This window comes from Streptomyces sp. NPDC002793 (assembly GCF_040295485.1).
Classification (GTDB): Bacteria; Actinomycetota; Actinomycetes; order Streptomycetales; family Streptomycetaceae; genus Streptomyces.
On the sequence record NZ_JBEOVL010000045.1, the window covers coordinates 1 to 55,672 of the forward strand.

The 55,672-nt window shown below is 71.5% G+C and carries 42 protein-coding genes and 2 tRNA genes; 15 read left to right on the forward strand and 29 right to left on the reverse strand.

The genetic code is table 11. From position 1 onward, the window contains the following. Window positions 1-217: 217 nt before the first annotated feature. Window positions 218-1,672 (reverse strand): catalase, encoded by a 1,455-nt coding sequence (locus tag ABT001_RS30070; protein ID WP_351283956.1) that lies wholly within the window; start codon window positions 1,670-1,672, stop codon window positions 218-220. Between the two features lie 177 nt (window positions 1,673-1,849). Between ABT001_RS30070 and ABT001_RS30075 the strand changes: the two genes are divergently transcribed. Continuing rightward, window positions 1,850-2,269, forward strand: a complete 420-nt coding sequence (locus ABT001_RS30075) for a Fur family transcriptional regulator (protein ID WP_351283958.1) — start codon at window positions 1,850-1,852, stop codon at window positions 2,267-2,269. 112 nt (window positions 2,270-2,381) lie between these two features. Here ABT001_RS30075 and ABT001_RS30080 read toward each other — a convergent pair. The 4 genes from ABT001_RS30080 to ABT001_RS30095 form a co-directional block, all read right to left on the reverse strand. Further along, window positions 2,382-2,455: transfer RNA gene (locus tag ABT001_RS30080), tRNA-Met, on the reverse strand. A gap of 96 nt (window positions 2,456-2,551) precedes the next feature. After that, on the reverse strand, window positions 2,552-4,606 hold the full coding sequence (locus tag ABT001_RS30085) for a tetratricopeptide repeat protein (protein WP_351283961.1): 2,055 nt from the start codon (window positions 4,604-4,606) through the stop codon (window positions 2,552-2,554). Between the two features lie 216 nt (window positions 4,607-4,822). Then, window positions 4,823-4,896, reverse strand: a tRNA-Met gene (locus ABT001_RS30090). 42 nt (window positions 4,897-4,938) lie between these two features. After that, the gene (locus tag ABT001_RS30095) at window positions 4,939-7,869 is read right to left on the reverse strand and encodes a UPF0182 family membrane protein (protein WP_351284056.1); all 2,931 of its coding nucleotides are present in this window, start codon (window positions 7,867-7,869) and stop codon (window positions 4,939-4,941) included. Window positions 7,870-8,005: 136 nt separating this feature from the next. On the opposite strand from ABT001_RS30095, the gene ABT001_RS30100 reads away from it, so the two are divergent. Further along, window positions 8,006-8,566, forward strand: a complete 561-nt coding sequence (locus tag ABT001_RS30100; RefSeq protein ID WP_351283964.1) for a PPA1309 family protein — start codon at window positions 8,006-8,008, stop codon at window positions 8,564-8,566. 30 nt (window positions 8,567-8,596) lie between these two features. Here the strand turns inward: ABT001_RS30100 and ABT001_RS30105 are convergent, their stop codons facing one another. From ABT001_RS30105 to ABT001_RS30115, 3 genes are all read right to left on the reverse strand, one after another. Next, window positions 8,597-9,703, reverse strand: coding sequence for a YlbL family protein (locus tag ABT001_RS30105; protein ID WP_351283966.1), 1,107 nt, complete (start codon window positions 9,701-9,703; stop codon window positions 8,597-8,599). A gap of 408 nt (window positions 9,704-10,111) precedes the next feature. After that, window positions 10,112-10,573, reverse strand: coding sequence for a molybdenum cofactor biosynthesis protein MoaE (locus tag ABT001_RS30110; protein WP_351283969.1), 462 nt, complete (start codon window positions 10,571-10,573; stop codon window positions 10,112-10,114). A 110-nt stretch (window positions 10,574-10,683) separates the two neighbouring features. Next, window positions 10,684-11,826 (reverse strand): SDR family oxidoreductase, encoded by a 1,143-nt coding sequence (locus tag ABT001_RS30115; protein ID WP_351283972.1) that lies wholly within the window; start codon window positions 11,824-11,826, stop codon window positions 10,684-10,686. Between the two features lie 191 nt (window positions 11,827-12,017). On the opposite strand from ABT001_RS30115, the gene ABT001_RS30120 reads away from it, so the two are divergent. Both ABT001_RS30120 and ABT001_RS30125 read left to right on the forward strand, forming a co-directional pair. Further along, a complete protein-coding gene (locus ABT001_RS30120) occupies window positions 12,018-13,463 on the forward strand; it encodes a zinc-dependent metalloprotease (RefSeq protein ID WP_351283975.1) in 1,446 nt (481 codons plus the stop codon). Further along, complete coding sequence (locus ABT001_RS30125) at window positions 13,460-14,005, forward strand: NUDIX hydrolase (RefSeq protein ID WP_351283978.1); 546 nt, start codon at window positions 13,460-13,462, stop codon at window positions 14,003-14,005. The genes ABT001_RS30120 and ABT001_RS30125 overlap by 4 nt, the downstream gene beginning before the upstream one ends. Before the next feature lie 52 nt (window positions 14,006-14,057). Here ABT001_RS30125 and ABT001_RS30130 read toward each other — a convergent pair whose 3' ends face one another. The 4 genes from ABT001_RS30130 to ABT001_RS30145 all read right to left on the reverse strand — a co-directional run bounded on the left by ABT001_RS30130 (window position 14,058) and on the right by ABT001_RS30145 (window position 17,925). Continuing rightward, window positions 14,058-14,813, reverse strand: coding sequence for an AIM24 family protein (locus ABT001_RS30130; RefSeq protein ID WP_351283981.1), 756 nt, complete (start codon window positions 14,811-14,813; stop codon window positions 14,058-14,060). 19 nt (window positions 14,814-14,832) lie between these two features. Continuing rightward, entirely contained in the window at window positions 14,833-15,513 is a 681-nt protein-coding gene (locus ABT001_RS30135; protein WP_351283984.1) for an AIM24 family protein, read from the reverse strand. An 11-nt stretch (window positions 15,514-15,524) separates the two neighbouring features. Further along, the gene (locus ABT001_RS30140; protein WP_351283987.1) at window positions 15,525-17,195 is read right to left on the reverse strand and encodes a TerD family protein; all 1,671 of its coding nucleotides are present in this window, start codon (window positions 17,193-17,195) and stop codon (window positions 15,525-15,527) included. A 106-nt stretch (window positions 17,196-17,301) separates the two neighbouring features. After that, complete coding sequence (locus tag ABT001_RS30145) at window positions 17,302-17,925, reverse strand: M48 metallopeptidase family protein (protein ID WP_351283990.1); 624 nt, start codon at window positions 17,923-17,925, stop codon at window positions 17,302-17,304. Between the two features lie 180 nt (window positions 17,926-18,105). On the opposite strand from ABT001_RS30145, the gene ABT001_RS30150 reads away from it, so the two are divergent. Then, on the forward strand, window positions 18,106-19,251 hold the full coding sequence (locus tag ABT001_RS30150) for a ThiF family adenylyltransferase (RefSeq protein WP_351283993.1): 1,146 nt from the start codon (window positions 18,106-18,108) through the stop codon (window positions 19,249-19,251). A gap of 64 nt (window positions 19,252-19,315) precedes the next feature. Beyond that, window positions 19,316-20,773, forward strand: coding sequence for an ABC1 kinase family protein (locus tag ABT001_RS30155; protein ID WP_351283996.1), 1,458 nt, complete (start codon window positions 19,316-19,318; stop codon window positions 20,771-20,773). A gap of 191 nt (window positions 20,774-20,964) precedes the next feature. Here ABT001_RS30155 and ABT001_RS30160 read toward each other — a convergent pair whose 3' ends face one another. From ABT001_RS30160 to ABT001_RS30175, 4 genes are all read right to left on the reverse strand, one after another. Further along, complete coding sequence (locus ABT001_RS30160; protein ID WP_502967547.1) at window positions 20,965-21,303, reverse strand: putative WhiB-interacting protein; 339 nt, start codon at window positions 21,301-21,303, stop codon at window positions 20,965-20,967. 17 nt (window positions 21,304-21,320) lie between these two features. Further along, window positions 21,321-21,689, reverse strand: a complete 369-nt coding sequence (locus ABT001_RS30165) for a WhiB family transcriptional regulator (RefSeq protein WP_031091240.1) — start codon at window positions 21,687-21,689, stop codon at window positions 21,321-21,323. Between the two features lie 170 nt (window positions 21,690-21,859). Then, window positions 21,860-22,192, reverse strand: coding sequence for a hypothetical protein (locus ABT001_RS30170; protein ID WP_351284001.1), 333 nt, complete (start codon window positions 22,190-22,192; stop codon window positions 21,860-21,862). 167 nt (window positions 22,193-22,359) lie between these two features. Then, window positions 22,360-24,582: an ATP-dependent DNA helicase UvrD2 gene (locus tag ABT001_RS30175; RefSeq protein WP_351284004.1), complete on the reverse strand. Its 2,223-nt coding sequence runs from the start codon at window positions 24,580-24,582 to the stop codon at window positions 22,360-22,362. A 181-nt stretch (window positions 24,583-24,763) separates the two neighbouring features. Here ABT001_RS30175 and ABT001_RS30180 point away from each other — a divergent pair, with 181 nt between their 5' ends. Further along, entirely contained in the window at window positions 24,764-25,006 is a 243-nt protein-coding gene (locus ABT001_RS30180; protein ID WP_351284006.1) for a mycoredoxin, read from the forward strand. 327 nt (window positions 25,007-25,333) lie between these two features. Here ABT001_RS30180 and nudC read toward each other — a convergent pair whose 3' ends face one another. The 5 genes from nudC to ABT001_RS30205 form a co-directional block, all read right to left on the reverse strand. Further along, window positions 25,334-26,281, reverse strand: coding sequence for an NAD(+) diphosphatase (nudC, locus tag ABT001_RS30185; protein WP_351284009.1), 948 nt, complete (start codon window positions 26,279-26,281; stop codon window positions 25,334-25,336). 44 nt (window positions 26,282-26,325) lie between these two features. Next, window positions 26,326-27,720: a dipeptidase gene (locus ABT001_RS30190; protein ID WP_351284011.1), complete on the reverse strand. Its 1,395-nt coding sequence runs from the start codon at window positions 27,718-27,720 to the stop codon at window positions 26,326-26,328. 10 nt (window positions 27,721-27,730) lie between these two features. Next, the gene (locus tag ABT001_RS30195; RefSeq protein ID WP_351284014.1) at window positions 27,731-31,225 is read right to left on the reverse strand and encodes an ATP-dependent helicase; all 3,495 of its coding nucleotides are present in this window, start codon (window positions 31,223-31,225) and stop codon (window positions 27,731-27,733) included. 63 nt (window positions 31,226-31,288) lie between these two features. Further along, on the reverse strand, window positions 31,289-34,654 hold the full coding sequence (locus ABT001_RS30200) for an ATP-dependent helicase (RefSeq protein WP_351284016.1): 3,366 nt from the start codon (window positions 34,652-34,654) through the stop codon (window positions 31,289-31,291). A 340-nt stretch (window positions 34,655-34,994) separates the two neighbouring features. Further along, the gene (locus ABT001_RS30205) at window positions 34,995-35,408 is read right to left on the reverse strand and encodes an MGMT family protein (RefSeq protein WP_351284018.1); all 414 of its coding nucleotides are present in this window, start codon (window positions 35,406-35,408) and stop codon (window positions 34,995-34,997) included. Between the two features lie 214 nt (window positions 35,409-35,622). Here ABT001_RS30205 and ABT001_RS30210 point away from each other — a divergent pair, with 214 nt between their 5' ends. The 3 genes from ABT001_RS30210 to ABT001_RS30220 all read left to right on the forward strand — a co-directional run bounded on the left by ABT001_RS30210 (window position 35,623) and on the right by ABT001_RS30220 (window position 41,599). After that, window positions 35,623-38,343, forward strand: coding sequence for a lysylphosphatidylglycerol synthase domain-containing protein (locus tag ABT001_RS30210; protein ID WP_351284020.1), 2,721 nt, complete (start codon window positions 35,623-35,625; stop codon window positions 38,341-38,343). 77 nt (window positions 38,344-38,420) lie between these two features. Then, window positions 38,421-40,019, forward strand: coding sequence for an alpha/beta hydrolase (locus tag ABT001_RS30215; RefSeq protein ID WP_351284023.1), 1,599 nt, complete (start codon window positions 38,421-38,423; stop codon window positions 40,017-40,019). Window positions 40,020-40,102: 83 nt separating this feature from the next. Continuing rightward, window positions 40,103-41,599 carry an alpha/beta hydrolase gene (locus ABT001_RS30220; RefSeq protein WP_351284025.1) on the forward strand — a complete coding sequence of 499 codons (1,497 nt, stop codon included), beginning with the start codon at window positions 40,103-40,105 and terminating at the stop codon, window positions 41,597-41,599. Between the two features lie 66 nt (window positions 41,600-41,665). On the opposite strand, the gene moeZ is transcribed toward ABT001_RS30220, so the two are convergent. The 7 genes from moeZ to ABT001_RS30255 all read right to left on the reverse strand — a co-directional run bounded on the left by moeZ (window position 41,666) and on the right by ABT001_RS30255 (window position 50,357). After that, complete coding sequence (gene moeZ, locus ABT001_RS30225) at window positions 41,666-42,844, reverse strand: adenylyltransferase/sulfurtransferase MoeZ (RefSeq protein ID WP_351284027.1); 1,179 nt, start codon at window positions 42,842-42,844, stop codon at window positions 41,666-41,668. 84 nt (window positions 42,845-42,928) lie between these two features. Further along, complete coding sequence (locus tag ABT001_RS30230; RefSeq protein ID WP_351284029.1) at window positions 42,929-43,756, reverse strand: spherulation-specific family 4 protein; 828 nt, start codon at window positions 43,754-43,756, stop codon at window positions 42,929-42,931. After that, the gene (locus ABT001_RS30235) at window positions 43,744-44,709 is read right to left on the reverse strand and encodes an NAD-dependent epimerase/dehydratase family protein (RefSeq protein WP_351284032.1); all 966 of its coding nucleotides are present in this window, start codon (window positions 44,707-44,709) and stop codon (window positions 43,744-43,746) included. Before ABT001_RS30235 ends, ABT001_RS30230 begins: the two co-directional genes overlap by 13 nt. Window positions 44,710-44,837: 128 nt before the next feature. Beyond that, window positions 44,838-46,028 (reverse strand): hypothetical protein, encoded by a 1,191-nt coding sequence (locus ABT001_RS30240; protein ID WP_351284035.1) that lies wholly within the window; start codon window positions 46,026-46,028, stop codon window positions 44,838-44,840. 28 nt (window positions 46,029-46,056) lie between these two features. Then, entirely contained in the window at window positions 46,057-47,832 is a 1,776-nt protein-coding gene (locus tag ABT001_RS30245) for a DUF3492 domain-containing protein (RefSeq protein WP_351284059.1), read from the reverse strand. Between the two features lie 234 nt (window positions 47,833-48,066). After that, window positions 48,067-49,383 (reverse strand): DUF3152 domain-containing protein, encoded by a 1,317-nt coding sequence (locus ABT001_RS30250; protein WP_351284037.1) that lies wholly within the window; start codon window positions 49,381-49,383, stop codon window positions 48,067-48,069. A gap of 8 nt (window positions 49,384-49,391) precedes the next feature. Further along, complete coding sequence (locus tag ABT001_RS30255) at window positions 49,392-50,357, reverse strand: alpha/beta fold hydrolase (RefSeq protein ID WP_351284039.1); 966 nt, start codon at window positions 50,355-50,357, stop codon at window positions 49,392-49,394. Between the two features lie 111 nt (window positions 50,358-50,468). On the opposite strand from ABT001_RS30255, the gene ABT001_RS30260 reads away from it, so the two are divergent. The 4 genes from ABT001_RS30260 to ABT001_RS30275 all read left to right on the forward strand — a co-directional run bounded on the left by ABT001_RS30260 (window position 50,469) and on the right by ABT001_RS30275 (window position 52,339). Next, window positions 50,469-50,684, forward strand: coding sequence for an Rv3202a family protein (locus ABT001_RS30260; RefSeq protein WP_351284041.1), 216 nt, complete (start codon window positions 50,469-50,471; stop codon window positions 50,682-50,684). Window positions 50,685-50,853: 169 nt separating this feature from the next. Continuing rightward, window positions 50,854-51,495, forward strand: a complete 642-nt coding sequence (locus ABT001_RS30265; RefSeq protein WP_073744957.1) for a TetR/AcrR family transcriptional regulator — start codon at window positions 50,854-50,856, stop codon at window positions 51,493-51,495. A 135-nt stretch (window positions 51,496-51,630) separates the two neighbouring features. Then, entirely contained in the window at window positions 51,631-51,858 is a 228-nt protein-coding gene (locus ABT001_RS30270; RefSeq protein WP_351284044.1) for a DUF3107 domain-containing protein, read from the forward strand. Between the two features lie 208 nt (window positions 51,859-52,066). After that, entirely contained in the window at window positions 52,067-52,339 is a 273-nt protein-coding gene (locus ABT001_RS30275) for a hypothetical protein (protein ID WP_351284047.1), read from the forward strand. Window positions 52,340-52,351: 12 nt separating this feature from the next. Here the strand turns inward: ABT001_RS30275 and ABT001_RS30280 are convergent, their stop codons facing one another. Continuing rightward, window positions 52,352-53,107, reverse strand: a complete 756-nt coding sequence (locus ABT001_RS30280; RefSeq protein WP_502967548.1) for a ferritin-like fold-containing protein — start codon at window positions 53,105-53,107, stop codon at window positions 52,352-52,354. A gap of 441 nt (window positions 53,108-53,548) precedes the next feature. On the opposite strand from ABT001_RS30280, the gene ABT001_RS30285 reads away from it, so the two are divergent. Next, window positions 53,549-55,576 (forward strand): DEAD/DEAH box helicase, encoded by a 2,028-nt coding sequence (locus ABT001_RS30285; RefSeq protein ID WP_351284053.1) that lies wholly within the window; start codon window positions 53,549-53,551, stop codon window positions 55,574-55,576. Window positions 55,577-55,672: the final 96 nt, after the last annotated feature.

Below are 55,672 nucleotides of genomic sequence, written 5' to 3' on the forward strand. Positions count from 1 at the left end.
AAGGGCGGGCCTGGCGGCGTCTGGTGCGTGCGATCGCAAGGCGGAGGGTCGCCCCGATACTGGATGTATCGGGGTGATCCCGACAACGCGGCGAGTGTGCGTGCCAGGCGTCGCCAGGCAGGCGGGACTTCCGAAACACGCCCTAGGGCGTGCGCACGACAGCGGGCCGGACCCCCGGAACCTCCCGGGAATCCGGCCCGCCGCCCGACGGCAGGGGCTACCGGCCGCGCAGGGCCTGGACCGCGGCTTCGAGCCGCTTGCCGAAGTCCGCGTCGGCCTGACGGAAGTTGCCGATCGCCCGCTCGGCGATGTCGTCGCGCGAGACCTGGGAGATGAACCCGGAGAGGTTGTCGATCAGCCGCTCCTTCTCGCCCTCGGACATCAGCCGGTAGAGGTTGCCCGCCTGCACGAAGTCGTCGTCCTCGGAGTGGACCGGCGTCTCGTGGTTGCCCGTACCGCCCGTGACGGGAACGGGCTGCCAGAGCGGCCGGCCCGTCTGCGCCGGGCCGCCGAAGCTGTTCGGCTCGTAGTTCTTCGCACCCTGGTGCCGGCCGTCGTACAGGTAGCCGTCCCGGCTGTTGGTGCGCGCCTCGGTGGCGTGCGGGCGGTTCACCGGCAGGTGGTCGGCGTTGATGCCCACGCGGTAACGGTGGGCGTCGCCGTAGGCGAAGAGGCGCCCCTGGAGCATCTTGTCGGGGGACGGGCCGATGCCGGGCACGAAGTGCGCCGGGCTGAAGATCGACTGCTCGACCTCGGCGAAGATGTTCCCCGGGTTGCGGTTGAGCTCCAGCCTGCCGATCTCGATCGGCGGGTAGTCCGCGTGGGGCCACACCTTGGTGAGGTCGAACGGGTTGAAGCGGTAGGTCGCCGCCTCGGCCGCCGGCATGATCTGGACCTGCACGGTCCAGCTCGGGAAGTCGCCCCGCTCGATGGATTCTCGCAGGTCGCGCTGGTGACTGTCCGGGTCCGTGCCGGAGAGGCGCACCGCCTCCTCGGCGGTGAGGTTCTTGATGCCCTGGTCGGTCTTGAAGTGGTACTTGACCCAGAAGACCTCGCCGGCCTCGTTGTTCCACTGGAACGTGTGCGAACCGAAGCCGTCCATGTGACGGTACGAGGCGGGGATGCCCCGGTCTCCGAAGAGCCAGGTCACCTGGTGCGTGGACTCGGGTGACAGACCCCAGAAGTCCCAGACGTTGTCCGCCTCCTGCGAGCCGGTGTACGGGTCGCGCTTCTGGGTGTGGATGAAGTCGGGGAACTTGATGGCGTCCCTGATGAAGAAGACCGGGGTGTTGTTGCCGACCAGGTCGTAGTTGCCCTCTTCGGTGTAGAACTTCAGCGCCCAGCCACGGGGGTCCCTGGCCGCGTCGGCGGAGCCGAGGTTGCCCGCCACGGTGGAGAAGCGCAGGAAGGTCTCGGTCTGCTTGCCGACCTCCGAGAGGAAGGCGGCCCGGGTCCACTGCGAGACGTCCCGGGTCAGCGTGAAGGTTCCGTACGCACCGGCACCTCTGGCGTGCACGACACGCTCCGGTATGCGCTCACGGTTGAAGTGGGCGAGCTTCTCGAGGAGCGCCTGGTCCTGTACGAGGACCGGCCCACCCGGGCCGGCGGTCTCGCTGTTCTGATTGTCGGCCACCGGAGCGCCGGCCTCCGTGGTGAGCGGTCCCTGAGTCACTCGCGCCTCCTGCGTCAATGTCCTGCACAGCGTCGTTCCCTGTGCAGCCTGTTCTCGGCCGCAGCCTGTCCTTGGCCAGTACGCCACCGATCCTACATTGGACTTAATCCAAGTCAATCAGCCATCTAAAGTCACACCCACTCGGAACTCAGCCCTCCCACTGTTAGGCTGGACGCCATGAGTGACCTCTTGGAACGACTCCGTGGACGCGGCTGGCGCATGACGGCACAGCGGCGCGTGGTGGCCGAGGTTCTCGAAGGGGACCACGTGCACCTGACGGCGGACGAGGTCCACGCGAGGGCCGTCGACCGGCTGCCCGAGATCTCCCGCGCCACGGTCTACAACACGCTGGGCGAGATGGTGTCCCTCGGCGAGGTCCTCGAGGTGTCCACCGACCGCCGGGCGAAGCGGTACGACCCCAACGCCCACCGCCCCCACCACCACCTGGTGTGCGGGCGCTGCGGAGCGATCCGGGACGTGCATCCGTCCGGCAACCCGCTGGCGGACCTGCCGGACGACGAACGCTTCGGCTTCACCGTCTCCGACGTCGAGGTGACGTACCGCGGCATCTGCCCGAGCTGCGCAGCCGCGGCCTGAGGGCTCGGCACGCCGGGCCTCCGCGCCGAGCGCGGACGGCTCCTCGACTCCGGCCTACGGACATACGACAGAGGCCCGGATCCTCGAAAGGATCCGGGCCTCTGTCTTTCAGTAGCGGGGACAGGATTTGAACCTGCGACCTCTGGGTTATGAGCCCAGCGAGCTACCGAGCTGCTCCACCCCGCGCCGTTGTGATTGCAACTCTACGGGGCCCCGCCGACCAGCGCAAATTCATTCCCCGGTCACCCGAACGCAGCACGCGAGACGACCGGCCGGCAGCCCTCACGCGGTGAGCTCCTGGTGCAGCGCCTCCCGCAGCCGCGCGGCACGCTCGGCCACCTCCGCCGGGCCCAGCTCGACCGCGCGGGCGCACCAGCGCTGCCCCTCGGTGAGCTCACCCCGGCGGGCGGCGAGCAGCGCGAGGCGCAGTGCGGCCCTGCCGTGCCCGTCGTTGGCGGCACGGCTCCACCACAGGGCCGCTTCGCGCTCGCTGCCCTCACGGGCGAGCAGCAGGCCGAGGTTGAAGGCGCCGTTGCGGCTGCCCGACTCGGCGGCCCGGCGGTACCAGCGCGCCGCGCTCACCATGTCGCCTCGTGCGGCCGCGAGCATCCCCGCCCTGACCTGAGCGCGGCGGTGCCCCTGCTCGGCCGCGCGCTCGTACCACTCCTCGCACTCGGTCTTCTCCGGCATCGGCTCTCCCAGTGCGGGAGGTCCGGGTGCCGTCTGACGCAGATCGAGGACACCGGCGAGCCGGAAGGCCGCCTCCGCGCTGCCGCCGCCCGCGGCGCAGCGCAGATGCCGCTCGGCCTCCCGCTCGTCGCCGTCCCGCAGCAGTGCCATCCCGACCTGGAGCGCGGCGTCGGTGTGCCCGGCCGCCGCCGCCCGCTGGTACCAGCCGAGCGCCGTACGGTCCTCGTCCCGCCCGGCGTGCAGGATGCCGAGGTTGAAGGCGGCGTCCACACTGCCCGCCTCCGCCGCCTTGGAGAACCAGGGCTCGGCTCCGGTGGCGTCCCCGGCCTGGAGCAGCAGCACGGCCAGCGCGTTCGCCGCCTCACGGTGTCCGGCGTAAGCGGCTCGGCGGTACCACTGCTCGGCCTGCGGGATCCGGTCCTGAGCGGCGCAGAGCAGGCCGAGGTTGTACGCGCCGTTGACGTCGCCCGCGTCCATCGCGGCCCGGTACCAGCGCTCGGCGGTCTGCTGCTCACCCCTGGCGGCGTGCAGCGCCCCCAGCGCGTTGGCGGCATTGCCGTCGCCGTCCTGGGCGGCACGCAGCCACCACACGGCCGCGCTCTCCTCGTCCCCCGCGTCGCGCAGCAGGAATCCGAGCGCGCAGGCGGCCCGGGGCTCGCCGTCCTTGGCCGCGGTGAGGTACCAGCGGCCGGCCTCCTTCAGCTCGCCGCGCTGTTCGAGGATGGCTCCGAGATGCAGGGCGGCACGGCGGTGACCACGCGCCGCGGCCTGGCGGTACCACTGCTCGGCCTCGCCCATCCGTCCGGCGTCCGGCCCCGCGACGGGACTGTCCCGCCGCGCGGGCATGCCGGGGTCCAGCCCCCGGCGGCCCTCGCCCACGACGCGTCCCAGACCGAAGGCGTCGTGCGCATCGCCCACGGCATTGCGCTCGATCGTCCGTGCCAGGCGGTACGCGGCTTCCCTGTGGCCCTGTTCCGCGGCGGCGCGCAGCCAGCGCTCGGCACCGCCGTCACCGCGGTGCTCCAGCAGGTCGGCCAGCGCGTACGCGCCCAGCGCGTGGCCCTGCTCGGCGGACTGGCGCAGCCAGTACTCGGCGCCGGGCTCGTCCCCGCGCTCACGGAAGTGCCGGCCGAGGGCGTGCGCGGCGGCGGCGGAGCCCGCCACGGCGGCGATGCGCCACCAACCGGCGGCCTCGTCCGGATATCCCCTCTGATGGAGGAGCACGCCGAGGTTGTTCGCCGCGGCCCGGTCGCCCTCGGCGGTGGCCGCGCGGAGGTGGATCTCGGCGCCGTCGAGGTCGCCTCGGCGCAGCAGGAGTGCGCCCAGGACGCTCATCGACGCCGGGTCCCCGGCTTCCGCTCCGCGCCGGTGCCGCGCCTCGGTCTCGTCGGCGTGGTCCGCGGTCTCCGTACTGTCCGTGTTCCCGGCGGGGTACGCACCGGTGCCGGCGCGCCCCTCGGCATCGGCACCGGTGCCGGTGGTGCCCACGGCGAGGACGGCGGCCTCGCGGGCGCCGTCGGCGATGTCGACGGTCCCGGCCAGGGCAGCGGCGAATGCCTCATCTGCCACGTTTTCCGTCGTCCGGCCGCGTCGCTGCACAAACCGCCCTGTCTCCAACAGAGTTGCCCTGTCCCCCATAAATACCATCGTCGCACCACCCGCAACCCGCGTACACCTGGTATACCGCGACCAGTGAGGTCACTTCAGCGTTTTGTCGACATGCCCACAGAGAGACAAGTGAAACATGATCGGGACCAACACGTGCCCCGTGAACCGCACTTCACTCCGACAACGTGAAAAACGTCCCATGACACGACATGACGAAGGCCCGGATCCTTGAGGATCCGGGCCTTCGCCTTTCAGTAGCGGGGACAGGATTTGAACCTGCGACCTCTGGGTTATGAGCCCAGCGAGCTACCGAGCTGCTCCACCCCGCGCCGTTGTGTTCAAACAGTACCACGGCGCGGGGTGGGGCTTTCTCAACTGCCCTGGTCGTCGCCCTCCGGCTTGGTGGCGCCCTCGGTGTCCGAGGCGCCGCCTGCCCCCTTGGGCTGTGCCGCCGCCGCGCGCTCGAGCGCCTCCTGGAGGTCCGACTGGGCCTTGCCGTAGGCCTCCCAGTCCTGCTCCTTGAGAGCTGCCTCTCCCGCCGTGTACGCCTTCTGGGCGTCCGCGATGGCCTTCTTCAGAGCCGCCTCACCGGTGGCCGGGGGCTCCGTGGTGTCGCCCGGTGGCTCGGTCGGCTCCTCCGTCGGCGGCGTGGTCGTGTCGCCCTCGACGCCGAAGACCGCGTTGAGCGCCTCCCCGAGACTGTTCTCGAAGACGATCTTCGACCCGTACGAGGCGGCCACCTTGCGCAGCAGCGGATAGTTCTGCGTGCCACCGCGCGTGTAGACCGGCTCGATGTAGAGGAAACCTCCGTCGAGCGGCACGGTCAGCAGATTGCCGTACTCGATGTCCGAGTCGGTGCCCTTGAGGTTCCTCACGAACTCGGCGACGTCGTCGTTGCCGTTGAGCTCACTCTGGACCTGGCCCGGGCCCTTCACGGTGGTGGTGACTCTCAGGAGTCTGATCGTGCCGTAGTCCTTGCTGGCCGCGTCCGCGTCCACCGTCATGAACGCCCCCAGGTTGGGGCGCCCTCTCGGGGTGAAGGTCGTGGTCAGGGAGAACGTCTGGGAGTCCTGGCCCGGCATCTTCATGCTCAGGTAGTACGGCGGGACGGCCCCGGGTTCCTTGTTCGTGGGGTCGTCGGGCACCTGCCAGGCGTCACTGCCGCTGTAGAACTGCCGGGGGTCCTCGACGTGGTACCGGGTGAGCAGCTCCCGCTGGACCTTGAACAGGTCCTGCGGGTAACGCAGGTGCTCCATCAGCTCCTGCGGGATGTCCGCCCGCGGCTCCACCGTGTCGGGGAACGCCTTGCTCCAGGTCTTGAGCACCGGGTCCTCGGTGTCCCACTCGTAGAGCTTGACCGTGCCGTCGTAGGCGTCGACGGTGGCCTTCACCGAGTTCCGGATGTAGTTGACCTGGTTCTGCTGGGCGACGACCGCACGCTGGTTGGTGGTCAGCGAGTCGGCCGTGGTGTCACCGAGCGTCGTACGCGAGGCGTACGGATAGCCGTTCGTGGTGGTGTACGCGTCGACGACCCATTGGATGCGCTTGTCGACGACCACGGGGTAGGCGTCGCCATCGATGGTCAGCCAGGGCGCCACCGCCTCGACGCGCTCCTTGGGCGTGCGGTTGTACAAGACCCGCGAACCCTCTCCGATGGCTCCGGAGTACATGATCTGCGGCTCGCTGAAGGACACGGCGTAGGCCGCCCGGTTGAAGGCGTTGGCGAGGCTGACGCCGCTGTCGCCCTCGTAACTGGTGGTCTTCTCGCCGTCCTCCTCGTAGTCGAGCTCCTTCTGGGGCCCTCCGACGATGGAGTACTGCTCGGTCTTCTCGCCGTAATAGATCCGCTGCTCGTACCCCTTGTCCAGCTCGCCGCTGGTCGGCAGACCCGACTCGGTGAAGTCCGGGGAGCCCACCGGATTGGTGCCCGTGGTGGTGCCCCGGGCCGCGATGGCGCCGTAGCCGTGGGTGTACGTGAAGTGGTCGTTGATCCAGTTCCGCTTGGGAAGGCCGTCGAGGTTCAGCTCGCGCAGACCGATGACGGTGTCCTGCTCCTTGCCGTCCTTGTCCTTGTAGCGGTCGACGTCCAGCGTCTTGGGGAACTGGTAGTAGTTCCGCTTCTGCTGGAGCTGCTGGAACGCGGGTGAGACGACGTTCGGGTCCATCACCCGGTAGCTGGCGGCGGAGTCGGCGCTCGCCCTCAGCTTCGTGCTGTCATCGGTCGTGCTCGTGCCCGCGTAGTCGTCCACCTTCGCGTCGTCGATGTCGTAGGCATCTCGTGTCGCGTCGATGTTCTTCCGGATGAACGGCGCTTCCTTGGCCTGCTCGTTGGGCTGGACCTGGAACTTCTGCACGATCGCCGGGTAGAGGCCGCCGATCAGGATCGCGGACAGCACCATCAGGCCGAACCCGATCACCGGCAGCTGCCACGTACGACGCCAGAGGGTCGCGAAGAAGAGCAACGCGCAGATCACGGCGATGCAGAAGAGGATCGTCTTCGCCGGCAGATAGGCGTTGGCATCGACGTACCGCAGGCCGGTCCAGTTGTCCGTGGCCTTGAAGTCACTGGACTTCACGGCCAGGCCGTACCGGTCGAGCCAGTACGCCACGGCCTTCAGCGCGACGAAGAGGCCGAGCAGCACCGAGAGATGTCCGGTGGCCGCACCGGTCGCCCGTGCGCCGGGACTCGTGACCCGCAGCCCGCCGTAGAGGTAGTGGGTCAGCGCCGCCGCGATCAGCGACAGCACCACCGCGGCGAAGCCGAATCCGAGCATGAAGCGGTACCACGGCAGGTCGAAGGCGTAGAAGGAGACGTCCAGCTTGAACTGGGGGTCCTTCTGCCCGAACGACACGCCGTTGACATACATCAGCCAGGTACGCCACTGGCCCGACGCGGAAGCTCCCGCGATCAGCCCGACGAGCGCGGTGACCGCGAGCAGCACCCACTTCTTGTGCGGGGCGACGCTCATCCGGTAGCGGTCCAGGCTCTGCTGTTCCAGTGACATCGCGCTCAGCGGCGGCCGGAGCCGGTGCGCGAGCCAGATGTTCAAGCCGACGGCGAGGGCCATCAGCAGTCCGAAGACGAGGAACAGTCCGATCTTGGTCCACAGAGTGGTGGTGAAGACTGACGTGAATGCGACCGACCTGTACCAGAGCCAGTCCGTCCAGAACCCGGCGAACATGACGAAGGCCATGGCGAGAACCGCCAGGACGCCCAAAGTCATGAGCAGGGTACGGACGCGCCGGGACGGGCGGCCGACTCTCATCCGTGGCCCGGTCGGGCCTCCGCCGCGGTCCGGCATCTGGAAAGCCAACGTGCGCACCTCGAAGTTCGCGGTCGTGTGAAGCAGGCCCAGCGATCGTAGAGCCCACCTATGCAACTTACTGAGGCTTTACCTAGTTCCCGTTCCCGGGGCATAAGGAGGCAGGATATTGAGCATGCCCAATGTTTCCCCCTCAGGCCCCCCGATGGCCGCGAGTCCACTCACCGTCGCCGTCCTCGAGATCGACGCCTATGCGGCAGGTCTCGGCTGGGACCAGCCGGCCCGGCTGTTCGCCCTGGTCGACACCGCCCGGCTGCGCGCCCACGAGCCCGGCCTCGCCGCCCAGCTCGGTCTCGACGACACCTCTACCACGACCGCCACTCTCACCCCCGTCGAGCAGGAGGAGCTCCCCGACGGCACCGCGCTGGACGAATTCCTCGCCACGATCGCCTGGCCCGACGCCGTGGTCGGTTGTGCCATGACCGTGGAGCGGATGATGCTGCCGCCGTCCGCGGAGGCGTCCGTGCCTGACGGCCTGACCGATGCCCAGCTGACCAAGTGGGTCGCCGAGCACCCGGACCGTCAGGAGGTGCGCATGACCGTGGCGGTACTGCGGGACGGGGCGCGCGACTCCGCCGTGCGCCTGCGGGAGAAGGACTCCCCGACCGAGGTGCTCACCGGTGCGGGACTCGTCCCGGGGCTGGCCGAGGCACTCGCGGCGACCTTCGAGTCCTGACCTCTCCGGTCTCCCGGGCGGGGACCGGCCTCAGCTCGCCGAGCAGCTCGGCAGGCCGGCCGTGTCCCCCGTCCGGATCTTCTCCAGGGACTTCTTGGCGTCGTCGAGGGTCTTCACCCTCACCAGGGTGAGGCCGCTCGGGGTGTCGGAGGCCGCGGCGGCGCAGTTGTCGTCCGGGGTCAGGAAGTACTCGGCGCCCTCGTCGCGTGCGCCGACCAGCTTCATGTTGATACCGCCGATGGGGCCGACCTTGCCGTCGTCGTCGATGGTGCCGGTGCCGGCGATGAACTCGCCGCCCGTCAGCTTCCCGGGGGTCAGCTTGTCGATGATGCCCAGCGAGAACATCAGTCCGGCACTCGGGCCGCCGACATCGGCCAGCTTGATGTCGATCTCGAACGGGAACGTGTGGTCGGTCCCCGCCTGGATTCCCACGATCGCCCGGTCCTCCGAGGGGTTCGCGGGGTCCTCGGGCGCCTTCCGCGTGGTGAGGGTGACGTCCTGGGAGCCCTGGGGCTCCTTCCCCGCCTTCTCGGCGGCGGCCGCGGTCTTCGCGGGGACGACCGTGAAGACGACGTCCTCGCCGGGCTCGTGCTTCGTGACGAGCTTCGCGACGTCCTCCGGCTCCTCGACCGCCGTGCCGTCGACGGCCTTGATCACATCACCCGCGTGCAGCTCGCCCTCGGCGGCACTGTCCTTGACGACGGTGGAGACCACCACACGGGAGGTGACGGGGATCTTCAGCTCCTCCAGGGCGGCGACCTTGGCGCTCTCCTGGGACTGGCTGAACTCCTCGGCGTTCTCCTGCGTCGACTCCTCCTCGGTCTTGCCGTCCGGGTAGAGGGTGTCGTGAGGCACGACCACGCTGTCGTGGGCCAGCCAGCCGTAGACGGCCTCGACGATGTTCATGTCGTAGTCCGCGCCGGTGACACGGACCGTCGTCATGTTGAGGTTGCCCGAGGTCGGATAGGTCTTGTGACCACTGATGTGCAGAACCGGCTCGCCACGGGCGTCGCCGAGCGTGTTCACCGTCGGGCCCGGGGACATCTCGGAATACGGCACGCGAATCAGCACGCCTGCGCAGAGCAGCGCGATGAGGATGAGGGTGGAGGCGAGCATCGTCGCGGTGCGGCGTGGCATGGAACGACAGTACGGGAACGGCCTGTCGGTGCACGGTCGGGGCCGGTCCGTACGGGTCCGCACGGGAAGGGGTGCGGTGCCTGATCGGCGGCCTCGTACAGCGCGGAGGTTCAGACGGCCTCGGAACCGGAGTGCGATTTCTCCATCGCTTCACGGAACCTGGCGTAGCCGGCGAGTTCGGTGACATCGCCGGTGGTTCGATTACGGGCTGCCCACCCTCCCCATATCGCTGCGCCAAGAGCAGCTATGAGTGGAATCAACAGCCAAGCGAGTGCTGCCATCACGACCTCCCTACCCCATGAGCGACCGCAACTGACGATCAGAAGATTAACCAGCTGCAGGAGCAACGCTCATCGCAGGGGTGCGGTTACGCAAATCGGGGCTGATGCCCCCAGGGGCGGTTTGCGCTCAGCAGGCGCCGACCCACTCCTCCGTGCCGTCGGAGAATCGCTGGTGCTTCCAGATCGGGACCTCGTGCTTGAGGTCGTCGATCAGCTTGCGGCAGGCGTCGAAGGCTTCAGCCCGATGGGCGCAGGAGACGGCGACGACCACCGCCAGATCGCCCACACCCAGTTCACCCACCCGGTGGACAGCGGCCAGCGCCCGGACCGGGAACTCCGCCACCACCTTCTCGGCCACCCTGCGGAGCTCGTCGCCGGCCGTCGGATGGCAGGAGTAGCCGAGGGCGCCGACGTCCTGGCCGCCGTCGTGATTGCGCACGGTGCCGACGAAGAGCGCCATGCCTCCCGCGGCGTCGTCCCCGACCGCGCGGAAGATCTCGTCGACGGACAGCGGTGTTTCACGGATGTCGAGGAGCCGGATGGGGTCCTGGGCGGACTGCTCGCCGGGGTGGTCGTGGGTGCGTGCCATGGACCCATCGTGCCGCACGGCACCGACATCCCGTAATGGCGTGTTCGACCGGCGGCGGGCCGGCCCGCTCGGAGCCTCCTACCAGGCGGGGCAGCCGGGCCGCCGCGGGACTAGAAGCGACGGCGCGCCTTGCGGGCCCGCCGCACCAGCGCCGCCGTGCCGAGCAGCGCGACGGTCGCCCCCGCCGCTCCCGCCGCGGTGGCGTCCTTGCGGCCGAGCCGCCGGCCGGCGACCGTGTGGCGCCCCTCGACCTCTTCCAGGAGCGCTGCAAGCACTTCCTCGTTGGTCCACCGGGGGCGCCACCCCGCGTCGTGGAGCCTGCTCACACTGACCACCCAGGGGTGCATGGTGTAGGCGAGATCGCCGGCCGGTGACGGTGTGAGACCGATCCGGTGCAGCCGGGCAGCGGCACCGAGAGCGACGGCGGACGGCAGCTCCATGCGGCGCACCCCGGAGAGCTCCTCCACCTCCTCCTGTTCGAGCCAGCCGTCGCAGCCGACCGCGAACTCCCCGTCGATCTTCTCCAGGGCCGCGTACTCCAGGGCGCTCACCAGGTCGTTCACATGGCAGAACTGCCACGCCGGGCGTGAGCCGGCGACGACGAGGAGCCGGGGGGACTCGAAGTACCTGGTGAGCGCCGTGTCCGTGCCTCCGACCAGGACCGTGGGACGTACCACCGTGACGTTCAGGCCGGGGTGGGCTCGGGGCGCGCGGCGACCGAGCCGTTCGATCTCCAGCAGGTCACCGACGCCGGTGGCCTCGGCGGTGGCCCTCAGTTCCGCGTCCTCGGAGAGCGGGATGTCGTTGTCGGGCAGAGCGCCGTAGACCATGGCCGAGGTGCACAGCACGACCCGGTGGACGCCCACGGCCGCCGCCGCCGTCAGCACGGTCTGGGTACCGCGCACGTTGTACGCGGTACGGGCGGCGGGGTCTGTCTCCAGGTCGAGGTCGAGGGCCATGTGCACCACGACGTCCGCGCCGCGGAGCTTCTCGGCGATGGCGGGATCCCGTACGTCCAGGATGTGCCAGGTGGCCTCGGAGACGTCCCCTCGGCGCTCGTCGATGGCGATGACCTGCTTGATCTCGTCGGATGCGGCGAGGTGGGCGGTGAGCAGCTCACCGACGCCGCCGGCGGCACCGGTGACCGCGACGACGGGTCCGCGGCTTCGGGAGGAATTTTTCGTCGGCTTGCTTTCGGGCGAGGGGTCGGCCAGGTTTCGCGCTGCGCGAACCTGCGGATCTGGGGAACTCACCGGGCGTCTCCAGCGGTTGTCTTCAGTACGTACCCGAATGACGCGTACGTACCAGGTGGCGTCCATCCTGCCGCAGGCCGGGAGCCGGCGGAGCACTGAGGGCCTGAGCGGTCTTCGGTGTCTACGCTGGATGGTGATGTCGGGCAGTCGCCGTCGGTTCGAGCCGGCGGCCCTACGAGCCGAGGAAACCCGTGAGTGACACCCCATTCGGATTCGGCCTTCCGCCGGAGGAGCCGGAAGACGGCGACGAAGGCAAGAAGAAGGACCCCACCGGTGGTGGGCAGGGCCCGGGCGGACCGGCGAACCCGTTCGGCATCGGGCCCGGCGCCGGCGGGGACAACCCGTTCGCCGCGATGTTCGGCTCCATGAACCCGAACGACCTGGGTGCCGCCTTCCAGCAGCTCGGCCAGATGCTGAGCTACGAGGGTGGACCGGTCAACTGGGACATGGCCAAGCAGATCGCCCGCCAGACCGTGTCGCAGGGCACCACGGACGGCAGCAAGGACGCGAGCGTCGGCCCCGCGGAGCGGGCGTCCGTCGACGAGGCGCTGCGTCTCGCCGACCTCTGGCTGGACGGTGTGACGTCGCTCCCCTCAGGTTCCGTCTCGACGGTGGCGTGGAGCCGGGCCGAGTGGGTCGAGGCCTCGCTGCCCGCCTGGCAGCAGCTGGTCGACCCGGTGGCCGAACGCGTCGGCCTGGCCATGGGCGACGTCCTGCCGGAGGAGATGCAGGCCATGGCCGGCCCGCTGATCGGCATGATGCGGTCCATGGGCGGCGCGATGTTCGGCCAGCAGATCGGGCAGGCCGTGGGCGTGCTCGCCGGCGAGGTCGTCGGCTCGACCGACATCGGCCTGCCGCTGGCGCCGGCCGGCAAGGCCGCGCTGCTCCCGCTGAACGTCGAGCGGTTCGGCAAGGACCTGAGCGTGCCGCAGGACGAGGTGCGGCTGTACCTGGCGCTGCGTGAGGCAGCCCACCAGCGGCTCTTCGCCCATGTTCCGTGGCTGCGCTCACATCTGTTCGGTGCGGTCGAGGCCTATGCGCGTGGCATCAAGGTCGACACCAGCAAGCTCGAGGACGTCGTCGGCCAGTTCGACCCGTCGCAGCCCGAGCAGCTGCAGGACGCTCTCCAGCAGGGCATGTTCCAGCCGGAGGACACTCCTGAGCAGAAGGCGTCGCTGGCCCGTCTGGAAACCGCCCTCGCCCTCGTCGAGGGCTGGGTCGACGCGGTGGTGCACGAGGCCGCCAAGTCCCGGCTGACCTCGGCGGACGCGCTGCGGGAGACCATGCGCAGGCGCCGGGCCTCCGGCGGTCCCGCCGAGCAGACCTTCGCCACGCTCATCGGGCTCCAGCTGCGGCCGCGCAGGCTGCGGGACGCGTCGCGGCTGTGGGCCTCGCTCACGGACGCCCGGGGCGTCGACGGCCGCGACAACCTGTGGGAACACCCGGACATGCTGCCGACGGCCCAGGACCTGGACGACCCGGACGGCTTTGTCCACCACGAGCAGCTGGACTTCTCCGAGCTGGACAAGATGCTCGGCGAAGCGGCGAAGGGCCCGCAGAAGCCCGCCGACGACGGAGGCGAGGACGAGCCGGGGGACGACCCGCGGAGCGACGGCAAGGGCGACACCGGCAAGTGAGCCTCCATGACGACGCGGTTTCCGTACTCAAGGGCTACGACGGGGGCGACGCGCAGCAGGCGGAGCTGCGCGTGGCGTACCTGGACCATCTGGCCGAGCACCCCGACGGCATGTGGAAGGCGTGCGGGGCCGGACACCTGACGGCCAGCGCTCTGGTGATCGATCCGGAGCGGGGCCGGGTCCTGTTGACGCTGCACAGGAAGCTGCGCATGTGGCTGCAGATGGGCGGTCACTGTGAGCCCGGGGACACCACCCTCGCGGCGGCGGCCCTCCGCGAGGCGACGGAGGAATCGGGGATCTCCGGGCTCACCCTGTTGCCAGGCGGACCTGTCCGGCTGGACCGGCACCCCATCCCGGCGCCCTGCCACTGGCACCTCGACGTGCAGTACGCGGCGACGGCATCGGCCGGGGCGGTGGAGCAGATCAGCGACGAGTCGCTGGATCTGCGCTGGTTCCCCTACGACGAGGTGGCCGGTGTGGCCGACGCCTCGGTCGCGCGGCTGCTGGAACGCACCCGCACACGGCTGGGACAGCAGGGCTGAGGCGAGGGGCGGTCCCCATGGGAGACCGCCCCTCGACATCGCCCCGGACGGATCAGTTCCAGGCGTTGTTCTGGTTCTGCCCGCGGGAACCCTGCTGCCCCACACCGAGCTGGGCCGCGGCCCCCTGACCGATCTGGGCGTTCTGCGGCGGCAGCACCTCGCTCGGCTGGACGAGGGCGAAGCCCTGTCCCAGGAAGCTCAGCTCCCAGCCCTCCCCCGTGTTGCCACGGCGCCGGACGACGCCCGAGGAGTGGGTCTGGGCCTGCATCTGCACCCTCAGCCCGCTCGACCAGGCGACGATCGCGTCGGCGTCGGCGTTGACGTACTTGTCGGGGGTGACCTGCATCATCAGTGGCTGGCCGGAGGTCATCAGCGCGACCTTGCCGCTCCCCGAGACGTTGAGCTGGTACTTGCCCGTGCCGGAGATCCCGTACTGGCTGTCCACAGCGATGACCTCGGTGTGCAGCGAGGAGTCCAGCGCGAGGACGTAGGCGCTGTCGACCGTCATGCCCTCGTGGTCGACGTCGACCAGATGGATGTACTGGGCGAGGTTGGCCAGGTAGACCGTTCCCTGACCCGAGCAGCGCATCAGGTCGAGGCCTTCACCCGTGTTCCTGCGGGCGCGGCGCTGGCCCTGCGACTGGTACTCGCCGTCGAACTCCACGAGCCCCTGGTAGGCGACCATGGCGCCCTTACGGGCGAGGACGTCGTCGTGGCCGGTCAGCGAGACCCGCAGGAGCTGCGGATTCTGGACGGTGTACCGGTCCTGCGACTGCTGTTCGATGTGGCTGAAAAGCGGACTCTGCATGATGTGTTTCCTCCCCCGCTCAGTGCCGGATCCGCAGGCGGTCCGTACTGTCCTCGCTCGGCTGGACGACGACGATGCCCTGGCCCGAGAAGGCCATCTGGTACGCCTCACCGCTGCCCCGCCCGATGAGTGAGCCGGCCTTGAAGCTGCGCTTGCCCTTCACCTTGAGGTTCGGGGACCACGCGACGAGGGCGTCGGGGTCGACGTACGTCTCGTCCTCGCCCTTGCCGCAGTCGACGACGATCGGTGTGCCGCGCGAGGTGATGGCCACCCACCCCGTGCCCTGGATCCCGACGTTCCACAGGCCCTGGCCGGTGAACTTGGCCAGCCCCTTGACCCGCTCCACACCCCAGCTGAGGTGGCCGTCGAAGGCCAGGAGATTGGTGCCGTTGACCGACAGAGCGTCGTTGTCGAGGTTGATGACGACCACGTCGGAGCCGTAGTCGGCGAGATAGAGCAGGCCGTCACCGGCGCACTTCATCAGGGGTGCGCCCTCGCCGGAGATCCACTGGGAGGCGATCTGACGGACGGCGGGCGGGTTGGGCTCGTACTGGATGAAGCCCTCGTAGGCCACCATCGAGCCGGTGCGCGCGTAGAGGTCCTGGCCGGTGGCCATGGCGACCTTGAGCATCGCACGGCCGTGGTTCTCCATGCGGGCCGTGACGGGGGTCGGGGCGAAGCCCGCGAGCTGCTGATTCATGACGGGCTCCCTCAGACCTCGTAGGGCTGGACGACGATGAAGTTCCCGGGTGCTCCCCGGAACTGGAGGTTCACGGTCTCCCCGCTGTGACCCGGGTACGCGTTGCGGCGCAGCCGGACCTGGCTGGAAAGGATCACCTGGGAGGCGGACGACCAGGCCACCACGGCGTTGCAGTCCGCGAAGGTGGTCGGGGTGACCGGCAGGACCACCGGGACGCCGTGGGTCTTGACGACGACGGTGCCGGTGCCCTGGAACTGCATGGTGAACAGGGCGCCGCCGGGGATCCCGTGCCCCTCGATCCTCCGGACCTCGTACTGCAGGGACTCGTCGAAGGCGAGGACGCTCTCCGCGGAGACGCAGATGCCGTCACCCTGCAGCTCGATGGCATGCAGATGCGCCCCTTCCTCGGCGAGGAAGACCTGGCCACGGCCGGAACAGCGCATCAGCTGCATCTCCTGGCCCGTCGCGTTACCGACCATGCGGCCCGCGAAGCCGGCGCCCTTGTAACCGAAGTCGACCTTGCCCTGATACATCACCATGCTGCCCTGACGGGCGAGCACCGGCATGCCGCCCATCGTCAGGTCGACGCGCATGAGCTGCTGGTTCTGCGAGGTCCAGCGCTGCCCGGTGGGTGCCTCCTTGTAGGGCTGCAGGGCGGCCTGCAGGCCCGCGCCGCCCACAGGGACACCCTGGGGCACGCCCTGCGGCATACCTGGCTGCATGCCGGGGGGCTGCTGACCGAAGGGCGCCGGAGCCTGCTGGCCGAACGGCGGGGCAGTCGGCGGCTGCTGCCCGTAGGGCGGGGCGGCCGGAACCTGCTGGCCGTAGGGCGGCGCGGGCGGCTGCTGCTGGCCGTAGGGCGGCGCGGCGGGCGGAGCCCCCTGGCCGGGTACCTGGCCGAACTGCGGCGGCTGAGGTGGCTGGCCGTACGGAGCGGGCGCCGCGGGAGCCGGTGCCACGGGTGCCGCGATCGTCGGCGCGGCATGCATCGGCTGCTGCTGCGGCGCGGGAGCAGGCGCTGCCGGAGCGCCGAACGCCGGTGCGGGCTGCGGCGCCTGCGGGGCGGCCGGAGCACCGAAGGCGGGCGGTGCGGCGGACTGGGCGGGCGGCGCGAACGAGGGAGCTGCCCCCTGAGGCGCTGCCTCGGGAGCCTCCTCGGCGACCTCTCCCCCGAAATTCTTGAGCAGCGCGTCGAGTCCACCGTCGAAGCCCTGGCCCACCGCGGCGAACCGCCAGACGTCCTTCAGATAGAAGTCGCCGAGCATCACCGCGCGTTCGGTGGTGAACTCCGAACCGGTGAAGGCGTACTTCACCACTTCCTCGCCGCCCGCGACGATCCGGATGTATCCGGGGCCGACCTGCGACATCTGGCCGGCACCGTCGAGAGTCGCGGTGAACGACAACTTGTGGATACCGGCCGGAACGCGGTCGAGGGTGACGCGGAAGGACTCGGTGTCACCGGCTTGGGCACCGAGAAGCTGAATGGACTCCTCAGGCGATTTCGGCTGATTGAAGAAGATGAAATACCGGTCGTCGGAGAGCTGCTCATTGGCGTCGAGACCGAAGCAGCTGATGTCGAACGTCAGGCCGGGGCCCGCGATCTGCACACCTACGTACAGATCCGTCCCTGACGTGAGATCACTGATCTTGGCCTTGTGGCCGCGTTGAAATTCCCTGGCCATGCGTAACGACCGTCCCCCATCCCGAAGGTGAATGCGTCGCGTCAGGCTAACCGCAAACCACGAGAACGAGCCAAGCCGGTACAGACCCGGTACAGAACCGGCGACCTCACTCCTCGCGAGCGGCGGGCAGGTGCGGAAGCCGGTCGGCCGCCACGATCCCTTCGAGATAGCCACGCGCACGCTCGGTACGGGGGTACGCCTCCAGGAGCCTCCAGAAACGCGGTCCGTGCCCCGGAACCAGCAGATGGGCCAGCTCGTGGAGGAGTACGTAGTCGACGACGTACTCCGGCATGCCCTGAAGCCGGTGCGAGAGACGGATGCTGCCCTCGGCCGGCGTGCAGGAGCCCCAGCGGGTGTTCTGGTTGGTCACCCACCGCACCGAGGCGGGCCGCGCCCGGCCCTCCAGATACTGACCGGAGAGCCGCTCGGCACGTTCGGTGAGCTCGCCGTCACCGATGACACGCTTGCTCTCCTGCGCGGCGAGCTTGTCGAGCATCACGCCGATCCAGCGCTGCTCCTCGGCCTCCGACATCCGCGCGGGGATGAGCACGATGGTGCGATCACCCTCCCTGTACGCGGAGACCGTTCTGCTGCGCCGGGTACTCCTTCGGACCTCGACCGCACTCGTCACCGATGCACGGGTCTGCTGGGTGGCTGCGCTGCGCGGCCGGCGTCCGGCACCGCGCGCAGGGGGATCCCCGGCGAGACCGGGAGAAGGGTCGGCGGGCACGCCACGACGTTACCCGCCGACGGCACGGGAAGTCCCGCCTCCGCCACGGTTCGGCGTAGATCCACATCTCGGCATGCACCATTTGAACGACTAATGCCCCTGCCTGTGGATAACTTTCGGCCCGATTCGCCGCCACGTTGCATTCTGGCAACGGATCCCGACACCGACCTGGGAGAAGTCATGCATCCGATGCTGAAGCCCGCACTACGCCGAGCCTGGCGCGGCCGGAACACCGTGCAATTCGGTGTGACGCCCGCGCACGCGGTGACACTGGGGCCGATGGATATCGCCACCGGCAGTTTTCTGGAACTCCTCGACGGAACACGGGGACTACCCCTGCTGCGGGAAGAGGCCAGGGCGCTGGATCTGTCGGACCGTCACGTGGACATTCTCGTGTCGCGCCTCTCGGCGGCCGGCCTGCTGGACGACCCGGACGCGGGCGGGCCGGAGGCGGACGCCTTACGCCGTCGGGCCGAGACCCTCGAGCGGCAGCGCCCCGACGCGGCAGCACTCTCCGTGGTCCACCCGGCACCCGGCAGCGGCCTGCGCAGACTCGCGGCCCGACGCGCGATGCGGGTCCAGGTGCGCGGCGCGGGCAGGGTCGGCGCGGCGATCGCCGCAGTGCTGTCCGGATCGGGGGTGGGCCACGTCGAGGTGCTCGACGGAGGCCGCACCGAACCGTGGGACGTCGCGCCCGGCGGACTCCCGGCATCGTCGGTCGGAGAGCGCAGGGACACGGCGGCCCGGCAGCTGGTGCGCAGGTCCGCCGTCGGCGGACCTGCACGATCGGGGGGCACAGCCGCAGCTCAGGCGGGCGGAGAGCCGGCGCTGTCCCTGATCGTGGTGGCCCCCAGGGACGGCCTCTCCGTCTACGCCCCCGATCCGGACATCGCCACGCCGTGGATCGCCGCGGGCACCCCGCATCTCTACGCGGGGGTGATCGAAGCCACCGGGGTGGTCGGGCCGTTGGTCCTGCCCGGCGGCACCGGCTGCGCGGGCTGCCTCGCACTGCACCGCGCGGAGGCCGACCCCCAATGGCCGCGGATGCTCGCGCAGTGGAGGTCGGGACGGCGCACCTGCGTGCAGGCCTGCGATCTCGGCCTGGCGACAGCGGTGGCCGGCCTCGCCTCGGCCCATGCCCTGTCCTTCCTCGACGGCGAGCTCCCCGCCAGCACCGGTGCCCGGTGGGAGGCGGCCATGCCGATGCTGGACTGGCGGTCGGAGCGGCTGGGACCTCACTTCGACTGCGCCTGCGGGGCCGCCGGGCACACTGAGGTGGAGCTCACCTCCGCGGCCGGCGCCACGCAGGACACAATGGCCGGGTGACAGCCGCCGACGGAGCGGAGCCGGATACGCACGCGACACGGCAGTCTGGGAACTGGAGGGGCACATGTCTGATCTTCCCCGGAAGGCGGTCACCCGTACCGCGAAGCTGGCAGCCCTGCCGCTCGGCTTCGCCGGGCGTGCCACATGGGGCCTGGGCAAGCGGATCGGCGGGAAGTCCGCGGAGATCGTGGCCCGTGAGGTCCAGCAGCGCACGGCGGATCAACTCTTCAAGGTCCTGGGGGAGTTGAAGGGTGGCGCGATGAAGCTCGGACAGGCCCTGTCCGTCTTCGAATCCGCACTGCCCGAAGACGTCGCGGGCCCCTATCGGGCAGCGCTGACCAAGCTGCAGGAGGCCGCACCACCCATGCCGACCCGCACCGTTCACGCGGTGCTCGCGGAGCGACTGGGCGAGGACTGGCGGGACCTGTTCACCGAGTTCGACGACCGGCCCGCCGCCGCGGCCTCGATCGGACAGGTCCATCGCGCCGTATGGCATGACGGACGCGACGTCGCGGTGAAGGTGCAGTACCCGGGCGCCGGTGCGGCGTTGCTGTCGGATCTCACCCAACTCAGCCGCTTCGCACGGCTGCTCGGCCCACTGGTCCCCGGGATGGACATCAAGCCACTCATCACGGAGCTCCGCGACCGCGTGTCCGAGGAGCTGGACTACGAACTCGAGGCCCGGGCCCAGCAGGAGCACTCGGCGGAGTTCGAGGGCGATCCGGACGTCGTGATACCGGCAGTGGTGCATCAGTCCGAGCAGGTGCTGGTGACGGAGTGGTTGGAGGGAACTCCCCTGTCCGAGGTGATCGCTGACGGTACGACGGAGCAGCGTGACCGGGCCGGCCAGCTGCTGGCACGTTTCCTGTTCTCGGGGCCCGCGCGCACCGGTCTGCTGCACGCGGACCCCCATCCGGGAAACTTCCGGCTGCTTCCTCCAGCAGCCGTGACCGAGGCGGAGGTGGAAGGGGCAGAGGCGGACGGGGCGGACAGCGATTTCGGCCTGTGGCGTCTGGGAGTTCTGGACTTCGGCACGGTGGACCGCCTTCCCGGTGGCCTGCCGCAGATCATCGGAAACGCCCTGCGGATGACGCTGGACGGAGACGCCGACGCTGTCTACGCCATGCTGTGCGAGGCCGGCTTCGTCAAGGAGTCGATCGATCTCGAAGCGGATGCCGTACTCGATTATCTGCTGCCCATCATCGAGCCCGCGCAGGTGGATGAGTTCACCTTCACCCGCTCCTGGCTGCGCGGTCAGGCCGCCAGGATCGCGGATCCCCGCTCCCCGGCACATCAGCTGGGAAAGCAGCTGAACCTGCCCCCGTCCTACCTGCTCATACACCGCGTGACGCTGAGCACGATCGGGGTGTTGTGCCAGCTGGGCGCGACCGTCAGTCTGCGGGACGAGCTGGAATCCTGGCTGCCCGGCTTCCAGGAGAAGTACGACGCGGACGCGGACGACACCGCGGCGGACGCCGCGGACAGCACCGGCGCCGAGGACGGTCAGGCGGTCGAGGTGTAGCCGAGGTGCAGAGGTCACGAGGGAGCAGAACCACGCCGGACATGAGGCGAGGGCGCTTCCGGGGGGGAGCGAACCTCGTGCGGCACTGCGCGGCGCAGGGCCGGCCCGTTCGGACCGGCCCTGCGGCAGGGGAAAGGTGGCTGCCTCCGGGGCCGAGCGCTGGCCAGGCAGCCGTACTGCTGGTGGGGCCGTCAGTGCATGACGGCCATGGCGAGCGCCCGGCGGGCGCGCATCGAAGCACGCTCCGCACGGCGCTGCATCCGCCTGGCGGCCACCGGTCGCACCGCCTGACGTCCCTCCTCGGCCTCCCTCAGGCGGTCGTGCATATGCGCACGAGCCAGGGCTTCTGGGATGAGTTGCATCTCGCGGGTCCTGTTCTGACGCGAGTCGTTCGCGCCGATGATGGTGACGTCCGGGGTCGCGGAGCCGACGGGCTCCCTCGTGGTGGTGGTCATTGGTGCCTGATTCCGGGGGTCATGGGTCTGGGGACGGTCGATGGTTCCGATGCGCTTCTTACGTGTGGGGGACATGACCCCCAGGCCGGCGGTCACGCCGCGACCGGGTTCTTGCGCGGACGGCCACGCGGCCGCTTGCGGGCGACGACGACGCCCTGCACGAAGAGCTCGCCACCCCAGACGCCCCAGGGCTCGCGGCGCTCCTTGGCTCCGGCGAGGCAGGCCTCCATCAGCGGGCAGGTCCGGCAGAGGGACTTGGCGTACTCGACATCGGCCGGCGACTCGGCGAAGAAGACCTCCGGGTCGTAGGAGCGGCAGGGGACGGGTACGCCGAGGTTCTCGATGGCGTCGTCGAGCGCGGTGAGCGCGGTGAGGGGGATCAAGGTGGAGTCCTCCGTGAGGCCGGGCGGGGAGATCGTGTCGGAAGGCGGTACGGACGGGGCGTGCGTCTCGAGTTGCACGGTGGCGTTGTCCTCGTCTGGTCGTGCCGGCCTGTTGGCCGGTTGGCGGCTGGTACCAGGTGCTGCTGTCCCGAGGCTCCTTCGTCTCGTCTCATCCGTTCGGACAAAACAAAAGGGCCGCGGATCCCGAGTGGGGTTCCGCGGCCCTGAAGGCGCCGGCCTGATTCGTATCAGGCTGGATCACTCCAGGGTTCAGGCCCACGGAAGGCCCACATCGTGTGGTGCTGCGTCGTCTGCTTTTCGGCTCCGGCACCGGCTGCGGCTGCCGCAAAGGCATAGGCCGAGGCCTGTCCCTTCACTACTGCTGCTGCTTCCGGTGCCTCGGTCGGTCGCTCATTGCGCTCCCGGACGGGCAGGCTCGCCAGGGACAGAGGGCTGACTCCGGAGACGCCGGACACACCGGTGCCACGAAGCGAGAGCGCCGAAGAGCGGGTGAGGCCGAGCGAGCATGCGGAGACGATCGACGGATCGGTCATTTTGATGGTGTTGATGATGCTGATCACGACAATCGCCTCCTCTCGGCGTCTCAAGGGACCGGCCGGGGCCGATCCTGCGGTATTCGGATAAGTACAGCACGGAGTCAGGGCTTCAGAGAAGTCGCTGTTCCCGTGGTTAAGAACCTATGGTGCTTGCCGCTGCGGGCGCAAACTATTTTTTCGACGAGTTTTCCTCACACGTCGCCGTCGCCCTCCTCCGGCTCCCTGCCCACCTCCTGGCCTGCGCAGATGGCCAGAACGTCGGTCCCGAACCGGGTCAGCTTCCGTTGGCCGACACCGGAGATGACGACGAGCTCGCCCTCGCTGCCCGGCACCGCCTCGGCGATCGCCATCAGCGTCTTGTCCGTGAAGACGCAGTAGGCGGGCTGGCTGATCTCCTTCGCCCGCTCCGCGCGCCACTCACGCAGCCGCTCGTACAGCCCCTCGTCCATGTCCGAGGGACAGTCCTCGCAGCGCATCAGCTTCATCTCACCGGCTTCGGTGAGTGTCTTGCCGCAGACCCGGCACAGCACCGGGCCCCTCCGGGACGGCCTGACCGGCTTCTCCCTCCCGATGGTGCCCGCACCCGCGCGGGAGCCACGGTCGATCCCCCCACCCCCTCCGGCGCCGCCGCGCGCGACCGACGCGGCCGAGCCGGGGCGCAGTCCGTTCAGGAAGCGGGTCGCCCGGCGGTTCCCGCGGCCTCCTGGCGACCTGGACAGGGCCCAGGACAGCGAGAGGTGGAAGCGGGCCCGGGTCACGCCGACGTACAGCAGCCGGCGCTCCTCCTCGACCTGCTCGTCCGTCTTGGCGTAGGCGATCGGCATCATGCCCTCGGTGAGCCCGACGAGGAAGGCCGCATCCCACTCCAGGCCCTTCGCCGAGTGCAGCGACGCCAGGGTGACGCCCTGAACCGTGGGGGCGTGCTGGGCCGCGGCCCGCTCGTCGAGTTCGGCCACGAGATCGGAGAGCGTGGCGCCCGGCTTGGCCTGTTCGAAGTCCTCGGCCAGTCGCACCAGCGCGGCGAGGGACTCCCAGCGGTCCCGCACCGCTCCCGAGCCACCGGGCGGCTTGGAGGTCCATCCCTTCGTGGAGAGCACCGCCCGCACCTCGGAGGGAAGGTCGTCGGCACCGTCGAGCAACGAGTCGTTGCCTCCCGCGCGGGCGGCGCCGCGCAGGGCCACGCCCGCCTCCCGCACCTCGGGGCGGTCGAAGAAACGCTCGGCCCCTCGTAGCTGGTAGGGCACGCCCGCGTCCGCGAGTGCCTGTTCGTAGACCTCCGACTGGGAGTTCACGCGGTACAGCACGGCGATCTCACCGGCCGGGACCCCGGCGGCGATCAGGTCGCGGATCCTCCGTGCGGTGCCCTCCGCCTCGGCGGGCTCGTCCGTGTACTCCGTGTACACGGGCTCGGGGCCCTTGTCCCGCTGCGAGACCAGTTCGAGCCGGTGCTCTGCCGCCTTGCCCCTCGCCTGGCTCAGCAGGCCGTTGGCCAGGTGGACGACCTGAGGTGTCGAGCGGTAGTCCCGCACCAGCTTCACCACGGTCGCATCCGGGTGACGCGTACGGAAATTGAGCAGGTGGTCAGGGGTGGCACCGGTGAAGGAGTAGATCGTCTGGCCTGCGTCACCGACGACGCAGAGGTCGTCCCGGTCACCGAGCCAGAGATCGAGGAGCCGCTGCTGGAGCGGGCTGACGTCCTGGTACTCGTCGACGACGAAGTGCTGGTACTGACGGCGCACATGATCGGCGATGTCGTGCCGGTCCTGGAGGATGCCCACGGTGAGCAGCAGCACGTCCTCGAAGTCGATCACCGCCCTGTCCCGCTTCAGCTGCTCGTACATCCCGTAGATCTGCGAGAGCTCCGCCGGGTCGCGCGGCGCGTCGCGCTGGGTCTTCACGACCGCGGCCGGGTAGTCGGCGGGCACGGTCTGGGTGACCTTGGCCCATTCGATCTCGCTGGTGGCGTCCCGCAGCTCGTTGCGGTCGAGCCGGATCCCGCAGCGGGCCGCGGCCTCGGCGACGAGCTGGACCTTCCGCTCCACCAGACGCGGCAGCTCACCACCGACTGCTTTCGGCCAGAAGTACTGGAGCTGGCGCAGGGCCGCCGAGTGGAACGTCCGGGCCTGGACGCCGGTCGCGCCGAGCTGACGGAGCCTGCCCCGCATCTCCCCGGCCGCCCGGTTGGTGAACGTGACGGCGAGCACGGTCGTCGGCTGGAGGATCCCGGCCCGCACCCCGTAGGCGATGCGGTGCGTGATCGCCCGCGTCTTGCCCGTCCCCGCTCCGGCCAGCACGCACACCGGTCCGCCGAGGGCCAGCGCGACCTCGCGCTGCTCCGGGTCGAGCCCGTCGAGCACGGCGTCCGCGGAGTCGGGGACCTGGGGGAAGAGGGTGGAATGCGTCGCTGCTGTCACCCTGCCATGCTGCCAGGTCGTGCAGGGCAGCAGCGGCGGTTGTCCACAGGGGGTGCCGTTCGTCATACCGGTCGGGAGACCTCGGGGAATGGTCGTCAGGTCCCGTACGTTCCCCGTACGGGACCGCACGGGTGCGGTCCCGCATCCAGCGAGACGGACAAGACAAGGGAGCGCCGACGACATGCCGGGCACTGTGACGATGTACAGCACCACGTGGTGCGGCTACTGCCGCCGGCTCAAGGGGCAGATGGATCGCGAAGGCATCGCGTACACCGAGGTCAACATCGAGCACGACCCGGACTCGGCGGCCTTCGTCGAGAAGGCGAACGGCGGAAACCAGACGGTTCCGACCTTGCTGTTCCCCGACGGTTCGACGCTGACCAACCCCTCGCTGGCTCAGGTCAAGCAGAAGGTCGGCGCCTGACCCCAGGAGTCGGTCACGTACGGCGGCGGCCCCGGCGGAAGCGCTCCGGGGCCGCCGCCGTGTCGTCAGCGTTTACGGGACATCCTTCGCCACCAGCTCGGGCGTGCTTCCGCCTCCCGCCCAGGGGCCGACTCCGCTCCCGGCTCCCTCGCCGGGCCCTGCGCCAGGTACCGCACGGCGGTCCTGATGCGGTCGAAGGTCGCTATCCGGTTCTGTTGCTCCCCGGGCAGGACGACGCCGGGTTCGGACATGACCGGGGACTTCACCGGGCGGTCCCGGCATCCGGACGGCGTGGGTTCCACCCGTGCGCGGGCCGCCCGCCCCCGGTCAGCCGGCGTTGCCCGGCCGCGGGAGCGGCTTGCCGTACCAGAGCTCGATGAGGCGCGCCGCGATCGAGACGCCGAACGGGGGCAGCACCTCGCCCGAGTCGAAGGCGGCCGTCAGGTCCTCGCGGGAGAACCAGCGGGCCTCCTCGATCTCCTCGCCGTCCACGTTGATCTCGAAGGACGTGGCGCGCGCCATGAAGCCGAGCATCAGGCTGGACGGGAACGGCCAGGGCTGGCTGGCGATGTACTCGACCTCACCGACGGTGATGCCCGCCTCCTCGAAGACCTCGCGGGCCACGGACTGCTCGATCGCCTCCCCCGGCTCGACGAAGCCGGCGAGCGTCGAGAAGCGGCCCTCGGGCCAGTGCACCTGGCGTCCCAGCAGGGCGCGGTCCTGGTCGTCGGTGACCAGCATGATCACCGCCGGGTCGGTTCGCGGGTAGTGCTCCGCCCCACAGGCCTGGCAGCGGCGGATGTGTCCGGCCGCCGCGATGACGGTGCGCTCGCCGCAGCGTGAGCAGAAGCGGTGCAGCCGCTGCCAGTTCTCCAGGGCCACCGCGTGCACCATCAGGCCGGCGTCGCGCGGGCCGAGGAGCAGTCCGGCCTCGCGCAGGCCCGCGGGGCGTGCGGACTGGTCCATCCGGCCAGGAAGGGAGTCCTTCTGGAGCGCGAAGTAGCGTACGCCGTCCTCGTCGGTGCCCAGGAAGTAGCGGTGGGTCTCGGTGACCGGCGCCTCGAAGGCGGGCGTCATGACGAGCTCGGTGCCACCGTCGGGGGTGTCGTCGATGAGTGCCTGGCCCCCGGAGACGACGAAGACTCGGGTCGTCGGGTGGCTCCAGGCCGCGGCGAGCCAGGCCTCGTCGAGCCGGTGGTGCGCGGCGCGGTCGATGCCGCTGGGCGCCGTGAGACCGATCGGGCGGTCTGCGGTGGCGTTGTCGAAGGTGGTCACAGGTGCTTCCTACTCCCCCGGGGGTGGATCGGGCGTTCAGAGATTCAGCGGAGTGCGTCGGCCAGCTCGCCCCACAGGTGGGCGGTGGTCTCCACGCCCTTGAGGAGGAGGTCCAGCTCGACCTTCTCGTCGGGGCCGTGCCAGCCGTCGGACGGCACGGAGATGCCCAGGAAGAGGACGGGCGCGCCGAGCACGTCCTGCAGGTCGGCGGCGGGTCCCGAACCTCCCTCGCGGGTGAAGAGGATCTTCGTCCCGAAGGCCCGTCCCATGGCGCGGGCCACCGCCTGGAGGGCGGGGTGGTCCAGCGGCGTCAGGCAGGGGCGGGTGGCCGGCGCGAAGGTGATCCGGTGGCGCACACCGGCCGGGACGCGGGACTCGGCCCAGGCGCGGACCGCCTCCTGGATCCGCTCCGGGTCCTGGCCGGCGACCAGCCGGAAGCTCAGTTTCGCCAGGGCGGACGAGGGGATGACGGTCTTGCTCCCGGCGCCCTGGTAGCCGCCGCCGATGCCGTTGACCTCGGCGGTGGGGCGGGCCCAGACGCGCTCCAGGGTGGAGTAGCCGGCCTCGCCCGCGGTGGCCCGCGAGGACGCGGTGCGCAGCCAGGTGTCCTCGTCGAAGGGCAGTTCCGCGAAGAGGGCACGCTCGGTCTCGGTGAGTTCGGTGACCCCGTCGTAGAAGCCGGGCACCGCCACCCTGCCGTCCGTGTCGTGGAGAGCGGCGACGAGACGGGCGAGGGCGGTCGCGGGGTTGGGGACGGCCCCGCCGAAGGACCCGGAGTGGATGTCCTGGTCGGGCCCGTGCAGCTCGATCTCGCATTCGGCGAGGCCGCGCATGCCGGTGCAGACGGTGGGGGTGTTCTCGTCCCACATCCCGGTGTCGGACACGATCACGACGTCGGCCGCGAGGCGGGCGGACCGCTCTTCGGCCAGGGCGCGGAAGTGCGGCGAGCCGGACTCCTCCTCGCCCTCGACCAGAAGCTTGAGGTGTACCGCGGGGGCCGTCCGGCCGGTCGCGGCGAGGTGGGCGCGGACGCCGAGTGTGTGGAAGAACACCTGGCCCTTGTCGTCGGCCGCGCCGCGTCCGTACATCCTGCCGTCGCGGATCACCGGTTCGAACGGATCGGTGCTCCAGCCGTCCTCACGGGCGGCGGGCTGCACGTCGTGGTGCCCGTAGACGAGGACGACGGGTGCGTCCGGATCCTCCGAGGGCCACTCGGCGAAGACGGCGGGGGCGCCGGGTGTCTCCCAGATCTCGGTGACCGGGAATCCGGTGTCGGCCAGCTTGCCGGACAGCCATTCGGCGCTGCGCCGTACGTCTCCGTCGTGCTCCGGCTGGGCGGAGACCGACGGGATGCGCAGCCACTCGGCGAGGTCGTCGAGGAAGGCCGCGCGGTGCTGCTCGGTGTACGTACGGACGGCGCTGTCCGGGGTGTCGCTCATGCTCATGAGCCTATCGGCCCTGCGGAGGTGGCTCGTCCAGCAGGAGCTTCTCCAGCTCCTCCCGGCCCGGCAGTCCGGTGGGGTGGGACGTCTCCCCGGTGCGGACGTACAGGAAGGTCGCGGTGACCGCTTCGAGCGGCAGGCCGTGCAGTTCCGCCCAGGCCAGGCGGTAGACGGCGAGCTGGAGCGGGTCGGCCGCGCGGTGCCGGCCCGTCTTCCAGTCGACGATCTCGTAGGTGTCCCCCGTGCGGTAGACCGCGTCGATCCGGCCGCGGATCACCCGGCCCCCGAGCGTGATCTGGAACGGGGTCTCGACGCGGTACGGAGTGCGCCGGGCGTACGCGGTGCGCTCGAAGGCTTCCTTGAGCTCGGCGAGGTCGCGTTCGTCGGCGATCTCCGCGTCGCTCTCGTCGCCCCCGGGGAGTTCGTCCGGGCCGAGCATGGGCAGCGGGAGTTCCTCGAACCGGGACTCCACCCAGGCGTGGAAGCGGGTCCCCCGCCGGGCTGCGGGCTGCGGGGGGCGGGGCATCGGACGGGCGAGCTCCCGTGCGAAGCCCTCCGGGTCGTCGGCGAGGTGCAGCAGCTGGGTGGCGGAGAGCGTGGCGGGTACGACGACGTCCCGCACGGTGGCGCGGGAGCGGCGCAGCTCACCGGCGAGGGCGTCGAGGTCACGGTCCCAGGAGGCGAGGGTGCGGGACTCCTCCGGGGTGAGGCCGGCGTCCGCCGGGGCGCGGGCGGCGGGCACGTGCGGGGTGGGAGCGTGCGGACCGGCATGCGCGCCGGGGTGTGGACCGGCGTGCGCACCGGCTTGCGGACCGGGGTCGCCGTCCGGGAACGGATCGTCGTACGGGGCGTCGGCCTCCGCGTAGGACGGCTCCTCAGGCTCCTCAGGAGCGGGCCCGTCGTCGTACGGCGGCTCGTCCTCGTACGAGAGCTCCGGGGCGAGCTCCGGCTCCTCGTACACATCGGGCACCGGAGCGGCCGCCAGCGCCTCCAGGTGGGCCAGCACCGTGTCCCGGGCGGCGCGGCGGCGGGCCATGGCGGTGTCGTCGAGCGGCAGGGGCCAGGCCTGGTCCGCGTCGCCGTCCTGGAGGGCCGGGTTCTCCTCGTCCTCGGCGGGCTCGTCCGTCCAGACCTCGATCTCGCCGTACCCGGCCGCGCAGTGTTCGTACAGCGCGTCCAGGAAGGCCGAGGGGCCGCGTGGCTTCTTCTGGGACGGCCCCCACCAGTGGCCGGAGCCGAGCAGCAGGCTGCGGGGGCGGGTGAACGTGACGTAGCCGAGGCGGAGCTCCTCGGTGCGCTGATGCTCCTTCAGCTCGTCCTTGAACGCCTTGAGGCCCTTGGCGTCGAAGGAGTGGAGGGTGGGGAGCGTGGCGGCGTCGCCGCGCAGGGGGTGCGGGAGGACCCGGGACTGGGTGGTCCAGGCGTCCCGGGACTGCGTGCTGGGGAACTGGCCGCCGACGAGGCCGGGCACGGCGACGACGTCCCACTCCAGGCCCTTGGACTTGTGGGCGGTGAGGACCTTCACCGTGTTCTCTCCGCCGGGCAGGGCGTTGTCGAGGCCCTTCTCGTACTGCGCGGCGGTGCGCAGGAAGCCGAGGAAGGCGAGCAGGGTCGCCTCCCCGTCCACCGCGGCGAAGCCGGCGGCGACGTCCAGGAAATTAGCGAGGGTCTCGCGGCGGCGTGCGGCCAGGGCGTGCGGCGAGGCGGAGAGTTCCACTTCCAGGCCGGTGGTCGCGAGGACGCGGTGCAGTACGTCCATGAGGGGGTCGGCCAGCGAGCGCCGGAGGTCGCGGAGCTCGGTGGCGAGGCGGGCGAAACGGACGCGTGCCTCGGCGGAGAAGGGCAGCTGGTCGTCCTCGGACCCGCCGGACTCCAGGAAGGTGTCGAGGGCGTCGGCGAGCGAGATCACCTCGGCGGGGTCGATGCCCTCGACCGCTTCCGCCAGGCGCTGGTCGGGGTCGACGTCCTCGTCGCCGGGGGCGGAGCGGTGGACGAGCAGGCGGGCGCGACGTCCCAGGAGGGCGAGGTCCCGGTGGCCGATGCGCCAGCGCGGTCCGGTGAGCAGCCGGACCAGGGAGGCGTTGGCCCCCGGGTCCTGGAGGACCTCGCAGACGGCGACGAGGTCGGCGACCTCGGGGAGGTGCAGCAGGCCGGAGAGGCCGACGACCTCGACCGGCACGTCCCGGGCGACGAGTGCTGCCTGGATGCGGGGGAAGTCGCCCGCGGTCCGGCACAGGACGGCGATCTCCCCGGGTGGCGTGCCGGTCCGTACGAGGTGGGCGAGCGAGCCGCCGAGCCAGTCGATCTCCTCGGCGTGGGTGCGCAGGAGGGCGCACCGGACCGTGCCGTCCCGCTCGGCCCCGGGTGCGGGGCGCAGTGCCTCGACCCCCTCGTGCATGGCGCGCAGGGGTTCGGCGAGTCCGTTGGCGAGGTGGAGGAGGCGGCCTCCGCTGCGGCGGTTCTCGCTGAGGGAGTAGCGGGTGGCGGGGGTGCCGTCGGCGTGCGGGAAGTGCTGCGGGAAGTCGTCGAGGTTGGCCACGGAGGCACCGCGCCAGCCGTAGATCGCCTGGCAGGGGTCGCCGACCGCGGTCACGGCGTGGCCTCCCGTGCCGCCCGCACCTCCCGCGCCTCCGGCACCGAACAGCGCGGCCAGGAGCAGTCGCTGGGCCACGGACGTGTCCTGGTACTCGTCGAGCAGGACGACCCGGAATTCGTCGCGCAGGAGTGCGCCGACCTCGGGCCGGGTGAGGGCCAGTTCCGCGGAGAGGGCGATCTGGTCGCCGAAGTCGAGGAGGTCGCGGCCGCGCTTGGCCGCCCGGTAGCGGCGGGTCAGGTCGAGGAGCTCGCAGCGGGCCTCCGCCGTCTCGGGGAGCTTGCGCAGCTCGGCGTTGGTGAGCCTGGCCGTCTCCAGGGTGTGGAGCAGCTCGGTGTCGTGCTCCGTGAGCTGTTCGGGCCGTACGAGGTGTTCGGCGAGCTCGGCGTCCAGGGCCAGCAGGTCGCTGACGAGGGTGGGGAAGGACCGGGTCAGCGCCGGGTAGGGGCCGGGCGCCTCCCGCAGCACCCGGGCGGCGAGCTGGTAGCGGGTGGCGTCGGCGAGGAGCCGGGTGGTGGGTTCGAGGCCGATCCGCAGTCCGTGGTCGGTGAGGAGCCGTCCCGCGAAGGCGTGGTAGGTGGAGATGCTGGGCTCGCCCGGGGGGTTGTCCGGGTCGATGACGTCGGGGTCGGTGACCCCGGCCGCGACGAGGGCCTTGCGGACCCGCTCGGCGAGCTCACCGGCGGCCTTGTTCGTGAAGGTCAGGCCGAGGACCTGCTCCGGCGCGACCTGTCCGGTCCCGACCAGCCACACCACACGGGCGGCCATCACGGTGGTCTTCCCCGAACCGGCTCCGGCCACGATCACCTGCGGGGCGGGCGGCGCGGTGATGCAGGCCGTCTGCTCCGGGGTGAAGGGGATCCCGAGGAGCTCCTTGAGCTGCTCGGGATCGTCGATACGGGAGGTCACTCCCCAGAGGCTAACCGGACGCACCGACAAACGCGGTCCCGCGCACGGACCGTGACGGGGCGGTCATTCGATGATCTGGCGGCCTTCGGGCTGCGCGCTGCACGAGGCCTTGAAGGTGCAGTGCGTGCAGTGCTGGCCGGTCGTCGGGGTGAACCGCTCGTCCAGGACCCGGCCGGCCGCCGTGGCCAGCAGATCGGATACCCACTCCCCGGAGAGGGGGTCCTGTGCCTGCACCTTGGGCAGGGCGTCACCGCCCTCCTTCTTCGGCGCGGGCTGGCGCAGCTGTACGAGTTCGGCGCCTCCCAGGTCCGGACGGTGTCCGTCGAAGACCTCGTCGACGGCACCTTCCCTGACGGCCAGCTGGTACACGGCGAGCTGCGGGTGGGAGGCCACCTCGTCCTTGGTGGGCGCTCCCTTGCCGGTCTTGAAGTCGACGACGTACGCCCGGCCTTCGCTGTCCTGTTCGACGCGGTCCATGGAGCCCCGGATGCGCACGGCGTACTCACCGGCTTCGAGGGTGACGTCGAAGTCGTGCTCGCCGGCGACAGGAGTGCGGCCGGTGCGGTCCATGACGTGCCAGCGCAGGAAGCGTTCCAGGGCCGCGCGTGCCTGGTCCTTCTCCTGGTGTGATTTCCAGGGCGCGTCGAAGACGAGTCCGTCCCACACGGAGTCGAGGCGTTCCATCAGGACGTCCAGGTCGGCGGCGGTCCGTCCGGAGGCCACCTCGTCGGCGAGTACGTGCACCACGTTACCGAAGCCCTGGGCCGCCGTCGCGGGGGCGTCGGCCTTCACCTCGCGGCCCAGGAACCACTGGAGGGCGCAGGTGTTGGCGAGCTGGTCGAGCGCGCTCCCGGAGAGCGCGACGGGGTGGTCCCGGTCGCGCAGCGGGACCTCGGAGCGGGTGGGTTCGTTCAGCCCCCACCAGCGGTACGGGTGGGCCGCGGGCACCAGTGGCTGGCCCTCGTCGTCGGTGAGCGCCGCGAGCCGGGCGAGCCGGTGGGCGGCGGCGTCTCGCAGGGCCTCCGAGGCGGCGGGGTCGACGGTCGTCGCCCGGAGCTCGGCGACGAGCGAGGCCACCGCGAGCGGGCGGCGGGGACGCCCGGTGACGTCCCGTGGCTCGACACCGAGCTCGGTGAGGAAACGTGAGGGCTGGTCGCCGTCGTCGGCGGGGGCCTTGACCGCGGTGACGACGAGACGGTCACGGGCCCGGGTCGCGGCGACGTAGAACAGGCGGCGTTCCTCGGACAGGAGGGCCCCGGGGGTGAGGGGTTCGGCCAGGCCGTCGCGCCCGATGCGGTCCGCCTCCAGGAGCGATCCCCGGCGCCGCAGGTCGGGCCAGAGGCCTTCCTGTACGCCGGCGACGACGACCAGGCTCCATTCCAGGCCCTTGGAGCGGTGCGCGGTCATCAGGCGTACGGCGTCCGGGCGCACGGCTCGCCGGGACAGGGTGTCGGCGGCGATGTCCTGGGCGTCGACCTCCTCCAGGAAGTTGAGCGCGCCGCGTCCCCCGGTGCGCTCCTCGGCCCGTGCGGCACTGTCGAAGAGGGCGCACACGGCGTCGAGGTCCCGGTCGGCGTTCCTGCCGCCGGCGCCGCCGCGCAGTGCCGCCCGCTCGAGACGGCCGGGCCAGGGGGTGCCCTTCCACAGGGTCCACAGGGCCTCTTCCGCGGTGCCGCCGCCCTCCAGGACTTCACGGGCGTCACGCAGGAGCGCACCGAGCCGCTGCGCTCCGCGGGCGTACGCCGGGTCGTGCGTGACCAGGCGTTCGGGCTCGGACAGGGCCCGGGCCAGCAGTTCGCCGGACGGCGGCGGTACCCGGTTCCCGGCGGCCCGCTCCTCGTCGCGCAGGGCCCGGCCGAGGCGGCGCAGGTCGGCGGCGTCCATGGAACCGAGGGGGGAGGCGAGCAGGGCGAGTGCGGTCTCGGTGTCGAGCCGTCCGGGCGCTGCCCGGTCGTCCCCTTCGGTCTCCTCCTGCGGGTCCTCGGGATCGTCCTCGGAGGTGTGCAGCGCCGCCGTGGCGACGGTGCGCAGGGCGGTCAGGAGCGGGGCGACCGCCGGTTCGTGGCGCAGGGCGAGATCGTCGCCGTCGACCTCCAGCGGGACTCCGGCGGAGGTGAGCGCCCGGCGCACGGCGGGGATGGAACGGCCGCCGGCGCGTACGAGGACCGCCATGTCCCGCCAGGGCACGCCTTCTTCCAGGTGCGCGCGCCGGAGCAGATCGGCGATGTTCTCCAGCTCGGTGGAGGGCGTGGGATAGGTGTACGTCTCGACGCGGCCGCCCGGGCGCACGGCGGACAGTTCGCGGTGGGCGCGCACCTTGTCCGAGGGCAGGCGCGTCAGCGGCATCCGGCGGGTGAGGAGCCGGGTCGCCTCCAGCAGGTCCGCACCGGAACGTCGTGAGGTGGTGAGGACCCCGACCGGTGCGGGCGCGCCGTCGGCACGGCAGAAGGTGTCGGGGAAGTCGAGGATGCCGTTCACATCGGCGCCCCGGAAGGCGTAGATCGACTGGTCGGGGTCGCCGAAGGCGATCAGGGTCCGGCCGCCGCCGGCACCCGGCGCGGCGGTGCCCTGGTTCCCGGCCAGGGCGTGCAGCAGCCGCACCTGGGCGGGGTCCGTGTCCTGGTACTCGTCGACGAGTACCGCGTCGTAGCTCCGGGCGAGGGCCGCCGCCACCTCCGGCCGCTCGGCGAGGAGGACCGCCCGGTGGACCAGTTCGGCGTAGTCGAGGACCCCCTGTGCGTCGAGGACGTCCAGGTACTCGGCGAGGAACTGGGCGGCGGCGCTCCAGTCAGGGCGTCCGGTACGGCGTGCGAAGGCGGCCAGCGCGTCCGGGCCGAGGCCCAGCTCACGGCTGCGGGCCAGCACCGCCCGCACCTCGTCGGCGAAGCCGCGGGTGGTCAGACAGGCCCGCAGCTCGTCCGGCCAGCGGACATGGGCCAGCCCGGCCCGCTCCAGGCCGAGCTGGCCGGCCAGGAGTTCGCGGACGGTGACGTCCTGCTCGGGTCCGGAGAGCAGGCGCAGCGGATCGGCGAAGAGGTCGGCGTCCTGGTGCGCGCGGACCAGGGCGTAGCAGTACGAGTGGAAGGTGGTGGCCTGTGGGCCCCGGGTGCCGCCGAGCCGGGCCGCCATGCGGTCGCGCAGTTCGACCGCCGCCTTGCGGCTGAAGGTGAGGACCAGGATGCGGGCGGGGTCGGTCCCCCGGGCCACGCGCCGGGCGACCGCCTCCACCAGGGTCGTGCTCTTTCCGGTGCCTGGGCCGGCGAGGACCAGCAGGGGGCCGTCCCGGTGGTCAACCACCGCGCGCTGCGGTGCGTCCAGAAGAGGGGGTTCCACGGAGCCCGGCGGCGTGCGCACCAGCCGGTACGCGCCCGGGGCCCGCCGCCGTGCCTGACGGTGCGGGCTGTTCCGGGTGGAGAAGGGGGAGCTCACGTGGATCGCCGGTCCTGGTGGGTGTACTGGGGTACTCGGTCTGCGCGGTGGCCGGCCATCGGGGCGGCCCGGGTGTGACGTCTGCTGCTGGTGGAGGTGGTGAGGTCCGGCGCGGAAGCCCCGGCTGTGACGCTCGTGACGCTCGTGACGGAAAAGGGAACGGAATCGGGAACGGATGAGGGAGTGGAGCGTGCCGCGTGGGGACGACGCTACGCCAGCGGCGGGGCGGACAGCGGGCTGTGGGCCGCGTCCCCCGTCACACGCCGGGGCCACCGCCGGGCCGCCGCGTCCCGCTCACCGGCCCGGCGCCCGCCCCGGCCGGGCACGGGGGCGGAAACTGTCAGCTGTGAGCTTCGTCGCCCGGACCGCCGGTCACGCCGTCCCATCGGGCGCGCTTCATGTCGAGGCGCGGAACGTGTCCGTCCGCGTCGCGCGGGGCCACGCGCAGCGGCGTGCCCTCCTCGCGGTAGTGGCCGAGCGCCCGCAGTTCATGGCCCGGCAGCAGCGTCCCGTCGGCGCGCACCACACGCCACCAGGGCGCCGCGGAGCCGTACAGGGCCATCACCCGGCCGACCTGTCTGGGACCGCCGTCGCCCAGCCACTCCGCCACATCGCCGTACGTCATGACGCGGCCGGGCGGAATGAGGTCCGCCACGTCCAGCACCCGGTCGGCGTAGACGGGCAGCTCGTCGGTCACGGGGCGGGCGGCGGGCGTGGCCCCCGCCCGGCTGCCGCTCGTCCGGTCTTCGCTCATCCGCCCCATCCTGCCGTACGCCTCCGACAACCGGGACCTGGGTGTCGCGCCGGTCACACACCGTGCACGGGCGGGCGAAGCAGCGTATGTTGCGCATCGCACCCGCGCAATGCACCCTGATGCCCCCCTCTGTCTGCAGGCCGTGCCACCATCGTGCGGGCGGTGACCGGTGACACGAGAAGACGAAGATCCATCAGAGGCTAAGGAGCAGGGCGTGCAGCCACCGAAGGCGGCGGACGCCTCTGATGCGGAGCCGCGCCCGGACGCGCCCGGTACCGGGGATGCCCCGGGGGCGCCGCCGGAGCACGTCTCGGGTTCGACACTCGCGTCGGCCGACACCGGCCTGAGCGACCGCGTCTCGGGCGACGAACCCCTGCTTCCCGCCCGGGTCCATCGCCCCTCCGATCTGCTGCGGCTCCTCGTCGGGGTCCTCGCGATCGCCCTGCTGTTCTTCCTCGCCGCCTTCGCCCAGGGGACCACCACCGGCCTCGAGGACGACATCTCCAAGGGCACCGACCAGGCCCCCGATCTGCTGATCAAGCTCGCGGGTCTGGTGTCCAGCATCGCCGTGCTCCTCGTGCCGGTCGCCTTCGCGATCGAGCGGCTGGTGAAGCGCGACGGTCTGCGGATCGCGGACGGGGTGCTCGCCGCCGTACTGGCACACGGGGTGACCCTGGCCACCGATCTCTGGGTGGCCAGGTCGGCTCCCGGGACGATCCGGGAGGCCCTCACACAGCCCCAGCCCGGGGACGCGCTCACCGATCCCGTGCACGGATATCTCGCGCCCGTCATCGCATACATGACAGCGGTCGGAATGGCCCGCAGACCGCGGTGGCGGGTCGTCCTGTGGGTGGTGCTGCTCCTGGACGCCTTCGCGATGCTGGTCGGCGGCTACACCACCCCGTTCTCGATCGTCCTCACCGTGCTGATCGGCTGGACCGTGGCGTACGGCACGCTGTACACGGTCGGTTCGCCGAACGTCCGTCCGACCGGCCAGCATCTGATGGCCGGTCTGCGCCACGTCGGTTTCCGTCCGGTCGCCGCGATGCGCACCGAGGACGCTCCCGACAACGTCGACCAGAGCGACCGGGGGCGCCGCTATCTCGTCACCCTGGAGCACGGCCCACCGCTGGACGTGACGGTCGTCGACCGCGAACAGCAGGCGCAGGGCTTCTTCTACCGGGTGTGGCGCAGGCTCACCCTGCGCAGCATCACCCAACGCCGCTCCATCCAGTCGCTGCGCCAGGCGCTGGAGCAGGAGGCGCTCCTCGCGTACGCGGCGATCGCGGCCGGGGCCAACGCACCCAAGCTGATCGCCACCTCCGAACTCGGGCCCGACGCCGTGATGCTCGTGTACGAGCACATCGGCGGGCGTTCGCTGGACGCGATGGAGGACGAGGAGATCACCGACGACCTGGTGCGGGGCGCCTGGCGCCAGGTGAAGGCGCTCCAGTCCCGCCGGATCGCGCACCGCAGGCTCACCGGCGACGCCATCCTGGTGGATCGCTCCGGCACCGTGTTCGTCACCGATCTGCGGGGCGGTGAGATCGCCGCCGGAGACCTGGTCCTGCGCATGGACGTCGCCCAGCTGCTCACCACCACAGGGCTGCGCGTGGGCGCCGAACGGGCCGTCGCCGCGGCACTGGCCGTGCTCGGCCCCGACGCCGTCGCCGACTCCCTGCCGCTGCTCCAGCCGATCGCGCTGAGCCGCTCCACCCGGGCGACGCTCCGCAGGATCGCCCGCGAGCGTTCGCAGCGCGAGCGGGAGGCGGTGCTGGAGGCCTCGCAGGCGGCCAAGCAGGCCAAGGCGGAGGAACAGGGCTCGGCGGCCGGCGACCGCAAGGCGGCCCGCAAGTCGCTCCGCACGGAGAAGCAGGCCGAGAAGAGGGCGATGGACGATGCCCTGGAAGAGGCCCGCGAAGAGGACATGCTGGCCCAGATCCGCCGCCAGGTGCTGCTGATCAGGCCGCAGGCACCGGTCGAACCGGTCCGGCTGGAGCGCATCAAGCCGCGCACCCTGTTCAGCTTCATCGCGGGTTCCATCGCCGCCTACTTCCTGATCTCACAGGTCACCGAGGCCGACTTCGGCACGGTCGTGGAGCAGGCGGAGTGGGGCTGGGTGGCGGCGGCGCTCGGTTTCTCGGCACTCAGCTACGTCGCCGCGGCCATGAGCCTGCTCGGCTTCGTGCCGGAGCGGGTGGCCTTCGGGAAGACCGTGCTGGCGCAGGTGGCCGGGTCGTTCGTGAAGATCGTGGCCCCGGCGGCGGTCGGCGGTGTGGCGCTGAACACGCGCTTCCTGCAACGCGCCGGGGTGCGCCCGGGGCTCGCCGTCGCGAGCGTGGGTGCCTCCCAGCTGTTCGGGCTCGGCTGCCACATCCTGTTGCTCGCCCTGTTCGGCTATCTGACCGGCACGGAGAAGACCCCGGACTCGCTCACCCCGTCGAGGACGGTCATCGCGGGCCTGCTCACGGTCGCCGTGCTCGTGCTGGTGGTGACCGCGATCCCGTTCCTGCGGAAGTTCGTCGTCACCCGGGTGCGGTCGTTGTTCGCCGGTGTCGTACCCCGCATGCTCGACGTGGTGCAGCGCCCGCAGAAGCTGGTCACCGGCATCGGGGGCATGCTGCTGCTGACGGGCCTGTTCGTGCTGTGTCTCGACGCGTCGATCCGCGCCTTCAGCGGTCCCGACGTCCCCCAGCTCAGCTACGCCAGCATCGCTGTGGTCTTCCTCGCCGGCAACGCCCTGGGATCCGCGGCGCCCACCCCGGGCGGTATGGGCGCGGTCGAGGGCGCGCTGACCCTGGGTCTGATCGCGGTGGGCCTGCCGAAGGAGGTCGCGGCGCCGGCTGTGCTGCTGTACCGCGTCATGACCCTGTGGCTGCCCGTCCTCCCCGGCTGGATCTGCTTCAACCAGCTGACCCGTAAGGGAGAGCTCTAGAACACACGCGCGAGGCCTGGCCACTCGCATGGACCATGCCTCGCGCGTTCGCCCGCACCCCGCCGCACGATGGGGTCATGAGGAACTCTCCCGCTCTGCGCGCCGCCGCCCTCGCCGCCACCGCCTCCGTGCTGCTGCCCCTGGCCGCCTGTTCGGACGACGGTGACGACGGGGGTACGGGGAGGTCGACGCCGACGGCTGCCTCGACGGCGTCCCCCACCGCGACGGCGGAGGAGTTGTCCTCCCAGAAGCTCGACTGGAAGCCCTGCCCGGCCCCCAACCAGGCGCAGGGCAGCGGCACGGCCCCCTCCCCGCTGCCGGGCGGAGGGTCCTGGCAGTGCTCCTTCATGGATGTGCCGCTCGACTACGCGGACCCGGAGGGCCGGACCATCGAACTGGCGCTCATCCGCTCCGCCGCCAGGAACAAGGACCGGCGCATCGGGTCCCTGATCTTCAACTTCGGCGGGCCGGGCGGCTCCGGCGTGGCCACGCTGCCGTCCTTCGGCACCGCGTACGACACGCTGCGCACCCGCTACGACCTGGTGAGCTTCGACCCGCGCGGGGTCGGCCGTAGCGAAGGCGTCGAGTGCTCGGACGACCGGACGCTCGACGCCCGTTACGAACAGGACGGCACTCCGGACGACGCCGAGGAGGAGAAGGCGTTCGTCGCCGACCAGAAGGCCTACATCGCGGACTGCGAGGAGAACTCCGGGGAGGAACTGCCCTACGTCGGCACGACGAACGCGGCCCGGGACATGGATCTCCTGCGCCAGGTGCTCGGTGACGACAAGCTGTACTACTTCGGGATCTCGTACGGCACCGAACTGGGCGGCGTCTACGCCCACCTGTACCCCAAGAGGGTCGGCCGGGCCGTCCTCGACGCGGTCGTCGACCCGACGGAGAACTCCCTGGAGTCCTCGCTCGGCCAGGCCGAGGGCTTCCAGCTCGCCCTGGACAACTTCACCGCCGACTGCGCCGAGCGGGACGACTGCAAGCTCCCGGGTGCCACGTCCAAGGAGGTCCAGGACTGGATCGCCGGTCTCCTCGGCAAGTTGGAGAAGAAGCCCGTCCCGGGGCTCGGTGATCGGGAGCTGACCGAGACCCAGGCCACCACCGGCATCGCGTCCGCCCTCTACTCCAAGGAGACCTGGCCGTTGCTCGAACAGGGCCTCGACGAGGCCGACGGCGACAACGGCGGGCTGCTGCTCGCGCTCGCCGACTCGCTGAACGGCCGCTCCGAGGACGGGCACTACGACAACTCGAACGCCGCCAACGCGGCCATCAAATGCGCGGACTCCGGGCAGCGGTTCACCCTGGAGCAGACCAGGAAGGCGCTCCCCAGGTTCCGTGAGGCCTCCCCCGTGTTCGGCGACTACCTGGGCTGGGGACTGATGTCGTGCACCGGCTGGCCGGTCACGGGCGCCTGGGACACCCCGGACGTCAGCGCACCCGGCGCCGCCCCGATCCTGGTCATCGGCAACACGGGGGACCCCGCGACGCCGTACGCCGGCGCGAAGGCGATGGCCGCCGAGCTCGGCAGAGGAGTCGGGATCGAGCTCACGTACGAGGGCGAGGGCCACGGGGCGTACAACGGCGGCAGCACGTGCGTGCAGAAGGCCGTGGACGGCTACCTGCTCGAAGGGAAGGCCCCGAAGTCGGGAACGGTCTGCCGGTGACCACTCGTTGGACGAACGGACACAGGTGACACACCCCGGACCGCTCCGAGCGGGCCCCCGGGGACGGGGGAGGGAGCGCGCGCATGCGCGTACATGGACGGGCACGCTTCGGCCTGGCGGCGGCCCTGCTGGTGACGGCGCTCCTCGCGGGGTGCGGCGGCGGGCCGGAGTCGCCGGACTCCTCCAGGGACTCGTCCCGGCCCTTGGACTGGAAGCGCTGCGACGCCCCTGAGGGCGACACCGCGCCGGGCCCCGGCTGGCGGTGCGCCACCCTCGACGTACCCCTGGACCACGCACGGCCGGACGGCGAGACGATCGGCATCGCGCTGATCCGCAAGGCCGCCACGGCGGAGAGCGAGCGGATCGGCTCGCTGCTCTTCAACTTCGGCGGCCCCGGCGGCTCCGGGGTCGGCATCCTGCCCCGCGCCGCCGCTTCGTACAGGGAGCTCAACACCCGCTACGACCTGGTGGGCTTCGATCCGCGCGGGGTGGCGGCCAGCGCGGGGGTCCGCTGCCGCGGCGACGAGGAGCAGGAGAAGGCCTACCGCGAGGTCGACATGACCCCGGACACCAGGGCGGAGGAGGCCGCGTTCCTCGCGGACGCCGCGGACTTCGCCGCCGGCTGCGAACGCCTCTCCCCCACCGTGCTCCCCCACGTCGGCACCTCGAACGCCGCCCGGGACATGGACGCGATCCGCGCGGCGCTCGGCGACAGGAAGCTGTCGTACTTCGGCATCTCGTACGGGACCGAGCTCGGCGGGACGTACGCCCATCTCTTCCCGGAGACCGTGGGGAGGGTCGTGCTGGACGCCGTCGTCGACCCGACGGCGGATTCGGTGGGGCACGCGCGCAACCAGGCGACGGGATTCCAGCGTGCCCTGGAGAACTATCTGAAGGACCGGGGCCAGGACCCGGCGACGGGGGCCCGGCGGATGGCGGAGCTGCTGGAACGGATCGACAAGGACCCCCTCCCGACCTCATCCGGTCGCGAGCTCACTGAATCGCTCGCCATCACCGGCATCGTGACCCCCCTCTACTCGAAGAGCGGATGGCCCACCCTGACGGCCGCGCTCGACGAGGCCGGGAACGAGGGCCGGGGCGACCGTCTGCTCGCGCTGGCCGACTCGTACAACGGCCGTGACGGAGACGGACGCTACGGCACCGAGAGCCACTCCCAGCGGGCGATCTCCTGCGCCGACGCCAAGGCGAGGCCCACGGTCGCGGAGGCCCGGGCGCTGCTCCCCGAATTCCGGCAGATCTCACCGGTGTTCGGTCCGTTCCTGGCCTGGGACACGGCCGGATGGTGCGCGGGATGGCCGGTCGAAGGGGAGCACGACACCCCGGAGGCGAGCGCTCCGGGCGCCGCTCCGATCCTGGTCATCGGCACGACCGGCGACCCTGCGACGCCGTACGAGGGAGCGCGGCGGATGGCCGACGAGCTGGGCGAGGGGGTCGGCGTCATGCTGACCAACGAGGGCGAGGGGCACGGCTCCTACGGCGAGAGCACCTGTGTGACCTCGCTCGTCGACGCCTACCTCCTGGACGGGGAGGTGCCGGCGGACGGGCGGACCTGCTCCTGACGGCCCCGCACGCGAAGGGGCCGGCTCCGGTGCGGAGCCGACCCCTTCGCGTGGACGCGCGTGTTTCTAGTAGACCGGCTTCTCGGGCTCGATCTGGTGGACCCAGCCGATGACGCCGCCGCCGACGTGCACCGCGTCGGCGAAGCCCGCCGACTTGAGGACCGCGAGGACCTCGGCGCTGCGGACACCGGTCTTGCAGTTCAGGACGATGCGCCTGTCCTGCGGCAGGTCCTGGAGGGCGCTGCCCATCAGGAACTCGTTCTTCGGGACCAGCCGGGAGCCCGGGATCGAGACGATCTCGTACTCGTTCGGTTCGCGGACGTCGATGATCTCGATCTTCTCGTCGCCGTCGATCCACTCCTTGAGCTGCTTGGGAGTGATCGTGGAACCGGCCGCCGCCTCCTGGGCCTCCTCGGACACGACGCCGCAGAAGGCCTCGTAGTCGATGAGCTCGGTGACGGTGGGGTTCTCGCCGCAGACCGCGCAGTCGGGGTCCTTGCGGACCTTGACCTGGCGGTACTGCATCTCCAGGGCGTCGTAGATCATCAGACGGCCGACCAGCGGGTCACCGATACCGGCGAGCAGCTTGATGGCCTCGTTGACCTGGATGGAGCCGATGGACGCGCAGAGCACGCCCAGGACACCGCCCTCGGCGCAGGAGGGAACCATGCCGGGGGGCGGCGGCTCCGGGTAGAGGCAGCGGTAGCAGGGGCCGTGCTCGGACCAGAAGACGGACGCCTGGCCGTCGAAACGGTAGATCGAGCCCCAGACGTACGGCTTGTTCAGCAGGACCGCGGCGTCGTTGACGAGATAGCGGGTGGCGAAGTTGTCCGTGCCGTCCACGATCAGGTCGTACTGGGCGAAGATGTCCATCACGTTCTCGGCTTCGAGCCGCTCTTCGTGAAGGACCACGTTCACCAGGGGGTTGATCCCCTGCACGGTCTCCTTGGCCGACTGGGCCTTGGACTTGCCGATGTCGGCCTGGCTGTGGATGACCTGACGCTGCAGGTTCGACTCGTCGACCTCGTCGAACTCGACGATGCCGAGCGTGCCGACACCGGCCGCGGCCATGTACATCAGAGCCGGCGAGCCGAGGCCGCCGGCACCGACACAGAGCACCTTCGCGTTCTTCAGCCGCTTCTGCCCGTCCATCCCGACATCCGGGATGATCAGGTGGCGGGAGTACCTGCGGACCTCGTCGACGGTGAGCTCAGCAGCTGGCTCGACCAAGGGTGGCAGCGACACAGGAACCTCAACAATGCAGGTGGTCGGTTTCTACGTACTTCATCTACGTACGGTTGTTCTCCCGTAACACTGCCACGCCGCCCCTCATTCCGAGATACCCGGTCCGATCCGCGAGACGAATTCGTCCCAGTAGCTGGGCAGTGTCGCAAATGGATCGGTTTGCCCGTCGGTGCCGTTCCGGTCAGTGAAGAAGATCGTGCCCGCCCCCTGCCAGCGGGCGATGCGCATGGCCTCCTCCAGGTGCGTGCGCGGGACCCCGTGGACGAGGTGCGCGAAGCGGCTCGGCTCGTACCCGGCGGTCCACTCGGCCACCTGCGACCAGCGGTAGTCGGTCCATGGCCCCCGGAAGGTGACCAGCTGGTCGGCGGCCTCGGCATAGCCCGGGTACGGGTGGGTGCCGTGGCCGAGGACCAGCCGACCTGTTCCACCGTCCGCGCTGTCGCTGTCCCTCAGGAGGGCGGACAGCGTGCGGGCCAGCCTGCGGACCGGGGGGAGCCCCTCGCGTCCGGCAGGGCAGCGGTCCAGGTAGAAGCCGCCGACGCCGTACCAGTCGAGGTAGGACCGGGCCTCGGTGAGCAGCTCGTCGAGGGTGCGGCTGCCGAAGGCCAGGTCGAGGTGGCCCAGGAGTCTGCCGCCCATCGCCCGTACGGCGTCCTCGGGGGCCTCACCGTGCAGCGCCCTCAGGCGGGCATTGCGCAGCCGTCCCGCGACCTCCAGACAGTGCGGGTCGGGCCGGGCACCCGGTCCGTCGTCGATGTTGAGGACGGCCCAGTGCAGCGGTGTGCCCGGCCGGTCGAGTCCCGCCCACTCGGCGGGCGCGAGCAGCGGATGGGCGTATCCGGGCACCCCGACGCCGAGTTGTTCCGTGGCGCCGGTCCGCAGGGTGGGGCCGGAGCTGGTCAGATACGGCATGCCGCCTCCATCCAGATGTCCGCGAGGGACTCCTCCAGATTGATGCGGGGACGCCAGCCGAGCCGGTCCCGGGCTGTGCGCACATCGGCCTGCTGCCAGGCACCACAGCCGTCGGGGTACGGGGACGGGGTCGCCGCGAGGTGTTCCACGACCGATTCGGTGGAAGCGCGCGGGGCGTGGATGGGGAGCCGGGCGGGGGGCGTGTCGAGCTCGTGGAGCGCGCCCGCGTATCCGGCGACCCTGGCGAGGACCGCCGCCGCGTCGCGCAGCCGCACGGCCCGGCCGGTGCCGATGTTGACGACGCCCTGGGCGGCCGAGAGCGAGGCGGCGTGCACGGCGCGCGCCACGTCACGTACGTCGACGAAGTCGCGCTGCACCCCGAGGCCGCTGAGCTTGAGCTCCGGGTCCCCGGTCTGCATGGCGCGGCGCATGGTCTCCGCGAGCCTGCCGAGCGGGGACCCGGCCGGTGTGCCGGGTCCCACCGGGGAGAAGACGCGCAGCACGACCGCGTCCAGACCGGAGCCGAGGACCAGCTCGGTGGCGGCGAGCTTGCTGACGCCGTACGGCCCTCCCGGCCGGGGGACCGCGTCCTCCGCGGTGGACGAGCCGGGCTGCGAGGGCCCGTACTCGGAGGCGCAGCCGACCTGGACGAGCCGCGCGCTGCATCCGCTGCGGCGCATGGCTTCGCAGACGGTCGCCACGGCCACGGTGTTGTGCCGGGTCAGGTCCCTGGCGCCGCCCCGGGTGGCGCCCGCGCAGTTGACCACGACACCGGGGTGGACGGCGTCCAGGAAACGGGTGAGCGCTCCGGGGCTGCCGCCCGCGAGGTCGAAGCGCACATCGGCGTCGTCACCGCGGCCGAGTGCGGTGAGGTGCACGGCGGGGTCGGCGAGCAGGCGGTCGGCGACGAAGCGGCCGAGGAATCCGTTCGCTCCGAGCAGCAGAACCCTCATCGCGCGCCCCCTCGGTGCCGACGGCGTGCTGCCGGTGCGGGGGATTGGGGGGTCATGTCTGGCGTCTCCTTGAGAAGTGGGTGAGGTGCGGAACGCCCGCGGCGTCGGCTCCGCGGGTGGAACAGGGCCTAGGCGTGGGCGGACGCCCGGGTGAGGGTGACCGAGGCGTGGATCAGCAGCCCGCACGCGGCGATGCCGCAGGCGAGGGCCGGCACGCCGCCGGGGCCGGCCGCGACGACGGCGTCGACGGGCCGGGCGAGGGCGCCGAGGCCGGGCAGCCGGCCGGCGAGGACCAGGAAGGGGGCCGCCACTTCGACGGCACAGGCGGCGGCGAGTCCGGTCGCGGCGGGCTCCGGGAAGCCGTGCACGGCGAGCAGACGGGCCAGGAAGAGCAGGGCCCCGAGGGCGGCCGGGCCCACGAGTCCGCCTCCCGCGCCGGGCCGGGCGAGGCCGGCGAGGAACAGCAGCGCGGTCAGCGCGCAGAGGAAGAGCGCGACGACGCCGAAGAGCAGCGGGCGGGCGCCGACGCCGAAGTCCGACAGACCGTGGGCCCCGGCCAGCCGCTGACGGGCCTGTACGGCGAACAGGTGGGCGCACCAGGCCGCGGGCGCCAGGGCCAGGGTCAGGCCCGGCAGCGGCGTGGGCGCGGCGGTCCAGTTGCCGTCGGGGCCGCCGCTGATGACCTGGGCGAGCAGGTCGTCGCCGTACACGCAATACCCGAGGAGCCAGCAGACGTGGAGCGTGACGCCACCGGTGCCGCCGGGGGCACGCAGCGGGCCGCCGCGCAGACTTAGCCGGAGCCCGAGGAACACGAGCAGGGCTCCCGCGACGGTCACCGCGAACCGGGCTCCGCCGCCGAGGACCCCCTCGGTGGCCCTGAGGGTCCCCGCGGTCGCGAGGCAGGCGGCGCCGGGCAGCAGCGCGAGGAGCGTCCAGCCGGCCCCCGTGCCCTTGCCGGGGTCGTGTTCCGGCCCGGGGGCGCGGGAGGTGTGCCCGCCCGGCCCGGGGACGCGGGCGTAGAGCTCCTCCGCGAGCGAGAAGACGTCGCGGTGCCGGTAGCGCGCTGCGGTCCGGTCGGTGAGCCCGTGCGCCTCCAGGCCGGCGGCGATCTCCAGGGGGTCGACGGCACGCTCGCAGAGGTCCCGGTGCCGGTGCATGAGCGCCTTCACCGGATCCGCGGGCCCGCGCCGGGCCTGCGGTCCACGGGCGGGCCGGTGGGCGACCTCGGGCGCCCGGACGGCGGCGCCGACCGCCGCCGGAGCCTCGCCGGCCGTTGGGCCGGGGGCGTCCAGGGGCGGGAGGTCGGTCGGTCTGCCCATCGGGACTCCTCCGTGGCCGTTCATGTCGTCACGCATCTCCGTCCCCCGCCCCGCGTGCGCCCGCGCGCACGCCTTCCGCGCCGATGGCCCAGCTCGGTACGCGGGAGACCGCGCCCGCGGCGACCGGCTCGGGGAGCAGGTCACCCAGCACATGGGCCTCCGGGGGTGTGGCGAAGGGGCGCGGCGGGCCGCCCGTGTCCCGCAGGTCCGCGGGCGTCACCCAACGGGCCGGGGCGTGCCCCGCCAGGTCCAGGTAGATACCGCGGAACGCCGCGAGGTTCTGCTCGACGGTGAAGAGTTCGAGCGCCCTGGCGCGCGCCGCCGCGCCCAGGCGTGCACGGCGCTCCGGGTCGCGCAGGAGCGCGACACAGGCGTCGGCGAGCGCCCGCGGATTGCGCGGAGGCACCACCAGCCCCGTACCGCCGACGACTTCGACCACGGCGCCCACATCCGTCGAGACGGTGGCACGGCCGCAGAACATCGCTTCGACCAGGCTGATCGGAAAGCCTTCGACGAGGCTGGACAGCACCACGACGCCGGCCGCGGCGTACGCTTCCACGAGGTCGGGCACCTCGGGGCCGCCGATCTCCTCGAAGGTGACAGGGTTGTCGCCGACGGCGTGCGCGTCCGTGGCCTCGTCGGGGAAGAGCTGCGCGGCGAGTGCCCGGCAGTGGGCGAGATAGGTGTCACCCTCGCCGCCCCGCACAGGCGCGCCGAAGATCCGCAGCCTGGTGCCGGGTTCGCACCGGCGCACCTCGGCGAAGGCGTGGAGCAGGGCGACCAGGTCCTTGGCGGGTTCGACGCGCCCGATCCACACGAGCGTGAAGGGGCCGCCCCCGTCGTCGCTCTCCCCCACGGCTCCGAACCGCTCGGCCTCCATGCCGGGGTGGACCGTGCGCAGCTTGCTCCGGTCGGCACCGAACCGCTCCTGCCAGCGGCGGACATGGGTGTTTCCGGGAGTGATGAGCGCGGCCTGCCGGTAGACCTCGGAGGCGAGCAACCCGTGGAACGCGGCCAGCAGGGCGCGCACCGGCGCACCGCGCGGGGCTTCGAGGGGCGCGAGGTAGTGGGCCCGCAGCGGTACCCCGTGCTCCGTCACCAGCAGCGGCACGCCGAAGAAGCGTTTGGCCAGCAGCCCCGGCAGGGCCGACGCCCCGCCGGACGCCGCGTGGCAGAGGTCGACCGCGCCGAGGCCGTCCTCGTCGTACCAGTCGACGGAGAGGGGGCGCAGCGCGCGCTCCAACTCGGCGACGAAGGCGAGGTAGTCGGGGACGGTGGCGGCGTGGACGGTCCGCCCGGTGCCTGGGGCACGGCAGGCCGACTCCACGATGCGTACGGTCGTCTCGGAGCGCAGGGCGTGGTGCAGTCCGCCGCGTTCGCGGGCCAGTTCGGCGAGGCCGTACAGGCCGGCCGCGAAGGATTCGGCCGCCGCGCCGCCGGAGTCCGGCCCGATCTCCGTGCCGGCGCACACCGCGCCGACGAGCGCCGTCACGTGCGCCGTGAAGCGACGGCGGTCGCGCCGCCCGTACGAGCGCCCGAGGCCGGTGGCGATTCGGCCCGTCAGCCCCCTGGCCCTGCCCGCGTGCCGGGCGTCCTCCTCGTGCGTCCACATCGGCGCCGTGCGCACCCGTCCGACCCGGTCGGGGAGCCTGACCCAACCCTGCTGTTCCTGGTCGGCGGAGCGGCTGAACGCGAAGAGGTCGAACTCGTGTTGGGGGAGGCCGCGCACCAGGCGGTCGCACCAGAGTCTGGACTCACCGGTCGCATACGGATAGCCACCGTCCGTGAGGAGTCCGATCCGCACGAGCACACCCCCCGATCTCCCTTGTGGTCAGCCGCCGTTGTCCGGCGACTCGCAGCGGGACGACCGTATGCGGACAGACAGGTGGTGCGACGGACGGTTGTCCGTCGCACCACTGAAAGGGGTGAACCGGCGTAACTTTCCCGTCTCAGTCGCGTTCTGTTGCGATAAGCGGGAGTTCAGTGACGCAGGGTCAAGCTGCGGGCGATACCTGCGGAGGACGGCCGTCCGGACGGCTCAGCTCCCCGGATACACCCAGGGGTTGGGGCGGCACTTGATGCCCTCCAGGTCCAGGGTCTTCGTCTGCTGCTGCATCACCGGCGCCAGGGCGCCGGGGGTGCGGCAGTTCACGTGGTTGTGGCCCAGCCGGTGGCCGACCTCGTGGTTGATGAGCATCTGGCGGTAGGCCAGGAGCTTGTCGGGGCCGAAGGTCGAGGCCCCCTGCGCCCAGCGGTAGGCGTTGATCATCACGCGGTCGGTGGCGGCGGAGTCGCAGGAGACGTTGTCCTCGGTGGTGTCCAGGCCCGACTTCTCGCACCAGTCCGCCGTGGTGCCCGGACTCGCCAGTGTGATCACGAAACTGGGCTCTCCGGAGGAGATCCGCTCGAAGGTCATGGCCCCGTTGTGCGCCCAGCTGCGGTCGTCGTTCAGGGTCTTCTGCACCGCTTCGGCGAACAGCCCGGCATCCAGGCCGAGCCCCTTCTCGACATCGATCCTGTACCTGTACTTGGTGCCCTTGCCCGGAGCCTTCGCCAGCCCCGCAACCGCCTCGAACACCCCGGACGCCTTCAGGTCCGCCGCCAGGGGAAAGGCGGTGGCCATCTTCTGCGCGTACGTCAGGGGCTTGGCCTCCTGCCGCTGCACCTCGGGGGCCGGCTGGTCCGCCGTGCCCGAGGAGTCCGGGGCCTCCTGCCGGTCGACACCCCCGGTCCGCGGACCGTCCGCCGTGGTTCCGGGGTCCTGTGCGACCTGGCCGGCCACCACGACCGCGAGGACCGTGGTCACGGCCGCGGCCGCGATGCCCGTGAACGCGCGGCCCTTGCCGCCCTTCGCCGTCCGGACGTCCTCGTCGTCCTCGACGTCATCGGGTCCGCCGGGGCCCCCGGCGGTCCGTGCCGTCTCCACGGGCGGTGCGGGCCGCGCGGGCCGCGAAGGTGCCGTGTCGAACGCCTCCAGGAACTCCTGGCGCGGGCCCGGTATCAGCGTGGAACTGCCGGTCTGCGGACCGGTCGTGCGCCGGTCCGCCGCCTGTTGCGCCGCCTGCTGCCGCGCGAGGGCGGCCTGCCTGGCCAGGAAGACGTCCTGACCGCCCGGCGCCGCCGGGTCCCGCCGGGCTTCGTACTGCGGCTGCGGCGCGGTCCCCCAGCCGCCGCCCGGCTCACGCTGTTCGGGGTGCCCGCCGCGCACCTGTGGAGCGTCGCGGAACGGTCCGTGGCCGTCCCTCGGCGGGGGCGTGGCGGGGTCCCTCCCCCGCCGGCCGGTGCCGCGCTCGGCCCCGGAGGTCCCCGTTTCGCGCCGGGTGGCCTCGGGGCCCTTTCGGCTGTGTCGTCCCACGCCCCGGATCAGCTCCCGCCGCGTTCGTCGAGCAGTTCCCGGAAGGCCTGGGCGACCGCCTCCGGGTACTCCATCATCGCCACGTGCCCGGCGTCGGGCAGTGCCAGCAGGCGCGAGTCACGGAAGGCCGCGGACGCCCTGCGTGCCATCCGGTACGAGACGAGCTGGTCCCGTCCGCCGTACACCAAGAGGGTCGGTGCGAGCACCCGCTCGGCCTGGCGCCACAGCCCGTGCTGTCCTCCCAGCGTGTAGGCATCGACGATGCCCCGTGCCGAGCGCGTCATGGCGTCCCAGAAGTACGGCAGTTCCATGCGGCGCTCCATCTCGGCCACCGCGTGGCGGAAGGCTTCGTCGGAGATCCGTGCCGGATCGCCGTAACAGAGTGCCATGGCGCCACGGGTGCGCTGTTCCGCGGTCCAGTCCCGGGTGAGCCGGGCGAACAGGGAAGCGACGCCCGGGAGTGCGAGCAGGGCGGTCGGCACGGCGGGCCGCTGGACACGGATCTCGGGCAGGGCCGGGGAGATCAGCGTCAGGGTGCGCACCAGATCGGGCCGGACCGCGGCGACCCGGGTGGCAACAGCACCGCCCAAAGAGTTACCGAAAAGGTGAACGGGGCCGCGCCCGCCCGCGTCCAGCAGCCGGATCACCGCCCGGGCGTGTCCGGTGACGGAGTAGTTGCCGTCGTCCGGCGGCGGGGAGTCGCCGAAACCGGGCAGATCGACCGCCTCGCTGTCGAGCGCGTCCGCCAGCAGCGGCATCAGGGCGGACCAGTTCTGGGAGGACCCTCCCAGGCCGTGCACGAACAGGGCGGGGGCGGAGGCGGACGCCTCCGCCGGGCGGGAGCGGACGGTCAGCGAGAGCCCGGGCAGGGCGACGGAGCGCAGCTCCTCCCCCTCCGCGACCCGGACGGCACTGACCGTGGGGGCCACCGCGGCAGCGGCGGCATGGACACCGGGCAGCTCGGTCGAAGACATGGGCCAATGTTACGAGACGATCACGCGGTGGTTCATGTGTTCGCGGTCACAGGCCGCGTAGCGCGCCCGGAGGGTTGCTCCTAGGCTTCGGGGTGAGGGAAGGGAGCCACCATGACGGTCGACCCGAGCGACCCGGAAACCTTCGACGATCCGCAGTCCGACGAACCGGACCCCGAGGCCCCCGAGGCCGACACGGCCGAACAGCGGGCCGCCGTCCGGCCGGAGCGCGACGAGCCTCTCACCGGCATCGACCGCGATGCCGCGAACGAGGCGGATGCGGCGGAGCAGGCCCGCGTGGTCCCCCACGACGAGGACGATTACCGGTAGAACACCCCGCTTTGCGGCATGGGCCTGCGTATCCGTGGCTACCGCAGCCGCCCGGTCCGTGAAATTCTGCGTCCGCGCCGCGCGCACCCGGGTTACCCAAAAGTACGATGGGCCCACGGCGCAGCGTGCACGTACGACTGTGTTCGACCACGAAATTTTGGGAGGCGGCGTGACAGCCATCGAGCAGACAGAGGCGGCGCGCCCACGGGGCACCCGGCTTCCCCGCCGTGCCCGACGCAACCAGCTGCTGGGCGCCGCGCAGGAGGTCTTCGTCGCCCAGGGTTACCACGCGGCGGCGATGGACGACATCGCCGAGCGGGCCGGTGTCAGCAAGCCGGTGCTCTACCAGCACTTCCCCGGCAAGCTGGAGCTCTACCTCGCCCTGCTCGACCAGCACTGCGAGTCACTCCTGCAGGCGGTCCGCACGGCGCTCGCCTCGACCACGGACAACAAGCTGCGCGTCGAGGCGACGATGGACGCCTACTTCGCGTACGTGGAGGACGAGGGCGGCGCCTTCCGCCTGGTCTTCGAGTCCGACCTGACCAACGAGCCGGCGGTCCGCGAGCGGGTCGACCGGGTGTCGTTGCAGTGCGCGGAGGCCATCTCCGACGTCATCGCCGGTGACACGGGCCTGTCCAAGGACGAATCGATGCTGCTCGCCGTCGGCCTCGGCGGCGTCTCCCAGGTCGTGGCGCGTTACTGGCTGTCCAGCCCCTCCGGTATCCCGCGGGACACCGCCGTGCAGTTGCTCACCTCGCTCGCCTGGCGGGGCATCGCGGGATTCCCGCTGCACGGCGTCGATCAGCACTGAGCCCGTGGGCGGCGAGAGCCCCTGTTCGCTGCGGGCGTTGCCGGTCGACCCGTGGTCCGTCCCTTCACCGGGCTAATGTGTGCTGCGTACGGCGCGGTTCACCGCGCAGAGACGGACCGTCGGAGGGACATAGCCGTGGAGGTCAAGATCGGGGTGCAGCACACGCCCCGCGAGATCGTTCTGGAGAGCGGACTTTCCGCCGAAGAGGTCGAGGGCGCGGTCGGCGAGGCGCTCAGCGGCAAGGCGCAGCTGCTCAGCCTCACGGACGACAAGGGCCGCAAGGTCCTGGTGCCGGCCGACAGGATCGCGTACGTGGAGATCGGCGAGCCCAGCACCCGGCGGGTGGGATTCGGCGCGCTGTAGCCCGCGCGACGCGGCAGCAGAGGTGGAGGCCCGGCGGACGATTCCGCCGGGCCTCCACCTTTTCTTCTCCGGTTCTTCTCCGGACCGGCCCAGTGCTCTTCCCTCGGAGGGGTTCACAGGAGCCGAGGAGGGTTGTAGGCCGTGGGCCCCGGGTAGGACCGCCTACGACCGACCGACCGTCGTGCAGATCAAGCGAGGTGACCCCTCTGTGCTCTGGGAATCCATCAGCTCCGTCGTACTCGGTATCGCCCTGTCCTGGGTCGCGCTCCGCTCTCTTCCCAGTCGGCTCCCGACCTCCCGCGTGGTGTTCGTCACGGGCGGGCTGGGTGGCCTGTTCGGCGCGTATCTGACGCATTCGACCGTGGGCTCCGGCCACGTCCTGGCGACGCCCACCGGCGCCGTGCTGGTGGCGGCGGTGACCCTGTCCCTGCTCATCCGCCCGCGCGGCAGCAGGCAGGTGCGGTCGGCGACGGCCCAGTAGGGCGGGGCCCGGTCAGGCGGCGAGGCCGAGGGCGGCCATCCGCTTGGTGTGCGCCTCGGTGATCCGGGAGAACATCCGGCCGACCTCGGCCAGGTCGAAGCCGTCCGCCACGCCGCCCACGAGCATCATGGACAGGGCGTCACGGTCCGCGACCACCCGCTGGGCCTGCGAGAGCGCCTCGCCCATCAGCCTGCGCGCCCACAGGGCGAGCCTGCCGCCGACCCGGGGCTCCGCCTCGATGGCGGCCCGGACCTTCTCGACCGCGAAGTTCCCGTGTCCCGTGTCGTCGAGCACCGAGAGGACGAGGGAGCGGGTGTCCCCGTCTAGGTGGGCGGCGATCTCGCGGTAGAAGTCGCTGGCGATCGAGTCGCCGACGTACGCCTTGACCAGGCCTTCCAGCCAGTCGGACGGGGCCGTCTGGCGGTGGAAGTCGTCCAGCGCCTTGGCGAAGGGCTCCATGGCCTCGGTCGGCTGCTCATCGATGGCCGAGAGCCGGTCGGTCAGCTGCTCGAAATGATGGAATTCGGCGGACGCCATCTTCGCCAGAGCCGCCTTGTCGCCGAGTGTCGGCGCGAGTTTGGCATCCTCGGCGAGCCGCTCGAAAGCCGCGAGTTCCCCGTAGGCGAGCGCGCCGAGCAGATCCACGACCGCGGCGCGGTATTGCGGCTCCGCGGAGGCGGTGGCCCAGTCCTGGGCGGCGATTCCGGTGGGGGCGGGGGCTTCGTCGGATGCTTCAGTGGCGTTGTCAGGCGTCTCCATGGAGCGCAGAATAGCCCGCCCCGCCCGGGGCGGAAGGGCCTGGTCAGCAGGTGACATCACACCGTTCCGATGAATTCGCCCAACACACATGCGCGAATCCGGGGTACAGTGGTATTGCGCTTACTGAGCATTTTGCTGTGCAAGGAGCGCGACCTTGAATGAGGATGCCCGGTCGGTGGCCCGATCGGCTCCGACCCGACAGCCCTCCACGCGAGGCGTACACCACGTACGACCGCAGATGAGGGGCCCCCTCAGCGGCACGAGCGCTCGAGCGACGGCAGTGGTCCCGCGCCACCCGGCCCATCCACGGCCGGATGACCAACCCCGGCACGGTACGACCCCCAGCGTTCGCCTCGGGCCGCGTCTCACAGAAGAGGCAGCACCCTGACTACGTTCCGCGACCTCGGAATCCTTACCGAGACGGCCGAAGCCCTCGAGGCGGTCGGCATCATGTCCCCCTTCCCCATCCAGGAGATGACGCTCCCCGTAGCGCTCTCCGGCTCCGACGTCATCGGCCAGGCGAAGACCGGCACGGGCAAGACGCTCGGCTTCGGTCTTCCGCTGCTGGAGCGTGTGACCGTCCCCGCTGACGTCGAGGCCGGCCGGGCCGCGCCCGAGAAGCTGACGGACGCGCCGCAGGCCCTGATCGTCGTCCCCACCCGTGAGCTGTGCCAGCAGGTCACCAACGACCTGCTGACCGCCGGCAAGGTCCGTAACGTCCGCGTCCTCGCGATCTACGGCGGCCGGGCGTACGAGCCCCAGGTCGAGGCCCTCAAGAAGGGCGTCGACGTGGTCGTCGGCACCCCGGGGCGGCTGCTCGACCTGGCCGGGCAGCGCAAGCTCGACCTCTCGCACATCCGCGTCCTCGTCCTGGACGAGGCCGACGAGATGCTCGACCTGGGCTTCCTGCCCGACGTCGAGCGGATCATCACCATGCTGCCGCCGAAGCGCCAGACGATGCTGTTCTCGGCCACCATGCCCGGTGCCGTCATCAGCCTCGCGCGCCGCTACATGTCGCAGCCGACGCACATCAACGCCACGTCGCCCGACGACGAGGGCACGACCGTCAAGAACACCGCGCAGTACGTCTACCGCGCGCACAACATGGACAAGCCCGAGATGGTCTCCCGCATCCTGCAGGCCGAGGGCCGCGGGCTGGCGATGATCTTCTGCCGTACGAAGCGGACGGCTGCCGACATCGCGGAGCAGCTGGAGAAGCGCGGTTTCGCGTCCGGCGCGGTCCACGGTGACCTGGGCCAGGGAGCACGCGAGCAGGCGCTCCGCGCCTTCCGCAACGGCAAGGTGGACGTCCTCGTCTGCACCGATGTCGCCGCGCGCGGTATCGATGTCGAGGGTGTGACACATGTCATCAACTACCAGTCGCCGGAGGACGAGAAGACGTACCTCCACCGCATCGGCCGTACCGGCCGCGCGGGCGCCAAGGGCATCGCGATCACCCTGGTCGACTGGGACGACATCCCTCGCTGGCAGCTGATCAACAAGGCGCTGGACCTGAAGTTCCCGGACCCGCCGGAGACGTACTCCACGTCCCCGCACCTGTACGAGGAGCTCAACATCCCGGCCGGCACCAAGGGTGTGCTGCCGCGCACCGAGCGGACCCGTGCCGGCCTGCGCGCGGAGGAGGTCGAGGACCTCGGCGAGACGGGTGGCCGCGGCCGCAAGTCCGCCCCCGCCGCCTCGGCGCCGGCCCCCCGTGAGGAGCGCCCGCCGCGCACCCCGCGTCAGCGTCGTCGCACACGGGGCGGCAGCACCCTCGACGAGGGCGCCGTCACCGTGCCGGCCCCCGCGGCCGAGACCCCCGGTGACGACACGACGGAGCCGCGCACCCCGCGCCGCCGCCGCCGTACCCGTGCCACCGTGTCCGAGGCAGTCGCGGCCGAGGCCGCGGTGGCCGTGGCCGAGGCCCCCGTCGTCGAGACCCCGGTGGCCGAGGCTCCGGTCGTCGAGCCCGCGCCCGTCTCCGAGGCCGAGCCGGCCGTGGAGACGAAGCCGCGCCGTCGTCGTGCGCGTGCCACGGCGACGAAGTCCGCCGTCACGGCGGACGTCGCGCCGGCCCCGGTCGCCGAGCCCGTGGTCGACTTCCAGACCGTGGCCGTCGCCGCGCCGGTGGCGGAGCCCGTGGCCACCAAGCCGCGCCGCCGTACCCGGGTCGTGAAGCCGGTGGACGAGGTCGACTTCCAGATCGCTCCGGCCTCCGAGCCGGTGAGTGACAAGCCGCGCCGCCGTCCCCGGGCCGCCGCCAAGCCGAAGACCGAGGCGGTGGCCACCACGGTCGCGGCCGAGGACACCGCCGAGACCAAGCCGCGCCGCCGCCGGCCCCGCGTCACGGCCGCCGAGAAGGCGGAGGCCGTCACGGTCGCCGAGACCGTCACGGACGTCGAGGCAGCCCCCGCGAAGCCGCGCAGGCGCCGTTCCCGCGCGGCGACGGCGGTCGCCGCCGAGACCGCCGAGAGCTGATCCGGCCGCAGTCACCTCCGTACGGCCCCGGGGGCCCCCCGGGCGGGGGGGGGGGCGGGTCGGGGGGCGGGGGGCGGGGCGGACCGCCGGCGAAGC

Coding starts and splice junctions, on each gene's coding strand:
- ABT001_RS30075 (WP_351283958.1), top strand. CDS start 1,850: ATGAGTGACCTCTTGGAACGACTCCGTGGACGCGGCTGGCGCATGACG.
- ABT001_RS30085 (WP_351283961.1), bottom strand. CDS start 4,606: ATGGTATTTATGGGGGACAGGGCAACTCTGTTGGAGACAGGGCGGTTT.
- ABT001_RS30095 (WP_351284056.1), bottom strand. CDS start 7,869: ATGCCGGACCGCGGCGGAGGCCCGACCGGGCCACGGATGAGAGTCGGC.
- ABT001_RS30100 (WP_351283964.1), top strand. CDS start 8,006: ATGCCCAATGTTTCCCCCTCAGGCCCCCCGATGGCCGCGAGTCCACTC.
- ABT001_RS30105 (WP_351283966.1), bottom strand. CDS start 9,703: ATGCCACGCCGCACCGCGACGATGCTCGCCTCCACCCTCATCCTCATC.
- ABT001_RS30110 (WP_351283969.1), bottom strand. CDS start 10,573: ATGGCACGCACCCACGACCACCCCGGCGAGCAGTCCGCCCAGGACCCC.
- ABT001_RS30130 (WP_351283981.1), bottom strand. CDS start 14,813: ATGCAGAGTCCGCTTTTCAGCCACATCGAACAGCAGTCGCAGGACCGG.
- ABT001_RS30135 (WP_351283984.1), bottom strand. CDS start 15,513: ATGAATCAGCAGCTCGCGGGCTTCGCCCCGACCCCCGTCACGGCCCGC.
- ABT001_RS30140 (WP_351283987.1), bottom strand. CDS start 17,195: ATGGCCAGGGAATTTCAACGCGGCCACAAGGCCAAGATCAGTGATCTC.
- ABT001_RS30150 (WP_351283993.1), top strand. CDS start 18,106: ATGCATCCGATGCTGAAGCCCGCACTACGCCGAGCCTGGCGCGGCCGG.
- ABT001_RS30155 (WP_351283996.1), top strand. CDS start 19,316: ATGTCTGATCTTCCCCGGAAGGCGGTCACCCGTACCGCGAAGCTGGCA.
- ABT001_RS30160 (WP_502967547.1), bottom strand. CDS start 21,303: ATGTCCCCCACACGTAAGAAGCGCATCGGAACCATCGACCGTCCCCAG.
- ABT001_RS30180 (WP_351284006.1), top strand. CDS start 24,764: ATGCCGGGCACTGTGACGATGTACAGCACCACGTGGTGCGGCTACTGC.
- ABT001_RS30190 (WP_351284011.1), bottom strand. CDS start 27,720: ATGAGCGACACCCCGGACAGCGCCGTCCGTACGTACACCGAGCAGCAC.
- ABT001_RS30205 (WP_351284018.1), bottom strand. CDS start 35,408: ATGAGCGAAGACCGGACGAGCGGCAGCCGGGCGGGGGCCACGCCCGCC.
- ABT001_RS30215 (WP_351284023.1), top strand. CDS start 38,421: ATGAGGAACTCTCCCGCTCTGCGCGCCGCCGCCCTCGCCGCCACCGCC.
- ABT001_RS30220 (WP_351284025.1), top strand. CDS start 40,103: ATGCGCGTACATGGACGGGCACGCTTCGGCCTGGCGGCGGCCCTGCTG.
- ABT001_RS30230 (WP_351284029.1), bottom strand. CDS start 43,756: ATGCCGTATCTGACCAGCTCCGGCCCCACCCTGCGGACCGGCGCCACG.
- ABT001_RS30235 (WP_351284032.1), bottom strand. CDS start 44,709: ATGAGGGTTCTGCTGCTCGGAGCGAACGGATTCCTCGGCCGCTTCGTC.
- ABT001_RS30240 (WP_351284035.1), bottom strand. CDS start 46,028: ATGGGCAGACCGACCGACCTCCCGCCCCTGGACGCCCCCGGCCCAACG.
- ABT001_RS30255 (WP_351284039.1), bottom strand. CDS start 50,357: ATGTCTTCGACCGAGCTGCCCGGTGTCCATGCCGCCGCTGCCGCGGTG.
- ABT001_RS30260 (WP_351284041.1), top strand. CDS start 50,469: ATGACGGTCGACCCGAGCGACCCGGAAACCTTCGACGATCCGCAGTCC.
- ABT001_RS30285 (WP_351284053.1), top strand. CDS start 53,549: ATGTCCCCCTTCCCCATCCAGGAGATGACGCTCCCCGTAGCGCTCTCC.